At 31.0% G+C, this 57,671-nt stretch carries 60 protein-coding genes and 1 pseudogene (2 of these 61 running past the window's edge); 11 read left to right on the top strand and 50 right to left on the bottom strand.

The window, feature by feature from the left end; translation table 11 throughout:
* The 25 genes and pseudogenes from ACFQ1O_RS08300 to ACFQ1O_RS08180 all read right to left on the bottom strand — a co-directional run.
* Window positions 1-637: the 5' portion of a lycopene cyclase domain-containing protein gene (locus tag ACFQ1O_RS08300; protein WP_377715280.1), read on the bottom strand. Its footprint begins 50 nt before the window's first position; the window shows 637 of its 687 coding nt (coding positions 1-637); the start codon lies at window positions 635-637; its stop codon lies off the left edge, out of view.
* Window positions 637-1,092, bottom strand: coding sequence for a beta-carotene hydroxylase (locus tag ACFQ1O_RS08295; protein WP_377715278.1), 456 nt, complete (start codon window positions 1,090-1,092; stop codon window positions 637-639). Before ACFQ1O_RS08295 ends, ACFQ1O_RS08300 begins: the two co-directional genes overlap by 1 nt.
* The gene (locus tag ACFQ1O_RS08290; RefSeq protein WP_377715276.1) at window positions 1,089-1,517 is read right to left on the bottom strand and encodes a hypothetical protein; all 429 of its coding nucleotides are present in this window, start codon (window positions 1,515-1,517) and stop codon (window positions 1,089-1,091) included. Before ACFQ1O_RS08290 ends, ACFQ1O_RS08295 begins: the two co-directional genes overlap by 4 nt.
* A gap of 4 nt (window positions 1,518-1,521) precedes the next feature.
* A complete protein-coding gene (locus ACFQ1O_RS08285) occupies window positions 1,522-2,361 on the bottom strand; it encodes a phytoene/squalene synthase family protein (protein WP_377715274.1) in 840 nt (279 codons plus the stop codon).
* A 7-nt stretch (window positions 2,362-2,368) separates the two neighbouring features.
* Complete coding sequence (locus ACFQ1O_RS08280) at window positions 2,369-3,832, bottom strand: phytoene desaturase family protein (protein ID WP_377715272.1); 1,464 nt, start codon at window positions 3,830-3,832, stop codon at window positions 2,369-2,371.
* A gap of 1 nt (window position 3,833) precedes the next feature.
* Window positions 3,834-4,742 (bottom strand): MerR family transcriptional regulator, encoded by a 909-nt coding sequence (locus ACFQ1O_RS08275; protein WP_377715270.1) that lies wholly within the window; start codon window positions 4,740-4,742, stop codon window positions 3,834-3,836.
* A 73-nt stretch (window positions 4,743-4,815) separates the two neighbouring features.
* The gene (locus ACFQ1O_RS08270; RefSeq protein WP_377715268.1) at window positions 4,816-5,784 is read right to left on the bottom strand and encodes a fasciclin domain-containing protein; all 969 of its coding nucleotides are present in this window, start codon (window positions 5,782-5,784) and stop codon (window positions 4,816-4,818) included.
* A gap of 71 nt (window positions 5,785-5,855) precedes the next feature.
* On the bottom strand, window positions 5,856-7,142 hold the full coding sequence (locus ACFQ1O_RS08265; RefSeq protein ID WP_377715266.1) for a cryptochrome/photolyase family protein: 1,287 nt from the start codon (window positions 7,140-7,142) through the stop codon (window positions 5,856-5,858).
* Window positions 7,135-7,635, bottom strand: a complete 501-nt coding sequence (locus ACFQ1O_RS08260) for an SRPBCC family protein (protein WP_377715264.1) — start codon at window positions 7,633-7,635, stop codon at window positions 7,135-7,137. The genes ACFQ1O_RS08265 and ACFQ1O_RS08260 overlap by 8 nt, the downstream gene beginning before the upstream one ends.
* Window positions 7,611-8,021 (bottom strand): DUF2452 domain-containing protein, encoded by a 411-nt coding sequence (locus ACFQ1O_RS08255; RefSeq protein WP_377715262.1) that lies wholly within the window; start codon window positions 8,019-8,021, stop codon window positions 7,611-7,613. Before ACFQ1O_RS08255 ends, ACFQ1O_RS08260 begins: the two co-directional genes overlap by 25 nt.
* 20 nt (window positions 8,022-8,041) lie before the next feature.
* Window positions 8,042-8,575, bottom strand: coding sequence for a glutathione peroxidase (locus ACFQ1O_RS08250; protein ID WP_377715260.1), 534 nt, complete (start codon window positions 8,573-8,575; stop codon window positions 8,042-8,044).
* Window positions 8,572-9,102: a CIA30 family protein gene (locus ACFQ1O_RS08245; RefSeq protein ID WP_377715258.1), complete on the bottom strand. Its 531-nt coding sequence runs from the start codon at window positions 9,100-9,102 to the stop codon at window positions 8,572-8,574. Before ACFQ1O_RS08245 ends, ACFQ1O_RS08250 begins: the two co-directional genes overlap by 4 nt.
* Window positions 9,103-9,104: 2 nt before the next feature.
* Entirely contained in the window at window positions 9,105-9,782 is a 678-nt protein-coding gene (locus ACFQ1O_RS08240; protein ID WP_377715256.1) for an SDR family NAD(P)-dependent oxidoreductase, read from the bottom strand.
* Between the two features lie 17 nt (window positions 9,783-9,799).
* Window positions 9,800-10,030 carry a hypothetical protein gene (locus ACFQ1O_RS08235; RefSeq protein WP_377715254.1) on the bottom strand — a complete coding sequence of 77 codons (231 nt, stop codon included), beginning with the start codon at window positions 10,028-10,030 and terminating at the stop codon, window positions 9,800-9,802.
* Entirely contained in the window at window positions 10,027-10,725 is a 699-nt protein-coding gene (gene folE, locus ACFQ1O_RS08230) for a GTP cyclohydrolase I FolE (protein WP_377715252.1), read from the bottom strand. The genes ACFQ1O_RS08235 and folE overlap by 4 nt, the downstream gene beginning before the upstream one ends.
* Window positions 10,682-11,101 carry a 6-pyruvoyl trahydropterin synthase family protein gene (locus ACFQ1O_RS08225; protein WP_377715250.1) on the bottom strand — a complete coding sequence of 140 codons (420 nt, stop codon included), beginning with the start codon at window positions 11,099-11,101 and terminating at the stop codon, window positions 10,682-10,684. The genes folE and ACFQ1O_RS08225 overlap by 44 nt, the downstream gene beginning before the upstream one ends.
* 1 nt (window position 11,102) lies before the next feature.
* On the bottom strand, window positions 11,103-11,369 hold the full coding sequence (locus ACFQ1O_RS08220; protein WP_377715248.1) for a TIGR03643 family protein: 267 nt from the start codon (window positions 11,367-11,369) through the stop codon (window positions 11,103-11,105).
* Complete coding sequence (locus tag ACFQ1O_RS08215) at window positions 11,350-11,790, bottom strand: hypothetical protein (RefSeq protein WP_377715246.1); 441 nt, start codon at window positions 11,788-11,790, stop codon at window positions 11,350-11,352. The genes ACFQ1O_RS08220 and ACFQ1O_RS08215 overlap by 20 nt, the downstream gene beginning before the upstream one ends.
* Complete coding sequence (locus ACFQ1O_RS08210) at window positions 11,787-13,244, bottom strand: cryptochrome/deoxyribodipyrimidine photo-lyase family protein (RefSeq protein ID WP_377715244.1); 1,458 nt, start codon at window positions 13,242-13,244, stop codon at window positions 11,787-11,789. Before ACFQ1O_RS08210 ends, ACFQ1O_RS08215 begins: the two co-directional genes overlap by 4 nt.
* Window positions 13,226-13,339, bottom strand: a pseudogene (locus tag ACFQ1O_RS08205) (DUF2256 domain-containing protein). The gene ACFQ1O_RS08210 and the pseudogene ACFQ1O_RS08205 overlap by 19 nt, the downstream one beginning before the upstream one ends.
* 25 nt (window positions 13,340-13,364) lie before the next feature.
* Complete coding sequence (locus tag ACFQ1O_RS08200) at window positions 13,365-14,786, bottom strand: SDR family oxidoreductase (RefSeq protein WP_377715242.1); 1,422 nt, start codon at window positions 14,784-14,786, stop codon at window positions 13,365-13,367.
* Window positions 14,787-14,809: 23 nt separating this feature from the next.
* A complete protein-coding gene (locus ACFQ1O_RS08195) occupies window positions 14,810-15,427 on the bottom strand; it encodes a flavin reductase family protein (protein ID WP_377715240.1) in 618 nt (205 codons plus the stop codon).
* A complete protein-coding gene (locus tag ACFQ1O_RS08190) occupies window positions 15,427-16,740 on the bottom strand; it encodes an ABC1 kinase family protein (protein ID WP_377715238.1) in 1,314 nt (437 codons plus the stop codon). The genes ACFQ1O_RS08195 and ACFQ1O_RS08190 overlap by 1 nt, the downstream gene beginning before the upstream one ends.
* A 39-nt stretch (window positions 16,741-16,779) precedes the next feature.
* Window positions 16,780-17,436, bottom strand: a complete 657-nt coding sequence (locus ACFQ1O_RS08185; RefSeq protein ID WP_377715236.1) for a TetR family transcriptional regulator C-terminal domain-containing protein — start codon at window positions 17,434-17,436, stop codon at window positions 16,780-16,782.
* Between the two features lie 8 nt (window positions 17,437-17,444).
* On the bottom strand, window positions 17,445-17,912 hold the full coding sequence (locus tag ACFQ1O_RS08180; protein ID WP_377715234.1) for a TspO/MBR family protein: 468 nt from the start codon (window positions 17,910-17,912) through the stop codon (window positions 17,445-17,447).
* Between the two features lie 174 nt (window positions 17,913-18,086).
* Between ACFQ1O_RS08180 and uvrA the strand changes: the two genes are divergently transcribed.
* From uvrA to ACFQ1O_RS08160, 4 genes are all read left to right on the top strand, one after another.
* Window positions 18,087-20,918: an excinuclease ABC subunit UvrA gene (gene uvrA / locus ACFQ1O_RS08175; RefSeq protein ID WP_377715232.1), complete on the top strand. Its 2,832-nt coding sequence runs from the start codon at window positions 18,087-18,089 to the stop codon at window positions 20,916-20,918.
* Complete coding sequence (locus tag ACFQ1O_RS08170; RefSeq protein WP_377715230.1) at window positions 20,918-21,496, top strand: pseudouridine synthase; 579 nt, start codon at window positions 20,918-20,920, stop codon at window positions 21,494-21,496. The genes uvrA and ACFQ1O_RS08170 overlap by 1 nt, the downstream gene beginning before the upstream one ends.
* Window positions 21,497-21,566: 70 nt before the next feature.
* A complete protein-coding gene (locus tag ACFQ1O_RS08165; protein WP_377715228.1) occupies window positions 21,567-21,986 on the top strand; it encodes a GNAT family N-acetyltransferase in 420 nt (139 codons plus the stop codon).
* Window positions 21,987-22,002: 16 nt separating this feature from the next.
* Window positions 22,003-22,410, top strand: coding sequence for a 5-fold beta-flower protein (locus ACFQ1O_RS08160; protein WP_377715226.1), 408 nt, complete (start codon window positions 22,003-22,005; stop codon window positions 22,408-22,410).
* A 4-nt stretch (window positions 22,411-22,414) separates the two neighbouring features.
* Here the strand turns inward: ACFQ1O_RS08160 and ACFQ1O_RS08155 are convergent, their stop codons facing one another.
* Entirely contained in the window at window positions 22,415-22,924 is a 510-nt protein-coding gene (locus ACFQ1O_RS08155) for a hypothetical protein (protein ID WP_377715223.1), read from the bottom strand.
* A gap of 161 nt (window positions 22,925-23,085) precedes the next feature.
* Here ACFQ1O_RS08155 and ACFQ1O_RS08150 point away from each other — a divergent pair, with 161 nt between their 5' ends.
* The gene (locus ACFQ1O_RS08150) at window positions 23,086-23,259 is read left to right on the top strand and encodes a Lacal_2735 family protein (RefSeq protein ID WP_377715220.1); all 174 of its coding nucleotides are present in this window, start codon (window positions 23,086-23,088) and stop codon (window positions 23,257-23,259) included.
* Between the two features lie 2 nt (window positions 23,260-23,261).
* Here the strand turns inward: ACFQ1O_RS08150 and ACFQ1O_RS08145 are convergent, their stop codons facing one another.
* The 4 genes from ACFQ1O_RS08145 to prfA are packed head-to-tail and all read right to left on the bottom strand — an operon-like array spanning window position 23,262 to window position 26,616.
* Window positions 23,262-24,068, bottom strand: coding sequence for an ABC transporter substrate-binding protein (locus ACFQ1O_RS08145; RefSeq protein ID WP_377715218.1), 807 nt, complete (start codon window positions 24,066-24,068; stop codon window positions 23,262-23,264).
* Window positions 24,069-24,082: 14 nt separating this feature from the next.
* Window positions 24,083-24,895 (bottom strand): orotidine-5'-phosphate decarboxylase, encoded by an 813-nt coding sequence (pyrF, locus tag ACFQ1O_RS08140; RefSeq protein ID WP_377715216.1) that lies wholly within the window; start codon window positions 24,893-24,895, stop codon window positions 24,083-24,085.
* 22 nt (window positions 24,896-24,917) lie between these two features.
* Window positions 24,918-25,499, bottom strand: coding sequence for a hypothetical protein (locus tag ACFQ1O_RS08135; protein ID WP_377715214.1), 582 nt, complete (start codon window positions 25,497-25,499; stop codon window positions 24,918-24,920).
* Between the two features lie 40 nt (window positions 25,500-25,539).
* Window positions 25,540-26,616, bottom strand: coding sequence for a peptide chain release factor 1 (gene prfA / locus ACFQ1O_RS08130; RefSeq protein WP_377715212.1), 1,077 nt, complete (start codon window positions 26,614-26,616; stop codon window positions 25,540-25,542).
* 202 nt (window positions 26,617-26,818) lie between these two features.
* Here prfA and ACFQ1O_RS08125 point away from each other — a divergent pair, with 202 nt between their 5' ends.
* Entirely contained in the window at window positions 26,819-28,777 is a 1,959-nt protein-coding gene (locus tag ACFQ1O_RS08125) for an endonuclease (protein WP_377715210.1), read from the top strand.
* Window positions 28,778-28,836: 59 nt separating this feature from the next.
* Here the strand turns inward: ACFQ1O_RS08125 and ACFQ1O_RS08120 are convergent, their stop codons facing one another.
* From ACFQ1O_RS08120 to ACFQ1O_RS08090, 7 genes are all read right to left on the bottom strand, one after another.
* On the bottom strand, window positions 28,837-30,015 hold the full coding sequence (locus ACFQ1O_RS08120; RefSeq protein ID WP_377715208.1) for an AIR synthase related protein: 1,179 nt from the start codon (window positions 30,013-30,015) through the stop codon (window positions 28,837-28,839).
* On the bottom strand, window positions 30,016-31,488 hold the full coding sequence (gene guaB / locus ACFQ1O_RS08115; RefSeq protein ID WP_377715206.1) for an IMP dehydrogenase: 1,473 nt from the start codon (window positions 31,486-31,488) through the stop codon (window positions 30,016-30,018).
* A 94-nt stretch (window positions 31,489-31,582) separates the two neighbouring features.
* Window positions 31,583-31,735 (bottom strand): hypothetical protein, encoded by a 153-nt coding sequence (locus ACFQ1O_RS08110; protein ID WP_377715204.1) that lies wholly within the window; start codon window positions 31,733-31,735, stop codon window positions 31,583-31,585.
* A 100-nt stretch (window positions 31,736-31,835) separates the two neighbouring features.
* Window positions 31,836-32,351, bottom strand: a complete 516-nt coding sequence (locus ACFQ1O_RS08105) for a ferritin (RefSeq protein WP_377715202.1) — start codon at window positions 32,349-32,351, stop codon at window positions 31,836-31,838.
* Window positions 32,352-32,471: 120 nt separating this feature from the next.
* Entirely contained in the window at window positions 32,472-33,764 is a 1,293-nt protein-coding gene (locus ACFQ1O_RS08100) for a T9SS type A sorting domain-containing protein (protein ID WP_377715200.1), read from the bottom strand.
* 291 nt (window positions 33,765-34,055) lie between these two features.
* A complete protein-coding gene (locus tag ACFQ1O_RS08095; RefSeq protein ID WP_377715198.1) occupies window positions 34,056-34,802 on the bottom strand; it encodes an HmuY family protein in 747 nt (248 codons plus the stop codon).
* Between the two features lie 10 nt (window positions 34,803-34,812).
* Window positions 34,813-36,954 carry a TonB-dependent receptor plug domain-containing protein gene (locus ACFQ1O_RS08090; protein ID WP_377715196.1) on the bottom strand — a complete coding sequence of 714 codons (2,142 nt, stop codon included), beginning with the start codon at window positions 36,952-36,954 and terminating at the stop codon, window positions 34,813-34,815.
* A gap of 70 nt (window positions 36,955-37,024) precedes the next feature.
* Here ACFQ1O_RS08090 and ACFQ1O_RS08085 point away from each other — a divergent pair, with 70 nt between their 5' ends.
* The 4 genes from ACFQ1O_RS08085 to ACFQ1O_RS08070 all read left to right on the top strand — a co-directional run bounded on the left by ACFQ1O_RS08085 (window position 37,025) and on the right by ACFQ1O_RS08070 (window position 42,241).
* On the top strand, window positions 37,025-37,948 hold the full coding sequence (locus tag ACFQ1O_RS08085; RefSeq protein WP_377715194.1) for a DUF6607 family protein: 924 nt from the start codon (window positions 37,025-37,027) through the stop codon (window positions 37,946-37,948).
* Between the two features lie 7 nt (window positions 37,949-37,955).
* Complete coding sequence (locus ACFQ1O_RS08080; protein WP_377715192.1) at window positions 37,956-39,431, top strand: ankyrin repeat domain-containing protein; 1,476 nt, start codon at window positions 37,956-37,958, stop codon at window positions 39,429-39,431.
* Between the two features lie 39 nt (window positions 39,432-39,470).
* The gene (locus tag ACFQ1O_RS08075) at window positions 39,471-39,959 is read left to right on the top strand and encodes a DUF2271 domain-containing protein (protein ID WP_377715190.1); all 489 of its coding nucleotides are present in this window, start codon (window positions 39,471-39,473) and stop codon (window positions 39,957-39,959) included.
* A gap of 74 nt (window positions 39,960-40,033) precedes the next feature.
* Entirely contained in the window at window positions 40,034-42,241 is a 2,208-nt protein-coding gene (locus ACFQ1O_RS08070) for a PepSY domain-containing protein (protein WP_377715188.1), read from the top strand.
* Here the strand turns inward: ACFQ1O_RS08070 and ACFQ1O_RS08065 are convergent.
* The 12 genes from ACFQ1O_RS08065 to ACFQ1O_RS08010 all read right to left on the bottom strand — a co-directional run bounded on the left by ACFQ1O_RS08065 (window position 42,238) and on the right by ACFQ1O_RS08010 (window position 56,333).
* Entirely contained in the window at window positions 42,238-42,369 is a 132-nt protein-coding gene (locus tag ACFQ1O_RS08065; RefSeq protein WP_377715186.1) for a FeoB-associated Cys-rich membrane protein, read from the bottom strand. The genes ACFQ1O_RS08070 and ACFQ1O_RS08065 overlap by 4 nt on opposite strands.
* Entirely contained in the window at window positions 42,370-42,888 is a 519-nt protein-coding gene (locus ACFQ1O_RS08060) for a GNAT family N-acetyltransferase (protein ID WP_377715749.1), read from the bottom strand.
* 23 nt (window positions 42,889-42,911) lie between these two features.
* Window positions 42,912-44,867 (bottom strand): ferrous iron transport protein B, encoded by a 1,956-nt coding sequence (feoB, locus tag ACFQ1O_RS08055; RefSeq protein ID WP_377715184.1) that lies wholly within the window; start codon window positions 44,865-44,867, stop codon window positions 42,912-42,914.
* A gap of 80 nt (window positions 44,868-44,947) precedes the next feature.
* On the bottom strand, window positions 44,948-45,184 hold the full coding sequence (locus tag ACFQ1O_RS08050) for a FeoA family protein (RefSeq protein ID WP_377715182.1): 237 nt from the start codon (window positions 45,182-45,184) through the stop codon (window positions 44,948-44,950).
* An 8-nt stretch (window positions 45,185-45,192) separates the two neighbouring features.
* Window positions 45,193-46,167, bottom strand: coding sequence for an ABC transporter ATP-binding protein (locus tag ACFQ1O_RS08045; RefSeq protein WP_377715180.1), 975 nt, complete (start codon window positions 46,165-46,167; stop codon window positions 45,193-45,195).
* On the bottom strand, window positions 46,151-47,701 hold the full coding sequence (locus ACFQ1O_RS08040) for an ABC transporter permease (protein ID WP_377715178.1): 1,551 nt from the start codon (window positions 47,699-47,701) through the stop codon (window positions 46,151-46,153). The genes ACFQ1O_RS08045 and ACFQ1O_RS08040 overlap by 17 nt, the downstream gene beginning before the upstream one ends.
* Before the next feature lie 282 nt (window positions 47,702-47,983).
* A complete protein-coding gene (locus ACFQ1O_RS08035; protein ID WP_377715175.1) occupies window positions 47,984-49,033 on the bottom strand; it encodes a Fe(3+) ABC transporter substrate-binding protein in 1,050 nt (349 codons plus the stop codon).
* A 60-nt stretch (window positions 49,034-49,093) separates the two neighbouring features.
* Window positions 49,094-51,508 carry a TonB-dependent receptor domain-containing protein gene (locus ACFQ1O_RS08030; RefSeq protein WP_377715173.1) on the bottom strand — a complete coding sequence of 805 codons (2,415 nt, stop codon included), beginning with the start codon at window positions 51,506-51,508 and terminating at the stop codon, window positions 49,094-49,096.
* On the bottom strand, window positions 51,498-52,868 hold the full coding sequence (locus tag ACFQ1O_RS08025; protein WP_377715171.1) for an HTTM domain-containing protein: 1,371 nt from the start codon (window positions 52,866-52,868) through the stop codon (window positions 51,498-51,500). Before ACFQ1O_RS08025 ends, ACFQ1O_RS08030 begins: the two co-directional genes overlap by 11 nt.
* Window positions 52,869-52,925: 57 nt before the next feature.
* Complete coding sequence (locus tag ACFQ1O_RS08020; RefSeq protein WP_377715169.1) at window positions 52,926-54,044, bottom strand: imelysin family protein; 1,119 nt, start codon at window positions 54,042-54,044, stop codon at window positions 52,926-52,928.
* A gap of 101 nt (window positions 54,045-54,145) precedes the next feature.
* The gene (locus ACFQ1O_RS08015) at window positions 54,146-55,342 is read right to left on the bottom strand and encodes a DUF4856 domain-containing protein (protein WP_377715167.1); all 1,197 of its coding nucleotides are present in this window, start codon (window positions 55,340-55,342) and stop codon (window positions 54,146-54,148) included.
* 121 nt (window positions 55,343-55,463) lie between these two features.
* Window positions 55,464-56,333 (bottom strand): hydroxymethylglutaryl-CoA lyase, encoded by an 870-nt coding sequence (locus tag ACFQ1O_RS08010; protein WP_377715165.1) that lies wholly within the window; start codon window positions 56,331-56,333, stop codon window positions 55,464-55,466.
* Between the two features lie 171 nt (window positions 56,334-56,504).
* Between ACFQ1O_RS08010 and ACFQ1O_RS08005 the strand changes: the two genes are divergently transcribed.
* The gene (locus tag ACFQ1O_RS08005; RefSeq protein ID WP_377715163.1) at window positions 56,505-57,422 is read left to right on the top strand and encodes a spondin domain-containing protein; all 918 of its coding nucleotides are present in this window, start codon (window positions 56,505-56,507) and stop codon (window positions 57,420-57,422) included.
* A 101-nt stretch (window positions 57,423-57,523) separates the two neighbouring features.
* Here ACFQ1O_RS08005 and ACFQ1O_RS08000 read toward each other — a convergent pair whose 3' ends face one another.
* Window positions 57,524-57,671: the final stretch of a quinone-dependent dihydroorotate dehydrogenase gene (locus ACFQ1O_RS08000; RefSeq protein ID WP_377715161.1), read on the bottom strand. It continues 887 nt past the right edge of the window; only the last 148 of its 1,035 coding nucleotides appear in the window; its start codon lies beyond the right edge, outside the window; the stop codon is at window positions 57,524-57,526.

Below are 57,671 nucleotides of genomic sequence, written 5' to 3'. Positions count from 1 at the left end.
TTAATGAAAAAGCGTAGGTAATATCTTCAAATGGAATCGTTAAAATCCTAACCCCTAAATTCTCATTATTATTATACCAAACTACTTGCTTATCGATTCCTGTGCCTGTTAATACTCCATTAACTAAGAAAAATGGAATTAACATTATCAAAAAAGTTTTATAATACTGAAAAAGAAGTGACTTATTTTTAAAATAAACAATCATCAATATTACAATTGCTAAACCATAATTCACTAATGGATACCATTTATTATAATTAAATACTAATAACAACGCAAACATTAAAAATAATGCCAGTGTAATAATGTTTCCTAAGCCTTTAGAATATGTCCATTTAGGATACAACTCTAACAGTGAGTAATGCATAAAAACACAAGCATAAGGAATGCATATAAAAAACAACCACTCTTCTATAGGTAATTCGAATATTTTCTCTCCTAAATAATAATCTGGATTGAAGCCCCATACTCCCATTTTGGTAAACCAAATATCCCAAGGAATAAAAATAATATTTGTTATAAATAGAGATATTATAAGCAATTTCCACTTCTTATAAAATTTAAGCCTAGGATGAAAACTAGCTATAAATGGTACAAGAACAGATCCTAAATTTAATAATAAATAAAGGTATTTCATTACTTTGCCTCTTTATAGTATTTGTAAGGAAAAAACAACATTCCAAAGCATTCTCCATCCTCTTTACCTAGGTGCTTATGATGTATTTTATGAGCCTTTCTCGCTGCTCTAAAGTATCTATTATTAGTTTTATCAAACCATTTAAATCTTCTGTGAATCAAAACATCATGAACTAAAAAATAAGCAATTCCGTAAAATAGAATACCCAATGCAATGAAAAACAAATAATTAAGTTCAGGTCTAATACCAAAATAAAATAACAATATACTTGGTATGGCAAATACAACAAAAAATGCATCGTTCTTTTCAAAAACATGATTGTAACCTGGCTGATGATGATCTTCATGTAAATACCAACCTAACCCGTGCATAATATATTTATGAGTACACCAAGTAATGCCCTCCATAATTGCAAAAGTTGAAAAAGTAATTATGCCATATAATATATAGATCATAATGATGTATTCTTTAAAATATATTTATCTAAATAATCTGTACTATCTTCTATTAGTAATAATTTATTAATAAAATCTTTGTCTTTTTTAATACTAGAATTGTAGTTTAAAAATGATGGTGTATTTTCCTGAATTAATAATCTAACATATCTCAAATGAATATTATTTGGGTTATCAAGTATTAATTCCTCCAATTTAAGTTTTCCATCATTAAATATCTTTAATTTATCCCAAGGAAAAAACTTATATTTTGCTTGCTTCATTTCTATAGAAACAACATAAGCTATTATACTAACATCAGTATTATTATGATATTTTTCTATAAATTCTAGCTCCTTTTTTTTAGAGTTTAGTTCATGAAATTCTTTTACATAGATTGGTTCATTATTGTAAAAACTCATCAAAAAACTAATAATTAAAAACATTTTTTTAGAGTAAATTTAACTGATATTTTACATAGCTTCTAGTTAAAAGTTCAATTTTTTTATAATCTGCTACTCTTATTCTAGTATTCTTAATTTCTAGAGCTGGGGTTTTAGCTATTTTTTTTAACAATTGTCTGTAATATCTATAAGCGACAAAAACACCGAATTTAGCCTCTTTAGGTAGCTTTACAATACCTTGGTAACCTTTTTTAAAGTCTTGTTCTATTTCATAAATAAGCTCTTGTTTACTTAACTCATCTAACTGATCTAAATTAGTATTAGGGAAATACGTTCTTCCTAAATTTTCGTAATCTTCTTTTAAATCCCTCAAAAAATTAACTTTTTGAAAAGCCGAACCTAATCGCATTGCTGAATATTTAAGTGCTTCAAACTTTTCTTGATCTCCTTTTACAAAAACTTGCAAACACATCAACCCAACCACATCTGCAGAACCATAAATATAATCTTCGTACTCTTCTTTGGTATGATAAGTATTTTTTTGCAAATCGGACCTCATACTTTTCATAAAAGCTTGAACATATTCTAAGGATAAACTATACTTGTGATAAGTGGTTTGAAAAGCATTTAAAACTGGGTTTAAACTAATTTTGTTTTCAATAGCTTCATAAAGCTGTCTTTCAAAATCAATGAACAAGTTTTCTTGTTCATAATTTAAAAAAGAATCTACAATCTCATCTGCTAAGCGAACGAAACCATAAATATTATAAATATCTTGTTGTATACTTTTCCCTAACATTTTGGTGGCTAGAGAAAAGGACGTACTATATTCTTTTGTAACTAATTTACTGGTTTCGAATGAAACATCATCAAAAATAGATTTCATAATATGGTTAGTTTAGTTCATATTTTTTTATTAGTTCAGCTGATAACTTTCCAGAAATAAGCGAAGGTGGCACCCCCGGTCCAGGAACAGTTAACTGCCCTGTAAAATACATCCCTTCTACTTTTTTACTTTTCAATTTTGGACGTAAAAAAGCTGTTTGTAAAAGTGTATTCGCTAATCCATAAGCATTTCCTTTATATGAATTATAATCGTTTACAAAATCGTTTACACCAAAGCTTTCTACAAATAAAATATCCTTTTGTATCTTTTGCTTAGTAAGTACTTCTAGTCTATTAATTATCTTTTCAAAATAAACTTTTCTAATATTATCTGAATCATTAATTCCTGGGGCTAAAGGAATCAAAAAAATCGCTGCTTCCTTTCCTTCAGGAGCTACTGAATTATCTGTTTTACTTGGAAAACTAGCATAAAACAATGGTTTTTGTGGCCATTCGGGTACATCATAAATACTACTTGCATGCTCATCAAAATCTGTATCAAAAAACAAAGTATGATGATCTACATTTTTAATAGGTTTATTTAAGCCAACATAAAATAACAACGATGAAGGAGCAAAAGTTTTTTTATTCCAGTATGAATCATTGTATTGACGCTTAGATTCTGGAAGCAACTTTTCTGTATGAGCATAATCTGCTCCAGACAAAACAATATCAGATTTTATTAAATAGTCATTAACCCAAATACCTACTGTTTTATTTTTAACTACAGCTATTTTTTGAACATCAGAATTAACTTTAAACTCTACACCTAAAGATTTAGCAAGACTTAACATTCCATTTACAACTTCGTACATCCCTCCCTTTGGATGCCATGTACCCAAACCAAAATCTGCATAATTCATAAAGTTATAAAAAGATGGTGTATTAGACGGCTTAGCTCCTAAAAATAACACCGGAAACTCCAGAATACTTTGCAAGCGTTTGTTCTTAAATACTTTTCTAACATCTTTAGAAACAGTACTTAAAAACTGATTTAATTTACCAACAGTTTTGGGAGTAACTAATTCAAAAATTGATTCCCCAGGTTTATAAACTAAATCTTTAATCGCTATTTCATAATTATTTTGAGCTTGATTGATAAACTTTTTTAACTTCTTACCACTCCCTTTTTCTATTTCATCAAAAGTAGTAGCTATCTCTTCTAGGTTATCTACTATAGTGATATAATCTTGTACATCAAAATAAACAGAATAAGCAGGATTGAGTTTATTTAACAAATAATAATCAGAAGGTTTTTTGTTAAAATCAGAAAAAAACTTTTCGAAAACATCTGGCATCCAATACCAAGTTGGTCCCATATCAAAAGTAAAACCATCTTTTTTTAACTGACGAGCTCTACCACCAATGCTATCATTTTTTTCATATACAGTTACATCAAAACCATACTTAGCCAAATAACACGATGCAGCTATTGATGAAAACCCCGAACCTATAATTGACACTTTTTTCATATCATTCTTCTAAAAATTCCATTATATCATCTATTGAACTAAAGAACTTAATTCTTTTTGGCATACTTATACTTGTATCTAAGTTTGTTATTTGCTTTCCTAAAACATAGAAGTTGGCATTTTTATCTTCTAATATTTTTGTTTCAAATTCTGTCAAGTATTCAGGAATTTTATCCAGTGGAGGTTCAACCGTAAAATAGCTAATAAAGTTTACTTCTTGATTGTCGTTAACAAAAGATTTTAACGAATCTATAGGTACTGATGGGCCTAACATTATTGATTTATAACCAAGTTTTAAGACCTCATAATGTAAATATGTTAAACCTAAATCATGAATTTCATCATAAGGCAAGAACAAAACAAATAATTTATCATGTTTCTCTATTTTTTTGAGTTGCAACCTATGTGTTTCAATTAAAATTTTTTGCTTAATAATGTTACTTATAAAATGTTCATGAGTAGGATTAATTGAGCCTGTTTGCCATAACAAACCTATATCACCTAAAAAAGGAATAAAATAATTTTTAAAAATATCTGAAAAGGGAATTACTTTTTCTACTCTTAGGTATGCCTCTTCAAAATAAAGAACATCAAAATTTAGCATTGCAATTTTCAACTCATTTATAAACTGTGTTTTATTTACCTTATTATTTACAACCTCTCTTAAATGTTCTTCAAAAACTGCTTCATCATACTTAGCTATTTTAGATATTTTATGCCCTTCTGAATTAAGCAAAGCTATGTTTAATAACTTTTTTAAACTTTTTAATGAATAATATCTAATATTAGTATCGGTTCTTTCTGGATGCAATAGTTCATAACGCTTCTCCCATATTCTAATAGTATGTGCCTTTATACCTGAAAAATTTTCAAGGTCTTTAATACTAAATACAGATCTTATATGACTCAAAACTTTTATTTTTTATAAATATAAAGAAATGCGCATTGATAACACAATGCACATTTCTAACTAACTAAATAAATTAATTCAATTGGGGTAGAATTACTTTATCAATTACGTGAATCACTCCATTTGCAGATTGTACATCTGCAACTATAACATTACCAGATCTATTATTCTGATCTGTAAACGTTACACCTGAAGTAGTGTTTATTGTAAATGTATCTCCTAAAGTTGTAACAGTCATTCCATTAGTTAAAGTATTAGATAATATATTTGCTCCACCTACAACATGTGTATTTAAAGTTGCTTCTAAGGTAGCAGTTGCAATATCATTAAGAGAAGAAACCTCTAACTCTACTAACAGGTCTGCAAAGGCATTATTAGTTGGTGCAAATACAGTGAACGGTGCTGGACTCGTTCCATTACCGGTACTTAAGGTTGATACATAAGTAAAACTAGATTCTCTAGTTAAAGCAGCTACTAGAGTAGAAAATGTCGAATCTGCCGTAGCAAAGGTAACTACTGTAGGTAAACCTATAACTTTGTTTACTGCATGTATTACTCCGTTATCTACAGAAATATCTGCTTGTACAACTTGAGCATCTCCATTAATCTGAACTCCAGAAGAAGTGTTTATATACATATCTATTTTGTTAGATGTAGTACTCTCTTCTGCTAAAGTCTTTACATAACCAGTGGATAGACTAGAAGACATATTAACACCAGAAACAACGTGATTTAAAAGGACCTGTTCTAGTACGGCATCGGGTACATCATTCAGGGTAAGAAAACCATTTGCAGATAAAAAGACACTAAATGCATCATTATCTGGAGCAAAAACCGTAAAAGAATCAGATCCTGCTAAAACACTCGTTAAACCCGCTTTGTCTAGAGCAGCTTTTAAAGAACTGTAATTAGAATTATTACTAACAAAGTCAGCAATAGTATTCGATACAGGTGTAGATGATGAGTCATCATCGTTTGAACATGACACTGTTAATAGTCCTACTACCAGCAGTAATAAATAATTTTTAATTAATTTTTTCATAGCAATATTTTTTTTAGCAATGTAAAGATAATACATTTTGTTTAACTTTTACAAAAAAAAGTTAAACAAAATTACTGAATTGCTAATTTATAAGTACTTATAGCCCTTTCTCTAGCCATTTTATGTTCAACAATTGGCTTAGGGTATGTTAACTCATTATAATCTTTTACCCACTTTTGAGTATATATAAGTTGTTTGTCAAATTTTTTCAGCTGCATACTTGGATTAAAAACTCTAAAGTAAGGAGCTGCATCGCATCCTGTACCAGCAGCCCATTGCCAATTACCATTATTAGATGCTAATTCAAAATCAAATAATTTACTAGCAAAATAGGCTTCACCCCATTTCCAATCTATCAATAAATGCTTGCACAAAAAGCTAGCAGTAACCATTCTAACTCTATTGTGCATGTATCCTGTTTCATTTAACTCTCTCATACCTGCATCTACCAAAGGATAACCTGTTTCTCCTTTACACCACTTAATAAACTCTTGCTCATTATTCCTCCATGGTATTGCATCATATTTGGACCTGAAGTTATTGGTTATAACTTTGGGAAAATGATATAAAACTTGGATAAAAAATTCTCTCCATATTAGTTCACTTAAAAAAGTAGCATTTTTGGTTAAGGCAAGACCAACTACTTTTCTGATACTAACCATACCAAATCTTAGATAAGGTGATAAATATGATGTAGAATCTATACTAGGAAAATCTCTAGTAGTTTCATATTCCTCTAATTGACTAAAATTATATGGTTTTATTTTAATAGGACTTTCTTCTAAACCTAAACTATTTCTAGTTGGAAACTCAAAAGCTATACGGGTAAACTTTGTGAAATTTGGTTTATAATCAAATAGGTTAGTTTCAGGATTAAATGTTGCTAACCATTTATTTTTAAAAGGTGTATAGACCGTGTAAGGAGATCCGTCGTTCTTTAAAACTTGATTCGGATTAAATATTACATGATCTAAATGTTTGTTGAATTTTATATGAGATTGTAATAACAGTTTTTCAATTTCACCATCTCTCTTTATAGCATACGGTTCAAAATCTATATTTGTGTAAACTTCATCAATAGAAAAGTTTTTTAATAGCATTTTCCAAAGCTCTAATGGATTACCTTTTAGTATTTTTAACGAACTATTGTATTTTTTAAGTATCGAATCTAATTTAGATAGCTGGTCGTATATCAATGATACCCTATGATCGTCTTTGGGTAAACTATCTAATATATTAGTATCGAAAATAAAAATAGGTAAAACCGAATTAGAAGACTTGAGCGCATAATGCAGTCCTACATTATCCTCAAATCTTAAATCTCTCCTAAACCAAAATATTGAAACTTTATTACTCATTAAATAACTTTTCTAATGTTTTATATCTATGATTAAATATTGTAGCTAATTGTTTTTTAATAAATATTATTTGAGCCAAATGACCTAGAGGACCAAAAGGAATTTTATATGAAATTTTATCTTTCATAAGTGTTTTTCCATCGCTTGTAGATTCAAACCAATGTTCATGATGCCACATTGAGTAAGGCCCAAATCGCTGTTCATCAATAAAAAACTGCTTGTCTTTTACTTGTGTTATCTCTGTAACCCAAGATGATTTAATACCCGGTAAAAGTCCAATTTTATAGGTAATAATTTGACCCGCATAAGCCTTTTTATCTACATCTGAAGTTATATTAAAACCCATATGACTCGGAGTTATTTTCTGCAAATTAGCAGGTGAACTGAAAAAATCCCAAGCTTTTTCTAGAGAAACATTTAATATTTGGTCTGTAGTTAGTGTATATATACCTGAATGTTTTAAGAACTTTATCTTCTTTCTATTTTCTTCCATACTTTATCTGAATTTAATCTAAAAGATCCTACATAATTAAAGTTACATTCATTAGGCTGCAATATCGATAAGAAGACTGTACCATCACTTTTTTTATATACATGATAAACGTTACCTACGATTGGTTCAAAACTATATTTAGCCTCATAAATCATTGCATTGTATTGATAAACTTCCATTAAAGTATCATAAGACTTTTTAATATCTTCAAAACCTGAAATAAAATATTTGTTGGCAGTGTAAATATTATTGGATTTCCATGAAACTACGTCGGGTAATTCTATTTTAGGGCCAGAGATGTCTGTAATATAATCTTTTAAAAAAGCATCATATTGTTGCTTTTCTTCATTAAATACGATTTGATCTTGCTTCTTTGATTTATTCATCTCAATTAAACTGCAATAAGTTAGTTTAAGTATTTAATAATTTTTTCGCTATTAGGTTTTGTTTCTGAATAAAATACATCTAATAATTTACCCTCTTCATCTAAAAGGTATTTTTGAAAATTCCATTTCACTGACGATGATTTAACACCATTTTTTTCTTTAGATGTTAACCACTTGTACAGCTCGTGTTGATTTTCTCCCTTTACATTAATTTTTTCTGTCATTAGAAACTCAACGCCAAAATTTGCTTGACAAAATGTTTTAATTTCTGATAATGTACCTGGTTCTTGAGCCCCAAATTGATTACAAGGCACACCAATAACTACAAGTTTATCTTTGTAATCATTATGCAGCTTTTGAAGGCCACTGTATTGTTTGGTAAAACCACACTGAGAAGCCACATTTACAAATAAGATTTTTTTACCTCTAAACATATTTAGATCTATAGTTTCTCCAGAAATTTCAGTAATTTTTATATTATAAAATGATTTGTTTGTTTGCGCGTTTCCTAAAAAACTTAATAAGGTTATCAGTAATATAATTCTGGTTTTCATTTAATTGATATTTTATCTATAATTAATTTAAAATCTTCACTTTTTTTGTTTCCTATCAATATGCCAATCTCTTTGATGGTATTTGAAGAAAAATTGTTTTTATTAAGTCTATACCCCCTGTAAGAAGGGTAAAACTTTTCCAACGGAATTTCAATTTCTTCCATTTCTGTGGTTGTTAAAAACTTATAAACATACCAGTAACGCTGACCAGAATTGGCTTTTATTCTAAACTGATACATTTTTCCATCTCCTTTAACCCTCAAAACTATTTTTTTTACCTTATTGGTTAATTTTATATCAACAGGAAGTCTTGTCATAGCAAAACCTCCATTATTAGCTGTAGAAACCTCTCCTGTAAAAACACCAACTCCTTCGCTCTTATGTAACATTTCAGATTTAGAAATTCCTCCCATCACATCATCACTCGTCTGGTACCATTTATTGGTTTCTTTTAGTGAAGTGAAATCACAAATAACAATCTCTGAGTTAAAAGTTAAGAACAAACACATTAACAATAATGCTTTCATAATTATAATTTTAAAGTTGTAATTCCAGCATCTAAAGGAAAAACCTGACCAGATATAGCTGAAGAATGATTTGATAATAGATATGTTGCAAGGGAAGCTACTTCAGAAGGTTGAAGGTATTTCTTCAAAGGATGTCTGTTTTTGATACTATCTTGTTGTTTTTCTGTTCTTAATAACCTAGTAGCCAGTTCTGTATTAGTTACGGTTGGTGCTATTACATTATATCTGACTTTAGTAGCATGTTCTGCAGCTAAAGATTTAGCTAACCCTTCAATAGCAGATTTACTTACAGCAATACTAGAATGAAAAGGCATACCTAATCTTGTTGCTACCGTGCTAAAAAGAACAACACTTCCTTCAGCATTCATTAAGCTTTTTTCATAATGCTTAAGTACCTTAATAGCACCTAATACGTTAATTCTAAAGTCATTTTCAAAATCTTCTAATGAAAGACGACTTAACGTTTTTAGGTTGATACTTCCCGGACAATAAACTAAGCCATCTAGGCTATCAATATCAGGTAAAGAATCTGTTAAAACATCTAAAGAGTAATGTGTTATACCATTAATTTCTTTTGGAAAAGATCTACTAATATTGATAATATTACAACTACTTTTTAATTCTTCAATTATTGCTGCACCTATACCCTTACTACCTCCTATAATTAAGATATTCTTCATTTTTGATACTTTTTAAATTATGCTAAAGGTCTTCCCTTCAATCTTTTTTCTAATTTTTGCTTAATTACAGTAATTCGCTTCATTACCTCCATTAAAGATTCATCTTTAGTTACTTTATGAAATTCATTAATCGATAAAATCAGTGATTTGGCTCTTTTTGACGCTACTATTTTTTCATTTCTAGATCTAAACGACTTATAATTCTTTTCAAACTCAATAGCTTCTTGTAACAATATTGCAATACTCATCGTAAATAATTTTGAAGTTCAACAATTTTTTCTGGACTATTAAACTGCCCTCCATAGTAACAGGTTAACGTTTCAGAAGAATCATCTTTTACACCTCTAGATGAAACACATAAATGTTTAGCATCAATAATAACTGCAACATCTTTAGTCCCTAAAACATCTATTAGATGTCTAGCTATTTGATTCGTAAAACGTTCTTGTACCTGAGGACGTTTTGCATAGTATTGAACAATTCTATTCAGTTTAGATAACCCTATTACTTTTCCCGAAGAAACATAAGCTATATGGGCCTTCCCTATGATAGGCACAAAATGATGCTCACAATTTGAATAAAACTGTATGTTTTTTTCAACCAACATTTGATTGTAGTTATACTTATTGTCAAACAATGCTATTTTAGGCTTGTTAGCTGGGTTTAATCCAGAAAAAATTTCATCTATATACATTTTAGCTACACGTTTCGGTGTTCCGCAAAGTGAGTCATCAGTTAAATCTAAACCCATTACATCCATTATCTCTGTAAATAGAGCTTCTATTTTCTTTTTCTTTTCCTCATCAGACAATTGAAACGCATTTGGCTTCATTGGAGTTTCTATCCCTGTGTATAAATGATCGTCACCAATTTCATCAGGTGTATAACCATTTAAACTATTAGGCTGTGTATGGATATTCAACATAGTTTCTTGGTGCTTCATAAAGTTTAATTTTAATCTCTAACTCTTCATCTATTTTACCTCTCAAAATATTATAGATTACTACAGTTATGTTCTCTAAAGTTGGATTTATAGACTCAAAATATTCTACGTCTAGATTTAAATTTTTGTGATCCATAACATCCAAAACATCTTCTTTGATAATTTTAGATAATAATTTGGTATCAATTACATAACCTGTATCTGTATCAATTTGACCTATAATGGTAACATATAATTCGTAATTATGTCCATGATAATTGGGGTTGTTACACTTTCCAAAAACTTCTTTATTTTTACTGGAATCCCATTTTGGGTTATGCAATCTATGAGCTGCATTAAAATGCTCTTTTCTTGTTATGGCTAATCTATTAAGCATGTTATCGTTTACTTATTTTATTATGGGTGATTTGTTTCTGCCTTGTGCATTTAAACCTACCTATATCAAAACCTCTTTTAGCTAGATGTTTGGTTTTTCTTCCTTGAACACGAGCCCTCCATAATCTAAAACTAGATGGCTTTAGTTCCTTTCTCATTAGTTTTATAACTTCATGCTCTTTTAATCCAAACTGAACTTTTATAGAATCAAAAGTTGTTCGATCTTCCCATGCCATCTCTATTATTCTATCAATTTCTAGGTCTGTCATAAAACTTATATTTATTTAAATACTTTAACCTCATGCTTAACATTTTTTCTATAAATGGCATATTAGATTTAAACAATTGATTTTTTCTTAGTTCTAAGAAAATATTATCCGAATGCAACCCAAAAGTTTTTGTGTTATAGATAACCAATTTTCTATATGGAATGACCCAAGCATACCTCTTTAATTGCTGAGTGAAATGCAATATGACACCCATCGGTCTAAGTTCTATATTTAAGTAGTTTAAATCTGATGGTGTTTTCAATACGCTGTAAAAACCTCTACTGGCAGACTCTATTATAAAACGTCCTGATCCAACACCTCCCATTTTGATCGCTTCAAAAAATGAAAAAGGTTTCCCTACTAACTCATTAATTAATAAAGTATCATCTTCCTCCGTTCTTGTTGTGTTAAATAAAATCATCTATTAACATGTTTTTTTAAAATCCTACTACTCTCTTTGGCAACTTCATCATCTTTTTTCATATTCCACATAATTTTTACAGCCTTTGTTCTAGATGTGTTAACATCTATTATAGGTTCTGGATAATCCTCACCTCTTTTAAAGTCATAAAAATTCTGTTCTAATACTGTCATTTTATAAGGCTCATGCTTAAAAGGTTTAGGTAAATGCTTAAGCTCTGGAACCCATTTGTCAATAAAGGTACCATCTGGATCGTGATCTAAACCATTTTTAATCGGATTGTAAATCCTTATGGTATTTACACCCACCTCCCCTGATTGCATTTGTAATTGAGGAAAATGAATTCCAGGTTCAAAGTCTAAAAATAGTCTAGATAAAAAAGCTGATGCTGCTTGCCAAGGTTGCCATAAATTGTGTACAAAAAAAGATACAACCATTGCCCTCATTCTAAAATTTAAATACCCTGTTGTTTTTAAACATCTAATACAGGCATCAATAATAGGTATGCCTGTTTTTCCTGCCTCCCAAGCAAGCTGGTAAACTTCTGATATATCTTTTTTCAATTTATGGAAACCTCTGTTAATACTAACCTCTTCCATGACGCATTCCATTTCAAATTTTTGAATAAAATGAGCTTGCCAGCGCAGACGGGATAGAAAACAATCTATAGAACGTTTGTTTTTAGATATGGGTCTAAATTCTTTAAACTCTTGATAAACCTGTCTAACCGAAAGATTTCCCCAAGCAAAATATGGAGATAAACGACTACAACTAATTCTGGCCTCATTAGGCTTAGATATATACTTAGCGTAATTTATATATCTGTTTTCTTTAAAACTTTTCAAGTAAAGTTTAGCAGTGTAAGTTCCTCCTTTTTGAAAAACTCCTATTGGCTTTATTAATAATTTCTCTACATCAATAATAGTTTCTATATCATCTATCACATCTAATTCAATAAGCCTATTGTTTAATTTGTAAGTGAATTGTTGAGAATTCATATAGACATTCCAATCTTCAACCCAATCCTTTCTATTTTTTCTCCCTCTAAAGACACCATTGTTAACGTTTTCTTTCCATACAATCAAGTTATTTCTACAGTAGCGCTTGAAATTTTTATCCCTTTTAAATGTTATTTTAAGTCCTGTTTCCTGGTGTGAAAAAACATACTTAATATTGAACTTAGATAGTAGCATATTGAATACAGGAATTACCTCTCCTTTGACAGATAGAACTTTTGAGTTGAATTGACTCAATCTGGAATTAATATCATGAATAGATTCTTTAATGAAATTCCAGTGCCTTTGTGAATAGTGTTTATCATTTAATAAGCTTGGTTCAAAAACATATAAAAACAGTACTTTTAACCCTGTACTAACAGCATTAAAAATAGCTTCATTGTCTTGTAAACGAAGGTCTCGTTTTAACCAAACTATTGTTATGTCTTGTTTTTGCATCTTATACTACAATATTTTACATTTTCCCAGTCTCTCACCCATTTCTATCTCCATATAAAAGGTTTCCCACACCGAAAACAATCTTTTTCTGGCAATATTTTTTCTTATTCCTATTCAATTCTATTTGTCTAAAGCAAGTGACTTAATCATTTTTTTAAATACAAAAGCATGAAATGGTAATACTAAATACCAATATAATCTTCCAAAAATACCTTTGGGTCTAAACACAGCTCTTTGGTAAAGTTTGTTTTTAATAAGTTTAAACTCCAACCATGCCTCTCCGGGCAGCTTCATTTCTGCAAATAATAACAAACGCTTATCTTTTTTATCTGCTAATAATACTCTCCAGAAATCTACAGCATCTCCTGCTTCTAATGAACTTTTATTAGTTCGACCTCTCCTTAACCCAACTCCTCCGAATAATTTATCTACATAACCTCTAATTTTCCACAACCAATTATATCCATACCACCCCGTCTGCCCTCCAATACTCCATATTTTATTTAAAGTACGTTGAGAATCTTCTACATTAAATGTTCTTATATCTTTAAAACACCCGTATTTTGGTATTTGAATATATTGTGATAATTGCCTTGTAATAACACCACTAGACAATGCATCTTTCCAACTAGATACTACTTCATTTTGAGCTATTGTTTGAAATGCATATTCTACAGACTCTTCATAAGAAATTGGTTTAACCCCTAGTATCTTATTAATATTAGACGGCTTAGCTATAACCTCTACTCTCATACTATCTAACAATGATTTAGCCAAATTAAATGATGTGGATGTTACAAAATATAACCAGTAAGATGACAACTTAGGTGTTAGTACAGGTAATGTAATTATTGTTCTCTTTAAACCGCGAACTTTTGCAAAAGTTAAGAGCATATCTTTATAAGTCATAACCTCGGGGCCACAAATATCATATGACTTATTAAAAAGAGAAGTATTATCAAGTGCTTTGATCAAATATTGCAAGACATCTCTAATTGATATTGGCTGAGTCTTTGTATTCAACCATTTAGGTGTAATCATTAACGGTAGTTTTTCTACAATATCTCTTATAATTTCAAAAGAAGCACTTCCACTACCCACTACTATTCCAGCTCTAAAGGTTGTTAATCCATAATCTAAAGATTTTAAAATCTCTTCTACTCTATATCTAGAAGACAAATGTTTAGATAATGATTTATCATTTACAATACCACTTAAATAAATAACTTGCCTACATGATGTCTGTGAAATTAATGTCTTAAAGTTTACTGCACAAGTCTTCTCTAAACTCATAAAATCTGATGAACTAGAAGACATTGAATGAATTAAATAATAAGCTATATCGATCTCTACTGGTAAGGCTTTATGAGAGGTGTCTAGGAAATCAATTTCAATAAATGTAATATTTGACTCTACCTTAAACTCCTCGGGAATACGTCTTAAATCTCTCACACAACAATATAACTTATGACCTCCCTCTAATAGAATTGGTATGAGCCTTTTTGCTATATAACCTGTAGTACCTGTTATTAAAACATTCATAATATATTGTTGTTTATTCCCTATTACTTTAGAATTGGTCGCTGATATCCTAATCGTGTATTAGAACCTGATATGGCATAACCATCTAAACCTATAATAGAAGCTATTTGTGATTTTGTTAAATCTAAAAAGCCGTCTTCAGCTAACATGTCATCATTTACAAAAACATCTGTTATTTCTCCTAGAACAAGAATTGTATCATTAGCTTTGATAAAATACTCTTCTAAGAATTTCATAGCAATTTTTACAGGAGCTTGTTTGACAAACGGAGAAAAAATATTGTTTCTAAACTCCTCTTCTAACTTGGTCTTTGAAAACTCAGACACGTTTAACGGATACTTAGCTGAAGTATGATGTGCATCTTCAACCATATTTTGAGCTATATGATTAATCGTATACACACCTGTATCTTTAATATTTTTATATGTATTTCTAGGTACTGTAGTAGGTCGTAAAACAAGACCTAAAATTGGTGGTGCTGATCCATAATGCACAACAGAACTAAATACAGCTACGTTTGAAATACCTTCAAAAGATCTCGTAGCAATAAGATTTGCTGATTTATAACCACTAAGGCTATTCACAAAATTTATTTTGTAAATATGATCTAACTTATCTATGTCTTGCCTGGTAAAATGCATTAATATGTTTTAAAATTATTAATCTTTATTTGTTTAGCTTTTAAATCATGCATGAGATTATACAGCCCAAAAAAAGTTCTGTTTATGTAAATAAAATGTTTAGAACCTCTATTACCATTCATTTTCTTTAATTCTGTACTTTTAGAATACTTTTGTCCTAAATCTGCTATTTTTCCAAAGAAACTCTCATCTGAAAAATCAAACACTTCTGAATGGAATGGCTGGGTAAACAATGATAGCATTTCATGAAATAATGCCTTAAAAAACACCTTCTCCTCAGGAGAATCTATCTCTCTCAAAATTTCAAGTTCATATAATTTAGACTCAAAAAAATCTGGATTTTGAATATTCTCTTTTTTAGCTAATTCAAAATAAGGGACATAAAACTCTTCTGGAACAACTTTCATACAACCAAAATCAATAACTATTAAATCTTTATCTTCAGAAACTAGGAAGTTTCCTGGATGCGGATCTGCATGAACTTTTTTAAGTACATGCATTTGATACATGTAAAAATCCCATAATGCTTGCCCTAGTTTTGTATTATCTTTTTCTGTATTATCTGTTAAAGATGTATATTCAGATAAATGTACACCATTCATCCAATCCATAGTCAATATTCTTTCTGAGGATAGGTTAGGATAATAATTTGGAAACTTCAAATTAGGTATAACACTGCATAACTTGGCTATTTCTTGACTTTGCTTTAATTCCAATTTATAGTTTGTTTCTTCAATTAACTTATCTTCTACTTCTTTAAAATACTCATCAGACCCTTCACCTTTTATGTTAAACATTTTAATTGCTATTGGTTTAACCATAGCTAAATCTGAAGATATACTTTCTGCAACTCCTGGATACTGAATTTTAACCGCTAATTCTTTGCCTTCTTTACTAGCCTTATGAACCTGTCCGATACTTGCAGCATTTACTGATTCTGCAGAAAATGTATCAAATAAATTCTCAGGACTTTTCTTAAAATAGTTTTTAAATGTTTTAATTACTAAAGGTGGTGATAATGGTGGTACTGAAAATTGCGATAATGAAAATTTTTCAACGTAAGCCCTTGGTAAAATATTTTTTTCCATGCTTAACATTTGTGCCACTTTTAAGGCAGAACCTTTTAACGTTTTTAAACCATCATATATGTCTTCTGCATTAGACTCATTCAAGCTCTCTTTTGCTTCGTCTTCAGATTTGACAATTCTCTCACCATAATACTTAGCATAATTAATTCCCACTTTAACACCCGTAGATATTAATTTAGAAGCTCGCTCTATCTTAGAAGTCGGTATTTTATTTATTGATTTCATATAACTACATTTATAGTTTCAATTATCACATGTAAAAAATTATGACATTGCTCCTTTCTCTTTCCATAAAAACTTAGCTAAATCAAAAACACTTTTAACTGGAGCAATATTCATTACATCAAATCCAGCTTTAACAGACTTCTCAATAAAGACATCTGTTTTTTCAAACTTTGTAGAAGTATCATCTATCCAAAACTTTAATATTGAAATCAACTGAAGCCAAGCTAAATTAGACATACTACTATCTTGTAGCTTATTAATTTTATCATTCTTAAAATCTACTTTTTCTATTCCGAGCTCTTTTACATAGAGCTTGAAAGCTTCCTTTAGAGATTGCATTTTTTTAATTATTTCAAGCTTGTTTTTACTTTCTTTAAGTTTCAATACAACAAACGATCTATTAGCAGTCAAAAGCTCAAAAAAAGTATAGTAAAAACTAAGTAATTTATGTTTTGGATCATAAGCTTCATACTGCTTAGAGTTCATTAATACCGATTGAGTTTGAGTAAAAAACAATTTAAAAATGTGCATTTCAAGAGCTTCAAAACTTGTAAAATACTCGTAAAATTTAGATTCTTCAAATTCATAATAATTACAAAATGCATAAACTGAGCTTAAATTATCTTTATTCAGTAAACAAGCATTCATATACAACTCTACTATCTTATTATCGTCAATTTCTATTTCTTTAGCCATAACTTATTTTAATTATTTAATACTATATAAAGATTCAAACTAGTTGCTATTGTCAACCAAATCAGGTATGGAATTATAAATACTGTATAGGTCTTTACAACTCTTAAATAATTAAACGTAAAATAACCTACCAATAACCACAATAAAACAATATCAGCTAATGCTAATACTTCTAAATGTTGATTGAAAAACAAATAATTCCAAATCACATTCATAAACCACTGTAAACCATATAGTTTAATGATTGCTTTGTTTATACTCTTGAAGCTTAATGATAATTTAGTCATGTATACCGAATAGAATATCATTATTAAAGTCCAAGCAGTACCAAAAACCCAACTTTCAGGAGTCCATGGTGCTTTATTTAAACTTAAATACCAATTACTTGTAGGACCAGAATTCATTAATACAACACCAACACCTAGTGCTAAAAAGTTTAATAATAGAAATAAGAGTAGTAAACGTAAAAACTTCATTTTTATAATGTTTAGTACAAATATAATTATTTTGTTTAACTTTTTTTAAAAAATATTAAACAAAATTAAATCATAGATAAAAATGCACAATTGGTTTTATAATATTCTTATCAAAGATTTGATTACGCTCATAACTAAACAACAAATGATTATCTTTGCTCTTTTCCTAAAAAAATGGCAAAAACAGAAGAATATATAGAAGTTCAAGGGGCAAGGGCTCACAACTTAAAAGATATAGATGTTAAAATACCTAGAGAGAAACTAGTAGTTATTACTGGGTTATCTGGTTCTGGAAAATCATCATTAGCTTTTGATACTATTTATGCAGAAGGTCAGCGTAGGTATATTGAAACTTTTTCTGCTTATGCAAGACAATTTTTGGGTGGTTTAGAAAGACCAGACGTTGATAAAATTGACGGCCTATCTCCTGTTATTGCTATAGAACAAAAAACGACCAACAAAAGCCCTCGATCTACAGTAGGGACAATTACAGAAATTTATGATTTCTTAAGACTTCTTTTTGCAAGAGCTTCTGATGCATATAGCTACGTTACTAACGAAAAAATGGTTAGCTATTCTGATGAACAAATTAGAAAGCTTATCTTATCTGATTATTTAGATAAGAAAATTGTAGTAGTTGCTCCTGTTATAAAATCTAGAAAAGGTCACTACAGAGAGTTGTTTGAAAATATTGCTAAACAAGGTTTTACTAAGGTTCGAGTAAACGGAGAAATTCGTGACTTAGTAAAAGGAATGAAGTTAGACAGATATAAAACTCACGATATAGAAATCGTTATAGATCGATTAAAAATTGCTGACGGTGTAGATAACGAAAAACGTTTAACTGAAACTATAACGACTGCCATGTATCATGGTAATAATGTGCTAATGGTAATAGAACACGATACCACAGATGCTCGTTATTTTTCAAGAGATTTGATGTGTCCTACATCTGGTATTTCATATCCAAATCCCGAGCCTAATTCTTTCTCATTTAATTCGCCTAAAGGAGCCTGTAATCATTGTAATGGTTTAGGTAGACTATATGAAGTTAACATAGATAAAATCATTCCAGATGATTCTATATCTATTAAAAATGGAGGTATTGCTCCGATAGGAGAACAAAAAAAAACATGGATGTTTAAGCAACTTGAAAATATTGCTGAACGATATAAATTCAAATTAACAGACCCTATTAAAAAAATACCTTCTGAAGCATTAGACGTTATTTTACATGGAGGTAAAGAAAAATTTTCTATTCAGTCTAAAACAGTTGGTGTAACCAAAAACTATAGTATCGATTTTGAAGGTATAAAACCTTTTATTCATAACCAGTATTATAATAGTGACTCTAACTCTATAAAAAGATGGGCCAAGGAGTATATGGACAACAATGTATGTTCGGTATGCAATGGTAGTCGATTAAAAAAAGAAGCTTTAAACTTTAAAATTAACAATAAAAATATTGCTGAATTAGCTCAAATGGATGTAGTCGATTTGGCTAAATGGATTCATTCTCTAGATAAAAAACTAAGCAAAAAACAATTTCAAATAGCAGAAGAAATACTAAAAGAAATTAAAGATCGTACTCAATTTTTGTTAGATGTTGGATTGAACTATTTAACATTAGATCGAAGCTCTAAAACTTTATCTGGTGGAGAAGCTCAACGTATTCGTTTAGCAACTCAAATAGGCTCTCAATTAGTTGGTGTATTATACATTTTAGATGAACCAAGTATTGGTCTGCATCAACGTGACAATGAAAAGTTAATCAATTCTCTTACACAATTAAGAGATATTGGTAATTCTGTTTTAGTAGTAGAACACGATAAAGACATGATAGAACAAGCAGATCATGTTATAGATATTGGTCCCTTTGCTGGAAGAAATGGAGGTACTATTATATCTGAGGGAACACCTAAATCCTTACTAAAAGAAAATACTTTAACTGCTGAATACCTAAACGGACAAAAAGAAATTATTGTCCCTAAAAAACGAAGAAAAGGGAATGGCAAAAAATTAAGTCTAAAAGGAGCTACTGGCAACAACTTAAAAAACGTATCTATAGACATACCCTTAGGAAAATTAATATGTGTTACTGGAGTATCAGGTAGTGGAAAATCTACTTTAATTAATGAAACTCTTTACCCTATTCTAAACGCTCATTTTTTCAATGCTGTAAAAAAACCAATGCCTTACAAAAGCATTAAAGGTTTAGAACATATAGATAAGGTAATAGATATTAACCAGAGTCCGATTGGTAGAACACCTCGCTCCAACCCAGCAACCTACACTGGTGTTTTTAGTGAAATAAGAAGCTTATTTACCAAAACTCCGGAAGCGGCTATAAGAGGTTACAAACCTGGACGCTTTAGCTTTAATGTAAAGGGAGGCAGATGTGAAACCTGTCAAGGAGGTGGGTTAAGAGTCATAGAAATGAATTTCTTACCAGATGTTTATGTAGATTGTGAAACCTGCCAAGGTAAACGTTTTAACAGAGAAACATTAGAGATTCGATATAAAGGAAAAACGATTTCTGATGTATTGAACATGACCATAAATGAAGCTGTTTCTTTTTTCGAACCTATCCCTAAAATATACAGGAAACTAAAAACCATTCAAGATGTAGGCCTAGGCTACATAACTCTTGGACAACAAAGTACTACCCTTTCTGGTGGAGAAGCACAACGAGTAAAGTTAGCTACCGAATTATCTAAAAGAGATACCGGAAATACTTTTTATATTTTAGACGAACCTACAACTGGGTTACACTTTGAAGATATTAGAGTCCTAATGGAAGTAATACAAAAGTTAGTAGATAAAGGAAACTCTGTATTAATAATTGAACATAATTTAGATGTTGTTAAACTAGCAGATTATATTATTGATATAGGTCCTGAAGGAGGAAAAGGTGGCGGAGAAGTACTAGCAAAAGGAACACCTGAAGAAATTATAAAAGTAACAGATAGCTATACCGCTAAATACCTAGCGAAAGAACTAAATTAATGAGCGAGCACCGTCATTTTATACTTCATAAACCTTCTGGTTGTTTATCTCAGTTTACTACCAACCAGAAAACAAGAAAGAATAAAAAACTATTAGGCTCTTTATACAATTTTCCTGAAGGCACTATGGCTATTGGTAGACTAGACGAAAAGTCTGAAGGCCTTTTATTGCTCACAACAAACGGAAAAGTAAGCGAGTATGTTAGGAGTAGAAAAGTTGAAAAAGAATACTATATACAAGTAGACGGAATTATTACCAATGAAGCTATAGAACAACTAAAGTTAGGAGTAGAAATTGGAATCAATGGTAAAAAATATAAAACCTTGCCTTGTAAAGCCAAACGATTAGATCCTATTCCTGTTTTCGAAGTTCCAGCAAAAGTAGTGAGAGAAGAAAGACACGGTCCAACCAGTTGGGCTTCTATTACTGTAACAGAAGGTAAATTTAGACAAGTTCGTAAAATGAGTGCTGCTGTTGGCTTCCCTACCCTTCGCTTAGTACGTGTTCGTATTGGTAAAATTTGGCTTGACCAATTAACTGCAGGCGACTGTATTGAAGTAGAAGAATTGAATGTTTAAATAATTAGTTATTATCTTTATTCACATTAAAAATTAGCTGATCTAAAATTTATCTCATAAGTAAAAAAATATGATTAGAAAACATACGGAAGAAGATTTAGAACAAATCATGAAAATATGGTATAACTCTTCTACTTTAGCTCATCCTTTTTTAAAAGATGAATTTGTTGAAAAGGTAAAAACAGCAATGAGAACTATTTACATTCCTAATTCTGAAACTTGGGTTTATGAAAATGATATTGGTATTTTAGGATTTATTAGTATGATCAATAATGAAATTGGAGGTTTGTTTGTATTACCACAAAATCTTTCAAAAGGTATTGGCACAAAACTAGTAAATCATGTTAGTTCTTTTAATAATGAGCTAGAAGTTGAAGTATTCAAAAAAAATAAAATTGGCAGAAACTTTTATTCTCAATATGGTTTTAATATCATTAAAGAATATACTCATGAAGCCAGCGGAGAAATTGTATTAAGGCTTAAAAAATAATTCTTACTATTTAATTATGAAAAAAACATTCTTACTTATCGTTGCATTAATTAGCTTTTCTTTTATGCAGTCACAAACCATACAAAACAGTAGTAGAAGTACAACTGGATATATTAAAAGCGATGGTACTATACAAGACAGTAGTCGTTCTACTGTTGGGTATATAAAAAGTAATGGAACCATACAAAATAACAGTCGTTCTACTATTGGTTATATAAAAGACAATGGTACCATACAAAATAGCAGTCGTTCAACAGTAGGATATGTTAAAAGTGATGGTACTGTTCAGAACAGTAGCCGTTCTACCATTGGTTATATTAAAGATGATGGAACGGTTCAAAACAGTAGCAGAAGTACTATAGGTTATGCTAAAGGCATCAAAAAAGAATGGGCTGCCGTAACGTATTTCTTTTTTGAGTTTTAAAAGCTTATTTGGCTTTTCCTTTTTTATATAAGCCATCGAAAACTATTTTCCAACCTTTTTGGTTGGATGAAGACTCCCAAAGTTGTCTTACAGTTCCGTCGTCATTCTTTGTCCAAGTAACTCTATTGTATACCGTATTTCCTTTTCGATCTTTCATAGCTTCGCTATTTAAAATCATTTGGTTTCCTTTTCTATTACCCTTTAAGTGTAGGCTTTGTCCTTGGTTATCTATCCAGATCTGTTCCCATTGTTTTGTTTGAACATTGTAAAAGTTATAACTCGTTCCTGTATATCCACTTTTAGCACTGGTCCAGTTTTCTCGTAAAATACATTTATCTTGAATTTTATCAATTTCATTAGTTCCTGCTAATTTACCATCTGGAGTAAATGTTTCCCATGAACCCTCCCAAAAATCAAATTCTTGATGCTTCTCTGTACAACAATTGCACCCATCTGTTTGAGCATTTAAACACAGACTAAAAAGAGTTAGGCAAAAAACAAATAGCTTTTTCATTTTACTTAAGAGTTAGATTTATATCTTTTTAAAGATAAAATTCTAGACTTAAATTTACTTACTCATTAACATATTTTAACTAATTTTCTATTTTTAACAAATTTCAATTAGCTGATTTTTAGAATATTACGTATATTTAAGCAACCAAAATTAAATATACAATGCCAACTACACTAGAATTAAAAACATACACGCAACAATTAGAAGAAAAGTATAAACGATTAGTAGAGAAAGCTTATAATTTTAAGTATACTGATAGTTCTTTAAGTGATTTTGCAGCTTTTAAAGCTAAAAGACTTAAAGAAAAAATTAATCGAATTAAGTTCGGTAACTAAATTTATTTGTTTACAGCTATTCTTTTATGTAAAGCTTTGAAATAATCAAAGGCTTTTAGTAGTCTGCTGCCATACCACGAAAACATTTCGCCATCTACGAATACCGTTTTTGCATGGTGGGTAAATCTGCCTATCTCAAAAGCGTGCTCTTCTTTAAATGGGTAAGGTTCGCTAGATAAAAAAACTAAATCTGGATCTCCTTCTAATCTAATTTTCTTTATCTCTACTTCTGGATATCTAGGTTTATCTTTATAAATATTTTCAAACTTATTAAGCTCTAATAAGTGATTGATTATATTGTTGCCTCCTGCTACCATCCATGGATTTCTCCAAATAAAATAAGCTACTTTCTGAGGTTTGATATCTTTTATAAATTCTTGAAAATCATCCTGTAAAAACTGTAGCTTTTGCTGCATTTGTCTAGATTGAGTTCTACATGAAAACAACTCTCCATACTGACCAATTAATTCATGTGCATCTTCTAAAGTAAAAATATCTGAAACATGAACAGGAGCTATTTTTTCTAACTCCTCTACCATTTCTTTAGTATTTTCTTCCTTATTACAAAGAATGATATCGGGCTGTAACTCTTTTACTTTAGTATAGTTCACCTTTTTAGTACCTCCTACTATTTTCTTGGTCTTTTTTAAATGATAAGGATGTACACAAAAGCGAGTAACTCCTACTATACTTTCTTCTAAACCTAAGTCGAATAACAATTCGGTTTGAGAAGGTACTAACGAAACGATTCTTTTAGGAGTATCTTGTAGATTTATTTCTCTATTTAACTGATCTATAATTATCTTCATAAAATACTACATCATTAACTTAATACCTCAGACATTTGCTGTTGTAACTCTAGAGCTTTTTCTGCTGCAGCTTTTGCAAAATTTTCATCATTCCCAGCATAAATAATTCCTCTAGAAGAGTTAATTAATAGACCTATATTATCGTTCATACCATATTTACACACATCTTGTAAATTTCCTCCCTGAGCTCCAACTCCTGGAACCAATAAGAAACTATTAGGTACAATTTTTCTAATCTCCGTAAAATACTCCGCTTTAGTAGCTCCAACAACATACATTAAGTTTTCAGAGTTTTGCCACGATTTAGATGTTTCTAAAACTTGCTTGTACAATTCTTTTCCATCTACGTCTAAGGTTTGAAAATCAAAAGCTCCTTGATTAGATGTTAAAGCCAACATAATGGTATGCTTATTCTTAAAAGCTAAGAACGGCTCAACAGAGTCTTTACCCATATAAGGAGCAACAGTTACCGAATCGAACGCTAAATCTTCAAAAAATGCTTTAGCATACATAGTAGAAGTATTACCAATATCACCACGTTTAGCATCGGCTATAGTAAATATCTCTGGATACTTCTCATTTATATAATTAATAGTCCTTTCTAAAGCTTTCCATCCTTTTAAACCATAAGCTTCATAAAAAGCAGTATTAGGTTTATAAGACACACATAAATCGTGTGTTGCATCTATAATAGCTTTATTAAATTCAAAAATAGGATCTTCAGTATCTAATAAATGTTTTGGGATTTTATTTAAATCGACATCTAAACCAATACATAAAAATGATTTTTTAGCCTTTATCTGTTCTACTAGTTGTTGTGTTGTCATTCTTATTTATATAAAATTTAAGCTATAAATACGTACCTAGAGTTATATGAATTTTATTATTTTCAATTCTTACGTAAACTGTTAATAATTCATATAATTCATACCTCATAAAGTTTCCATAATAATTACTAGGGCTCTCTTTAGTAATGCTTAGACAATTAGTGTTTAAACAATCTTTTACCAAAGCTTCTTCATACTCATTAGGAAATAATTTAGCTATTTTGATAATATTCTGATTAATTAATTCATTTGAAAACTCATTCTTATTGTTCAATATGATTGTAGTCTCTAAAAACAATTCATCACATCCTTCCCTATAAATGCTTATTACTTTGTCTTCTGATAACTCTTTAATAGCTGTTTTACTATTATTATCCCAAACATACCCCTTTAACTCTTCTATGCCTTTCAAAAAATCATCTGTTTGAGTTGATTGATCAAAAATACACATATCAGTAACCTCTTTATTTGCTTGATGAGCATCTAAATCATTAGTTTCTCTTTTTATTTCATCAACAGAAACTGGCTGTACAATTTGATTACCAACCCTATTACAGCTTGTAAAGACAGAAATAAAAAATAATATGAATATGATTATTTTCATTTATATAAAAATTCCCGCCAATAGCGGGAATTATAATGTATTAAATAGAGTCTGAATTTGCTTTTAACTTCTCAGTATTGGTTACAATCATTAACTCATCTATAATTTTCTGAATATCTCCATTTACAATATTAGGTAAATCATATAGGGTTAATCCTATTCTATGGTCGGTTACACGACCTTGAGGATAGTTGTAAGTTCTAATTTTAGCAGAACGGTCTCCAGAAGAAACTAAACTCTTACGAGTAGCGGAATCTGCTGCTTGCTTCTTAGCCAACTCTAACTCGTATAAACGAGAACGTAATACCTTTAAAGCTTTCTCTAAGTTTTTATGAGATGATTTCTGATCCTGACAGCTAACAATCATACCTGTAGGTTCGTGGTGTAATTTAATTGCCGAATAGGTAGTGTTTACAGACTGACCTCCTGGTCCTGTAGAAGTAGTACGTTCAATACGTACTTCTTGCATATTCAATTCTACATCAAACTCTTCTGCTTCTGGTAAAACAATTACAGTTGCTGCAGATGTATGTACTCTACCTTGAGTTTCTGTTTGCGGTACACGTTGCACACGGTGTACACCAGACTCATATTTCATGGTTCCGTAAACATCCTCTCCAGAAATTTCAAAAATAATTTCTTTAAATCCTCCAGAAGTTCCTTCATTTAAATTTACAACCTCTACTTTCCATCCTTTATCACTAGCATACTTAGTATACATACGATATAGATCTCCTGCAAATATACTTGCTTCATCTCCCCCTGTACCAGCACGTACCTCTACCACAACATTTTTAGCGTCCTCAGGATCTTTAGGAATCATCAAGACATTAATCTCATCTTCTAAAGCTGGTAATTGTGCTTTTGCTTCGTCTAACTGCATTTTAGCCATCTCTACCATTTCAGCATCAGATCCATCAGCTATAATTTCATTAGACTCTTCTATATTGTTTACGAGTTCGATGTACTGATCTCTCTTTTCCATCATCAATCGTAAATCTTTATACTCTCTATTTAATTCAATATAACGCTTTTGATCTGAAATAATATCTGGTTGGATAATTAAATCTGATACTTCATCAAAACGCTGTTTTACTATCTGTAATCTTTCTAACATAATTCATTCTCTATTATGAGGGTAGCAAATTTAATAAAATAGATGTTCAATTTTATTATAAATAGAAAAGAAAATATTCGCCGATCTTTGTTAAGTATGTATAAGAACAATAATTGTTTTTCTAGTACTAAGTAATCTAGCTTCAATTCTTTAAGACTATGTAATAATTATAAGTTAGTACCTTTGTGTAAAAGTTTCCTTTATGAAAAATACAATTACTTTAGCTTTTACTCTCTTCTTTAGTCATTTTTTAATGAGTCAGATTGTAATTAATGAATTAGATTGTGATACACCTGGTGTAGACGACAAAGAATTTTTAGAATTAAAATCTGATACTCCAAATTTTTCTTTAGATGGTTATGTTGTCGTGTTTTTTAACGGATCTACTTCTGGAGCAGACTCAAGCTACTTTACTATAGATTTAGACGGCTATACTACCGATGATAATGGACTATTATTAATAGGCAGTGATAATGTTAACCCATTTCCACAATTGGTCATTGCTAGTAATGTAATACAAAATGGGGCCGATGCTGTTGCGGTATACTTAGGTAGTAGTACTGATTTTCCGGAAGGAACTTTAGCTACTCAAACCAACTTAATAGATGCTCTAGCTTATGATACTGCTGACGCTGACGATACTGTTTTAATGGGACTCTTAGGTCTTACAGAACAAATAAACGAAGGATCTAGTAACAACACCAATTCTATTCAGCGATTTGTTGACATGAGTAGCAATGTAACCTATTCATCTGTTAGTCCAACTCCTCGAGCTTTAAATGACGGGAGTGGCATTACTTATAATCCAATTACAATATCGACCACCCAAACACAGTTTAATGAAGGAGATTCTTTTGATATTACTTTTACAACGGAACAAAATGTAACTGGAGATTATAATTTTAATTTTACATTAGATAATGGTGGGTTTAGCACTGCTGATTTTACTGGAAATACTTCTGTAACTATTTTAAATGGTCAAAATTCTGTAACTACAAGCATTACTTTAATTGATGATATTTTAGATGAAGGTGATGAAGAGCCAATTATCAAATTTGAAAACCTAACTACTCCGTACATTCCCTACAACAATTTTATTAAGTTGAGAGTAGTAGATAACGACTTTGTGGTTGCTCCTTGGGGTACTCCTACCAATCCAACATATGGAATTGTTGCAAGTACACAACCATCTGGTTATTACGACTCTTTAGAAGGTTTAGCAGATAATGCCCTACGACAAGCTTTACAAGATATTATTGCAAACCCAGCTACGGTTAGAGCGCAAACCTATAATGATGTAATTGATATTTTAAAAGAGGCCGATGTAAATCCTGAAAACAGCAATCAAGTTTGGTTAGTATATACAGAACAAGGAAGAGCTAAGTTAGATTTCCAAACCTCCTCTAACAATGTAGGAACTTGGAATAGAGAGCATACCTATCCGCGTTCGAGAGGTGGATTTAATAATATTGATTTAGATGATATTATTGATGGACCAGATGTTTATTGGGCAACAAAAGCAGATTCTTTACGTCATGGTAACTCCGATGCTCATGCTTTAAGAGCTGCAGATGGACCCGAAAATAGTACCCGAGGTAACCAACATTATGGGCAATATAATGGACCTGTTGGAAATTTAGGCAGTTTTAAAGGAGATGTAGCCAGAAGCGTATTATTTATGGAAATACGTTATAACGGATTGGCAGTAGTTAATGGTTTTCCTAGTACAACTGGTGAGCTAGGAGATTTAACTACTTTATTAGATTGGCATAGAAATGACCCACCAGACGATTTTGAGATGAATCGAAATAATATTGTTTATAATTGGCAAAAAAACAGAAACCCATTTATAGACCAACCCGATTTAGTAGAATACATTTGGGGAAATAATATTGGAGATAGCTGGACAAACCCATTAAATATTGAAGATGTAGACAGTGTTCGTTTTTCAATATATCCTAATCCTGCTAAAGACAAATTGTATATTTCAGGAACAAGCTCTAATTATACCATTAGCTTTTATTCGCTTGATGGTAGAAAGTTATTTACAGAAAAAATACTAAATAACAACTTCTTAAAACTCCATTTAGCAAGTGGATTGTATATGTTGAAAATTGAAACAGAAGGAAAGTCAATCGTAAAAAAAGTATTTATTAAATAATAAAAAAGGCTTTCTAAAAAATCAGAAAGCCTTTTTTATATATAATTTTTAAGATTGTATTAATATTCAAAAGTACCATACTCACTTGTAATAGTAAGCTTCTTATTTTCTGAAGCTTCTACTCTACCTATTACCTGAGCATCAACATTGTAAGATTTAGATATAGCTATTAAATCTTCTGCTACCTCTGGCTTAACATATAACTCTAATCTATGGCCACAATTAAATACCTGGTACATTTCTTTCCAATCGGTTCCAGACTGTTCTTGTATTAATTTAAACAATGGTGGAATAGAAAACATATTATCTTTTACAATATGTAAATTATCTACAAAATGTAAAATCTTAGTTTGTGCTCCACCGGAACAGTGAATCATTCCGTGAATCTCTTCAGAAGAATATTTAGATAATATTTCTTTTACTATTGGAGCATAAGTACGAGTTGGTGATAATACTAACTTTCCAGCGTCTATTGGTGAATTTTCAACCTCATCTGTTAATTTAGTATTCCCTGAATACACTAAATCTGAAGGAACAGCTGCATCAAAACTCTCAGGGTATTTATCAGCTAAATACTTATTAAAGACATCATGACGAGCAGATGTTAATCCATTAGATCCCATCCCGCCGTTATACTCTTTCTCATAAGTAGCTTGACCAAATGATTCTAATCCAACAATTACATCTCCTGCTTTAATATTAGCATTGTCTATTACGTCAGAACGTTTCATACGAGCTGTAACAGTAGAATCTACTATAATTGTTCTTACCAAATCTCCTACATCTGCAGTTTCACCTCCTGTAGAATGAATTGTAACACCGAACTCTTTTAATTCAGAAATTAACTCTTCAGTTCCGTTTATAATAGCCGATAAAACTTCTCCGGTAATTAAACTTTTGTTTCTTCCTATAGTTGAAGATAACATAATATTATCTGTAGCTCCAACGCATAATAAATCATCTATATTCATGATTAATGCGTCTTGAGCAATACCTTTCCAAACTGAAACATCACCTGTTTCTTTCCAGTACATATAGGCTAATGAAGATTTTGTTCCTGCTCCATCTGCATGCATAATTAAACAGTAATCTTCATCTCCTGTTAAATGATCTGGAACTATTTTACAAAATGCTTTCGGAAACAATCCTTTGTCTACATTTTTAATAGCATTGTGTACATCTTCTTTAGAAGCTGAAACACCTCTTTGACTATATCTTTTAGAAATTTCTGAACTCATCTATCTAGAATAATTAGGTGCTTCTTTAGTAATTGTTACATCGTGTGGGTGACTCTCATTAATACCAGAAGCTGTAATACGAACAAACTTTCCGTTATTTTTTAAGGTCTCAATATCTTTAGAACCACAATATCCCATACCTGCACGTAATCCTCCTACAAATTGGTGAATACTTTCTTGTAATTCTCCTTTATAAGCAACACGACCTACAATTCCTTCTGGCACTAACTTTTTAATATCTGCTTCAACATCTTGGAAATAACGATCTTTAGAACCTTTTTTCATTGCTTCCACAGATCCCATTCCTCTATAAGACTTGAATTTTCTACCTTGTAAAATAATGGTTTCTCCTGGAGACTCTTTAGTTCCAGCTAATAAAGAACCTAGCATAACACTATCTGCTCCAGCTGCAATTGCTTTAGGAATATCTCCTGTATAACGAATTCCACCATCTGCAATTACAGGTACACCTGATCCTTTAATGGCAGCTGCTACCTCTAAAACTGCAGAAAACTGAGGGAATCCTACTCCAGCAACAACTCTAGTTGTACAAATAGAACCTGGACCTATACCTACTTTAACAGCGTCTGCTCCTGCTTCTACTAAGTACTTTGCAGCTTCAGCAGTAGCAATATTTCCAACCACAACATCTAATTCAGGAAATTTAGCCTTTACTTCTTTTAAAACAGTAACCACACCTTTAGTATGACCATGAGCAGTATCTATAATAACTGCATCTACGCCAGCATTTACCAAAGCTTCAGCTCGCTCTACAGCATCTGCAGTAACACCTAAAGCAGCAGCAACACGCAAACGACCAAACTTGTCTTTATTGGCGTTAGGCTTTAAAGTTAATTTAGTAATATCTCTAAAAGTAATTAATCCTACTAATTTATTATCAGCATTAACTACTGGCAATTTTTCTATTTTATTTTTCTGAAGAATTTCTTCTGCATCTTTTAATGAAGTTCCTTCTGAGGTTGTAACCAAGTTTTCAGAAGTCATTACCTCAGCAATAGGTCTTTCGTTGTTTTTCTCAAAGCGTAAATCTCTATTAGTAACAATACCAATTAACTTACCATCTTGATCTACAACAGGAATCCCTCCTATTCTATGCTCCTTCATGTTTTGTTTTGCATCTGCTACTAAAGCCTCTTTTGGTAAAGTTATAGGATCTATTATCATTCCCGATTCAGAACGCTTCACTTTTCTAACTTCGTTAGCTTGAGCAGCAATCGTCATGTTTTTATGCAACACACCAATACCTCCTTCTCTTGCAATAGCAATTGCCATAGCAGATTCAGTTACTGTATCCATAGCTGCAGAAACTATAGGTACATTAATGGTAATGTTTCTCGTAAATTTTGTTTGAATACTAACTTCTCTAGGAAGAATTTCGGAGTAAGCTGGAATTAAAAGTACGTCATCGTAAGTTAATCCTTCTCCAACAAGTTTTGAGTTGTGTGCTGTCATGTTGCAATTAGTAATTAATTGCGTGCAAATATACGGCTTTTTTAATGAATTACACTATGTTAATTTAGTTATTAACTACAGATTATGAATACTCTTATAGTTTAGGACAACGCTTGCAGTTTGTTTTTCCTTTCTTTTTAAATTTTTCACAGCATTTTTTCTTTTTCCCTACTGCTTTACAAGAACCACAATCATTAATTTGTGTTGCACATGGAGAATTTAAAATTAAAACTGCTACTATCATCATCACTATTTTTATTTACATCAATTCTAAATAGATGGTAAATATAATAAAAAAAGCGTATCACACAAGTAATACGCTTAATTATAGTGAGTTAAAATCTACTCTATTGCTTATTCTCTTCAGCTATATCTGCTGCAAAGCCCATAATATCTCTATCAAACATATAATGTCCAGATTTATCTTCTCCTAAAAGACTTAACTTATCTAACATAGTTCTAGCCATTGCCTCTTCTTCTAGTTGTTCAGAAACATACCATTGCATAAAATTGTGCGTATTGTAATCTTTATGTTCTAGACATTCAAAAATGATCTCATTAATTTTTTCTGTAACAAAAACTTCACTTTTTAAAAACTCTTCGAACAACTCAATTACTCCTTTAAAATCTGACTTTGGAGCCTCTAAAGCAGGTACTTTTGCTGTTCCTCCTCTTTCATTAACAAACTTCACCAATTTAGTCATATGCAAACGCTCTTCTTCAGAGTGCATATAAAAGAAATCTGCAATTCCATTATAACCACTTGAATCTGCCCAAGACGCCATTGCTAAATAGTGCATTGAAGCACTTGCTTCATATTTTATTTGATTGTTTAAAAGGTTCTCTATTTCTGGTTTCATCATTTTTAATTTTAATATAAAAATATATAATTAAGATGTAAAATGATCATTTTAAATTATTAGAAGCATTCTATATTAGGTGCTTCTATAAAAAAGACACATTTTTAAGATATTTTAGACTATTTACTTAAGGATTAATTTCTTAACCAAGCTACCTTCATTGCTAGTAACTTTAACCATGTATATACCATAAGATAAGCTAGTTAAACTCAAATCAACAAATCTTAAGTTAGATTTTGTGACAAATACCTTTTTTCCGTTTAAAGAATAAATAGCTATTTCTTTATCCTTAGTATTACTTGTTTGTATAACTACTTGCTTATCTAAACTAGGATTCGGAAATAATGAAATCTTTTCAACTTCTGTAGTAAATTCTTCAGTTGATAAAACGGCCGATTCATTCCATTTAAAACCATCTATTCTTACAGATGTATGTGGAACAACAGTAGTTATTTTAATTGCAAAATATTCATTTGAACTACTTGGTACTGTTCCAGAATTTCTTAATACAAAACTATCTGTTATGGATGTAACTGCTCCTACTGGCGTAAATGTATTAGCATCTGTATTATTAGTTATAGTTCCTACCTGATAAGTTGCTGTATTATTATTTGCTTTTATTTGAAATTCTGAAACATAACTTCCGTTTATTGTAGATAACTTAGGCGCAATTATGTACATGTCACCAGTTCCAGAATTATAACTCATAATACAGTTAGAATCAGAAATACCTCCAGTTCTAACACCAGCTGCAACAGTTCCTATTGAATTCCAACAAGTTGGCATTGGGTTACCTGCACCTGCTGCATAACTAGAGAAATCATCATCAACTGTAGCTACAGTAGTATTACAAATACTTTGCCATTTAAAATCATCAAATTTAATTGATGTGTGATTAGCTGGTGCAGAAATTCGAACTGTAAAATACTCATCTGTAGTATTAGCAACGACTCCAGATTCATATTTAACATGTGCTCCTGTTAAACTAATTTCTGAACTTCCTGATAATTCAGTAAAAGTATTATAATCACTCGGATTGCTAATTGTTCCCATTCTCAATGTAGCTCCAGCCCCATAAGCATAAAATTCAGCATAGTGAGTTCCGTCTATACTATTTAATTTGGGGCTAATAAAATAAATGTAATTATTAGACCCAAAAAAAGTATAACTAGACAAACAATTAGAACCAGTATTAGCTCCAGTATCTCTAACACCTGTATAACCATCTAGAGAACCATCGCCTCCAGAATTGGTTGTTAAAGCTGTCCAACAAGAACCTGCTCCAGATAAAGCTCCTCCAGTAGTATAAGATTCAAAGCTGTCATCTACTGTAGTAACAGCTGTATCGCATTGTGCAAAGCTAAAGTTTAGGCAGTACAATACTACCAATACTAATAAAATGTATTGTTTTTTCATGATATAAAAAGTTAAATTTGGTTTACATAATTTTTAAAATAATCGAGCGCATAAGCTTTAGCTACCTATAACGCTCGATTACAACAACAGACAACTCAATTTAGCCCCTAAAATTTTGATGTTCTGTATAAATGGCTATTTCTATTTATTTAATCGTAATTTTTAACATTGATTTTTTATTTAAGAAAACTGGGCAACAAGGGTTAGTTTAATCTTGAATACCCCAGTTTTCTACTTAACAGACAAAAAGTTTTTCCGAAAATTATATTTTTATGCTGTTTTGTAATTAACTTAAAAAGTAGTTATTCCTTCATTTGGTTGGTACACATAATCAAATGTGTAATACCTAGCATTAGCATAATTTGACTGATCTAAATCTTTATAATAACTTACAATTTTCACCTTGGCATATTTTCCGTCTCTGGTTTTAAATACTAATATTTTACCAGAAATAGGGTTAATTAAATGAGTAGTACCATCATACAGATACCATCCGTTACCTGAACCTGTAGTAATAGCTAGATTACCAGGTGCATCAGAAACAAAACTCCCATTTGCTTCAGTAATCGATTCCATACTTCCGTCTGCTATGTACACTCCAGCATTCCCGTTTCTGGTTGGTTCATCATTAGTTCCTGAAGCTTCACCTCCATTAACTATAATTGTAGTACCTCTAAAAGCAATATCCCAATCGGTTTCGCTCGTTGTTATTTGCCCTGATGCAAAGTCGAATTTAGTAAACTCGCCTCCGATTGGACCTTGGCCTTGCCCACCGGTTTGTGGCGCATGTAAATTAGATATAGTAGCTGCTACCAATGGTGCTAAGTTTAAAGGGTCTGTATCATCTTGATCGTCATTATTCCCCACATAACCTTCGGGCTGTATACAACTCATTAGTACAACATCTGGATTTCCTAATGTATCATTATCTGCATCTATAAACCATGCAGTTTCAACACAAGGAGGTAAATCATCATCACTACAAGAGAATAGTGAAATCGTTAAAAAAAGTAATACAAAATACTTCATCGTTTTCATAGCTTCATTTTTAAAAATTAACATTTAATTTTCCATAAAATATTCTTCCTGGAATATTGTTTATAGATATTACATCAGTATCACTTTGTCTCGGGTCAGTAAATTCAAAGACGTTATCTACACCAAAGCCAAGTTGATATTTTTTATAAAAAGTTTTATTAATAGCTAAGTCCCAAATAGAATATCCTTCTACAAATTCATCGAATTTATCTAAGTATTGGTTTTGATTGGTATCGAATAAACCATATTCACTTCTATAAGTACCTCTTATATTGGCATCAAAATTATAGGCCGAATTCTTATAAAAGACTTTGATATTAGCCATATGTCTAGAGCGGTTAGCTAAACCGAAATAATCCTTCTTTCTTAATGTATACGTAACTGGACTACCTGGTACTAAATTAGAAACAGTAACTTCTCCGTTTTCAAATTTTTCCTCAGCCTCTACACTTTTTGCATACAATAATTGATAACCACCACTAATTTGCAACTGTTTAATAGGTGCATAAATGGTGTTAAACTCTAGACCTTGCGTATAAACTTTACTAAAGTTTCTATAACCAAATACATTTTGACCGTTAGCTCTACCAACTATAGGATATGCCTCTATTAGGTTTCTTATATTATTTCTAAATAAATTGACAGATGCTTTTAATTGATTATTGAACTTATAATCTATCCCAAAATTTAAATTTACTGACGATTCAGGCCTTAATTCATCTGAGAAATCTCTATCTATAATTTCATTTAGTTCTTGTAGAGAAACTAATTGACTTCCAGTTTGCTGATTTAAAAAAGCTCCATCGTTATATAATTGCTGAAGTCCTCCGGCTGTTTCAAAATAACCTAATACTGTATAACCTACAGCCGGGTTTGTGAAGTTTAAATACAATTGCCTGAAATCGGGTGCTTTATAACCATAACCCGCTGAGGCTTTTACAGCAAGTTTATTGGTTATTTTATACCTAGCAGCCAATTTTGGACTGAATTGAGATTTATATTCGTTATGAGCATCATAACGAGCACCAGCTATTATATTTAACTTTTCGGTTGGGTTAACATCGTATTGAGCAAAAACATAAGGAGCATTAAATTTTGGTTTTATATCGAATAATGTTCTATCTATTCTTTCATGGGTTAATCCTCCTCCAAAAATAACACTATGAGCTTTATTTGGTTTGTAATGAGCTCTTACTTCTGGCCTAAAAAATAATTGATTAAAAACATTACCATCTTCAATAGAGTTATCTGTAAATCGAGAATAGCTTTTTGTTTTGTATTGAGTAGCATATAATTCAAAAGAAGCATCCCATTTACTATTAAATTTATGATCTATCTTAAATTGAGAATTATACTCATCTAAACGCTCTCTATAATAAATAGGTAAAACCGTATTAACAGATTCTTCTTTCCTTTTTTGATGAAAAAGTCTAGCTAAAAATGTTAAACTTGTTTTCTTATTTAACTCATACCCCAACTTTACTTGTGCAGTTAAATTATTAAAAGGATTTAGTGTTCTCCCTTCACTAAAATTATCTAAATCATATCCTTGTGTAGAATATCTGTTTACTAAACCACTAAAACTAAGCTTCTTCTTTTTAAGGTTAAGGTTTACACTAGTATCATGGGTATTGAAAGTACCAGACCTATGATAAAAATTACCTGTTAATGTATCTGTTGGGGTTTCAGTAATAACATTTATAACACCACCCATTGCTTCGCTACCATATAAACAAGAAGAAGCTCCTTTTACTATTTCTACTTGTTTTACATTTGCAACTGTAATCCTACTCAAATCAAAATCACCTGTTAACCTTCCTATTAATGGAACACCATCAATCATTACTAAGGTATACTGAGAATCCATTCCTTGAATTTGTACTCCCTCTTGTCCATGATCTTTAATGGTAATTAAACCTGTTTGCTCGTTTATTAAATCGCTTAATCTAATAGAGTTAGATGCCTTTATTTGCTCTTTAGTAATTATTTGAGCTGGCAATGGTAAAGAAGATAATTGCCTTTCTGTTCTAGTAGCTGTTACTAATACCTCATCTAAATTAGTAATAGAATCTTTCTTTTTAGAGTTTTCTTGTGAGAAAACAACACTTCCTAAAAGTAAAAAAAGTAAAAAAGTATTTTTATTTAGACTCATTCTTTATAAATTTGCCGACAAATATAACAGCTTATTTTAAATCAATCTAAATAAAATTAAATTATTTTTTATGAAACAATTTTCTTTACTAATATTAATACTAGTAAGTATTTCATTATCAGCACAAAACAAAAAAGAACAAGATCATCAAGCTATTAAAAGCATGTGTGGATGTTACAAGGTAACTTTCAATTTTGCTGAAACATTTAACTACAGTAACGATTCTTTATACAAACCTTCTAAAATGAAATCTGAATCTGCCATAGAATGGGTACAGTTAGTTGAAGATAATGATAATAAAGTGTCAATGCAACATTTATTGCAAGTTGGCAGATCTGACAAGCCTTATATTGTAAAACACTGGCGTCAAGATTGGTTATTTGAAAATACCAATTTCTATATGTTCAATACAGGTAACAATTGGGCTTTTGAAAAGAAAACTCCTGAACAAGTTAAAGGCCAATGGACACAAAAAGTATATCAAGTCGATGATAGTCCGCGTTACGAAGGATCTGCTACCTGGGTACATGTAGATGGGAAAAGCTTTTGGGAAAACACAACTCCTGCTCCATTACCAAGAAGAGAGTATACTAAAAGAAGTGACTACAATTTAACAATGCGTGGAAATAGACATGAAATAGTTGGAGATAACTGGATACACGACCAGGACAATGACAAAATTCTGAGAGAGACAGGAAAAGAAGATTTTATTTTAGCTAAAGAAAAAGGCTATAATACTTATGAGAAACTTCCAGACGAAAAATGCAAAGCTGCTCAAGAATGGTGGCAGAAAAACATTAACAAATGGAAACTAGTTCGTAACAAATGGACTGAGGTTTATGGTAGAAACAAAGACTTAAGTCTAGAAAAGAAAGTAGACAACAAATTATTATACAAATACTTGTTTTCTGAATACTACGAAACTAAAAGAAAAATTGCTAAAATAATTGATGCTTTTGTAAAAGATGACTCTAATGACAAGGCTGAAAAATAGAGTAAAAATGAAGAAGATATTTTATTTATTATTAATTAGTCTTAATTTAGTTAATGCTCAAGAAAATCAGTTTTTAGAAAGGGGGTTCTGGAAAGAACAACCTTCTATTAAAACAATTGACCAAAAAATAGCTGAAGGTAACGACCCAACAGAATTAAATCGTTTTGGTTTTGATGCGGTAGCTTGGGCACTATTAGAAAATGTTGACAACAATACCATTAAACACCTTTTAAAGATTAAAGGTAACGGTGTTAATAAATTAACTCACGACGGAAGAACATATATCTTCTGGGCGGCTTATAAAGACAATATCGAAATTGTAAAGTACTTAATAGACAATGGCGCTAAAATGGATGTTATTGATGACAAAGGTTATTCAATAGTAAATTTTGCCGCTACAACTGGTCAGCAAAACCCTAAACTATACGATTTACTAGTTAATAACGGAGCTCAATTAGATGCTGTAACCCCAAAAGGAGCCAATGCTTTATTATTGGTAACGCCTAGCTTAAAAAACTTAGATTTTATTAGCTATTTTACCGACAAAGGTTTTAAACTCACTGACGTAGATAATAACGGTAATGGCATGTTTAATTATGCTGCTACTAAAGACAACAGAGAAATATTAAATGCCATTATCGCCAAAGGTTTACCTTACAAGCAATTAAACAATAACGGAGGTAATGCTATGTTATTTGCAACTAAAGGTAGCAGAAGAGGTTATAACTCTTTAGATTATTTTAAGTATCTAGAAAGTTTAGGAATTTCTCCAAACATCAAAAACAAAAATGGTAGAACAGCTTTGCATAATTTAGCATACAGCTGTAAAGATTTAGAAGTCTTCAATTACTTTATAGATAAAGGTACTGATGTTAACTCTACCAATAAAGATGGAAATACTGCCCTACTTAGTGCTAGTTACAGAAACAATATAGAAGTTATTGAACTGTTGCTAAAACATACTAAAAATATTAATCACACTAACAAAGAAGGAGCTAGTGCCTTAACTTATGCTATAGAAGGAAACTCTACTAAAGTAATTGACCTATTGCTTAAAAAAGGAGGAGATTTAACTGTTGTAGACAAGAAAGGAAATAACCTTATGTATTATTTACTTCAATCGTATTCTCCTAAAAAAGAAAAAGAATTCACCAGTAAAATAGAGTTATTAGGAGCTGCAGGACTTGATCTGAAATCTAGCCAAAAAAATGGAAATACTCATTATCATATAGCTGTAGATAAGAATAGTTTAGAATTAGCTAAATACTTAAAACCTTTTAAAATAAATATTAATGCCAAAAATAAGGAAGGTTATACTGCTTTACAAAAAGCTGTGATGTCGGCTAAAAACACCGATTTAATAAAATATTTGCTACATAAAGGAGCTGATAAAACAGTTACTACCGATTTTGATGAGAGTGTTTTTGACTTAGCTAATGAAAATGAAGCATTAAAAAACGAAGATTTAAGTTTTTTGAAATAGATTTCCGATTTCTCGGAAAAGACAAAATAAATTTTAATTATGATTAAGAAAATAAACACTTTAGTAACCATTACAATCATTTGCTTAATAAGTTTCGCTTTTACCACTAGCACAAGTAGTAAGTATAAGTGTATGATTCAGATGACAAATTATTCTGGAGAAGGTGCCTATATAGTTGTATCATTATTAGATAAAGAAGGTAACTATATTAAAACCTTAAACGTTAAAGGAGATGATCAAGATTGGTACCACGATATAACTGAATGGTGGGAAAACTTATACGGTAAAAAAAGACCTAACATAGACGCGATTACTGGAGAAACATTAGCTGGAGGAGAAAGAGCTGTAAGTGTTATTGAAATTGATAATGACAAAATTAATTCTGGTTACAAGATTCGTTTTGAAACTGCAGTAGAAGATCAGAAATACTATGCTAATGATATTGAGTTTGAATTAACCAATGAAACAGTAAAAAGCAAGGTAAACGGTAAAGGTTTTATTCGCTATATACGCTTAATACCTCAATAATTTTTCGTTGTAAATTATAGAGCCTCTTAGGTATAATAAGCTAAGAGGTTTTATAATTTTAACCTGAGCGTAATATGACTTTATCAATTTGGAGATATAGCCACTTAGGATTTGCCTTATCATTTTCAGTTTTCATACTACTAGCCTCAATAACTGGTATTATTTTAGCTTTCGAACCTATTAATGAACAGGTAGAAAACCATCATATATCATCAGTTGCCAAAGAACAAACTGTTGCTAATACTATAGCTGTTCTTAAAAAGGAATATATAGAAGTTGTTTCGTTTGAAATAAACACTCATAACCAGGCTCTAGCAGATGTGGTAACTAAAGACGGTGAAAACAAGCAGGTTTTTATTAACCCTATAAACGGAAAAATAATTGGCATCCCTAAAGACACTCACCCTATATTTAAATGGACCACAAACCTACATCGATCGTTATTTCTAAAAAAAACTGGGCGATTTATAGTTGGTCTATGTTCCTTATTTCTTTGTTTAATTGCTATTACTGGTATTATATTAATTTGCAAAAGACAAGGTGGTGTCTTACAGTTTTTCTCTAAAATTGTAAAAGAAAACTCCAACCAGTACTTTCATATAATCTTAGGTAGATGGAGTTTGATTCCTATATTAATTCTAACTCTTACAGGAATCTATTTATCATTAGAAAAATTCTCTTTATTACCAGAGAAAACCATCAACTATCAAATAGATTTTGATAATATTAAAGCTGAGCCAAAAACAGAAGTAGAAAACTTTATAGCTTTTAAAAACATTCAGCTAAAAGATGTAAAACAAATCGAGTTTCCTTTTTCTGATAATATAGAAGATTACTACACCCTTTATTTAACCAATAAAGAGCTCGTTATTAATCAAATAACCGGAGAAGTAATTAGCGAAGAAGTGTACCCACTAAGCAAACTTATATCTTATTACAGCTTAATTCTTCATACAGGTCACGGAAGCATATTATGGTCGTTAATTTTATTACTAGCTTGTTTGGGTATTTTATACTTTCTCTACTCTGGTTTTGCAATGACCTTATCAAGAAAAAGTACCAAAATCAAAAATCCAATAAAGAGGAATCAAGCAGAAATCACACTATTAGTTGGTTCTGAAGGTGGAACTACTTTAAATTATGCTAATGCTTTTCATCAAGAATTACTGAAAAATAATGCAAAAAGCTATCTAACTCACCTTAACAAATTTGGAAACTTTACTTCATTAAAAAAACTGATAGTAATTACAGCTACCTATGGTGATGGGGAAGCCCCTAGTAATGCCAATAAGTTTTTAGAGCTGATTAAAAAACATCCTATTCAACAAGAATTTGAATTTTCTGTTCTTGGCTTCGGATCAAGAGCCTATCAACACTTTTGTAAATTTGCTTATGATGTTCAAGAAACATTACAACAATTACCAAACTCAAAGGAGGCTTTAAAAATTAACACCATTAACAATGCTTCTTTTGAAGCTTATACAGAGTGGCTTAATGAAGTATCAAATTACTTAGATGTTAAGCTTAATATTCAGAAAAAAGATTTAGGCATCAAAAAAATGAAAACCTCATCTTTTAAAGTCCTCAACATTACCTCAAAAGAAAAACAGGTAGACAACACTTTTCTATTAGAATTAAGTTCTTTAACTAACAAGAAGTTTAATTCTGGAGATTTATTAGCTATTTACCCTAAAAACGACGATAGAGAGCGCTTGTACTCAATTTCTAAAACTAGATCAAATTCTTTACTGGTAAGTGTTAAACGTCACCAATTAGGTATTGTTTCTAACCTATTACATCAATTAGAAAAGGCAGATATTCTAGATGCAGCAATTGTACCAAATAAAGAATTTCATTTCCCAAAAAAGGCAAATAAAGTAGTCTGTATTGCCACTGGTACTGGTATTGGACCGTTTTTAGGTATGATTGAAAACAACCAAAAAAACATTCCTATTGATCTGTTTTGGGGAGGAAGAAACGAAGCATCTTTTTCCATATACAAAGACTTTATTTTAAAACAGCAAAGCAATCGTAAACTAAAAAATATTTTTACTGCTTACTCTAGAACTTCTACTACTAAAACCTATGTTCAAGATTTAATTCAACAACAAGATACAGCATTTGCCGAACTATTAGAAAACAAAGGAGTAATTATGATTTGCGGCTCTGTAGCTATGCAAAAAGAAGTTTTAAAGGTATTAGATAGCATTTGCAAAGAAGAGTTAAAAAAACCGCTAAGCTACTACGAAAACAAAGGACAATTATTAATGGATTGTTACTAACACCCACAACCATCATTACCACAAGACTTATCTTTTTTAGAAGGTGGCTTTAAGAATTTATCATACAAAATCCATAAAGCCAAGGCTACAGCAATACCAACTAATATGTTTTGAATAATAGCGTTCATTTATAGTTCTAGTTTCATCATAATATCGGTTTGCTCATCATCACCTAATACAAAAATATGTTTGTCAAATTCTACAAAACCATTTTTTTCGTAAAATCTAATTGCTCTAGTATTTTTTTCCCAAACACCTAACCAAATATATTTTGCATTTTTAGAATTGGCTATATTTAAAGCGTTATCATATAAAAACTGTCCTACTTTTTTTCCAAAATATTCTTTTAAAACATATATTCTTTCAATCTCTATAGCTTTATCATCTTTAAGTTCTGTCTGAGCATTACCAAAATTAAGCTTTAAATAACCAACAACCTCATTAGAGATCTTAGCAAAATAGAATTCAGATTCATTATTATTTAATTCAAGAGTTAACTGCTCTATACTAAACTTTTTATCTAAATACTTAATCATATCTTCTGAAGTGTTTCCTTCAGAAAATGTGTCAGAGAAAGTTTGTCTACCAATTTTTTGTAAAATTTGTAAATCAGAAATATTTACTTCTATTACTTGAATGTCTATAATTTTATTGACCATAGTACAATTTATTATTTTAAAAATTGATACGCTATTAGGGCGCTCATATATGCAATGACAGTCATTACTCCCATTTGCACTAATGGCCACTTCCAGCCATTTGTTTCTCTTTTTACAATAGCTACAGTACTCATGCATTGCATTGCAAAAGCATAGAATAGTAATAACGAAATACCTGTAGCAAACGAATAAATTGGAGTTTTTCTATCTGCACGTAACTCTTTCATCATTTTTTCTTTAACTGGTAATTCTTCTTCTGAACCCACACTGTAGATAGTTGCCATAGTACCTACAAATACTTCTCTTGCTGCAAAAGAAGTTATCAAGCCAATTCCAATTTTCCAGTCATAACCTAAAGGCTCAATTACGGGTTCAATACCCTTTCCTAAAACACCTATATACGAACGTTCTAATTTATAGGAAGCCACTTTAACATCTATCTCTTCTTTTGATAAGTTAGTATTGGAATTTGTAACAATTTCTTCAGCATTCGAAAACTCATCTGAAGGACCAAATGAAGCCAACACCCAAAGTAAAATAGAAATAGCCAAAATGATTTTACCTGCATCAAAAACAAACGCTTTGGTTTTTTCTAAAACTGTTAAGCCTATATTTTTTACTAATGGCATTTGATAATTAGGCATCTCTATAACAAAATAAGAGGTACTCTTCAATTTAATTACCTTGTTTAGTATATAAGAAGCTCCTATAGCAGAAACGAAACCTAATAAATATAACCCCATTAAAACCAATCCTTGAGTATTAAAACCTAAATAGGTAGCTGAACTTGGCACTATAATACTTATTAAAATAGCATAAACAGGTAATCTAGCTGCACAGGTTGTAAATGGCGTAACTAGAATAGTTAATAAGCGTTCTTTCCAACTTTCTATATTTCTAGTTGCCATAATGGCTGGAATTGCACACGCAGTACCCGATATTAAAGGCACTACTCCTTTACCGCTTAAACCAAAACGACGCATAATTTTATCCATTAAGAAAACCACTCTACTCATATAGCCACTTTCTTCTAATACTGCCAAAAACAAGAACAAAAATGCAATCTGAGGTATAAAAATAACCACTCCTCCTATTCCGGGTATAATACCTTCTGATAATAAATCGGTAAACAATCCGGATGGGAGCACTTCTTTAAACCATTCACTTAAACTAGCAAAACTTCCATCAATAAAATCCATTGGAGCTTCTGACCAAGAGAATAAGGCTTGGAAAATCCCGAAAAGAATCACAAAGAAAATAACATAACCAAAAATAGGGTGTAATAAAATCTTGTCTAATTTAGATCGCAAATCGGTTGCTTTACTAGCATCTCTTTCATAGCTTTTAGATAAAGTTTCTTTTATAAACTGATAGCGTTGTATCGTCTCTTGATGCTGTTTTTGCTTTTCTGTTTTTGCTTCTGCTAAAAGAGTTTCTTTAAAATTAAAACAAGATTCTAAAGAAACTGATTGATAGTCTATCAAAATCTCTTTTAAATCTGAGATCCCTTTAGACTTCTTGGTACTTATTAATGCTATTTTAGTTTTTAAAGATTTTTCTAATTCTTGAATATTAATTGAGATTCCTTTCTTCTCAATTTGATCAGCCATATTGATAGCCAAAATTGTAGGCAATCCCAACTCTTTTACTTGAGTATAGAGTAGTAAATTACGTTTTAGGTTTTCAATATCAGCTACTACCACAACAGCATCTGGATAATATGTATTGTCTTTATTGGTTAATACCTCTATAGCAACTTCTTCATCTGCAGAAGATGAATTAATACTGTAAGTTCCAGGTAAGTCAATTATTTGAGCCTTTACAGAATCTGATAATTTACTCGTACCAGTCTTTTTATCCACAGTAACACCTGGATAGTTACCTACTTTTTGATTTAAACCTGTAAGCTCATTAAATAATGATGTTTTACCTGTGTTTGGATTTCCTATAAGTGCTACTTTTAACATATCTTTTGTCTCCTCGAGCGCAGTCGAGAGGTCATTTTTAATCCTTAAAAGGTCTCGACTGCGCTCGACCTGACATATAATTACTTTACAAATTTAATTTGAATGTATTGTGCAACCTCTTTACGAATAGCCAAATAACTACCATTAATACACAAATACAAAGGATCTTTTAATGGAGCTACCTGTACTAATTCTACCTCACTACCTTCTACACATCCCATTTCAATTAATTTTAACGGAATTTCTTCTGCCTTGTAGGATGTTATAATAGCTTTATCTCCTTTTGCTAATTCTAGCAATGATTTCTTTTCTTCCATTATTCAAATTAATTAAACTCAAGAGTTGCTGCTTTATCAAAACCAATTGATACTGCAGTACCTTCAAACAATTGATTCTTCTTTAACAACAAAGTATTCTCTCCTATTTGCAATTCTAATTCATAATTAGCTCCCATAAATTTCTTATTAAGAACCGTAGCCTTAGCAGTAAAATCTACAGATTGATTAATCTTTAAAGACTCTTTACGTATATACACCTTGTTTTGTTCTGAACAACCAAACTGTTTCAACAGCGCATTTTCTAAACAAAGTACTTCTCCAAATAAACTAGCCACATACTCTGTTGCAGGCTGATAATACAAACTTTTTGTGTCTCCTTTTTGCAATAATTTTCCGTTACGCAATACCAATACCTCATCTGCTACTGCTAAAGCATCTTCTGTATCGTGAGTAACAAAAATAGTTGTTGTGTTGGCTTTTTTTATAATCGAAAAAAGCTCATTACGCAACTCATTTCTTAACGATGCATCTAAATTACTAAATGGCTCATCTAATATTAACAGCGAGGGCTTTGGAGCAATAGCTCTAGCCAAAGCTACTCTTTGCTGTTGCCCTCCAGATAATTGATGAGGGTATCTTTTTTCGAATCCTTGTAAACCAACTAAACCCAAAACTTCTGTCACTCTATCATTTTTATGAAGGCCTTTATCTAAGCCATAAGCTATATTTTCAAAAACAGATAAATGCGGAAATAAGGCATAGTCTTGAAAAACCATTCCTACTTTTCGTTTTTCTGGTGCAATAAAGCTAGTATCGGAATTAACCAACTCTTCGTTCAATTCTATTTCACCAGAACTTGGTTTCTCCAATCCAGCAATAAGTCGAGTTAATGTAGTTTTACCACTACCACTTTCACCAACTACTGCATAGTTTTTTCCTTTTTCTAACTGAAAAGAAACACTATCTACAGCAAATGTTTTATCGCCATCAAAAGATTTAGTTACACTAGTTACTTTTAGCATTATTGATTAGTTTATTTAAAAATATAATTGGTATAATTCCAGTAATAATTATAAAAATAGACGGCAAAGCTGCTTCCATTATTTGCTCATCACTTGCATATTCATAAGCTTTAACCGCTAAAGTTTCTACCTGATAAGGCTTTAATATTAACGTTAAAGGTAATTCTTTCATTACATCTACAAATACCAATACAAAAGCACTTAACACTCCTGTCTTAATCAATGGAAAATCTACCTTAAAAAAGGTCTTCAAATTATTTTTACCCAACAACTTAGAAGACTCAACTAAAGACTTGGCTTGTTTATTAGTTAATGCCTCTATAGGATTATAAGCTACCGCTATAAAACGAACCACATAAGCATATAATAATGCCATAATAGATGAGTTTAATAACAGTCCTATTTTTATATCGTAATTCTTCTTCAAAAAAGAAGCTAACCACTTGTCGAATTCTAAAGTTGGAATTAACACCCCTATAGCAATAATAGCTCCAGGTATAGCATATCCTATCACTCCTATTTTACTAAATTGCTTTACTATAGCTAATTGATTCCACTTACTTGTATACAATAAAACTAAAGCCATTACAACTGTTAATAAAGCAGACAAAAAAGCTATTCCTAAACTTTGAAGTGATGTAGTTATAAAGCTACTAGTAAAAACCGATTCGTAGGTTAAAAAAGCCCATTGTATTAGCTGAATTAACGGAGCAATAAAACCAAAAAACATAGGAATAGCTACAATAAAATAAATACCAATACTTACACTATTTCTTTTACGAATTCTAGTTAAACCGTATTCGCTTTTAGAATTCAAAGAATAATTTTTATTTCTACGTTGCCATCTTTCTAATAGTAATAATATAAAAATAATACTCACCAATAAAGCTGATAAATAGATAGCCGTTTCTGGTTCTTCTAATGAGAACCAAGCTCTAAAAATTCCCGTTGTAAATGTGTTGATTCCATAATGTTTCGCTGCTCCATAATCATTCAGCACTTCCATTAATACTAATACCAAACCGCTAATAATTGCTGGGCGAGATAAAGGCAATATCAACTTAAAAAAGCTTTTAAACTCTCCTACTCCCAACATTTTTGATGCTTCTAATAATCTACCTGATTGATATAAGAAAAAGGCTCTGGCAGAAACATAAACATACGAATATAAAGAAAGGCTTAATACCCAAATCAAACCTGTTAAATTCATCACATCTATTTTAGGAAAGGTCTTTCCGAATAGTTGTTCTAATAAACCTCCGTAATCTACAATACCTGCATAGGCATAAGCGGTAATGTACGATGGAATTGCTAAAGGAAGAATTAGCAACCACTCAATTTGTTTTCTAAAAGTAAATTCATATCTAGAAACCACCCAAGCCGAACTTACTCCTATTAAAAGGCTCAATATACTTGTACCTATTAGTAGCCAAAAACTATTAGCTAAATAACCTGGTAAAATTGTTTTTTGAAGATGTTGCCAAGATTCACCCGGTCCATAAAACAAATAGGTTATTAAGGTAAATATGGGCAAAGCAATAAAACAAACAAAGGTCAGTGATAACACTGACCAATGGTTGGCATCTCTTTTTATGTGCTTTAGAAATCTAAACAAATTATTTTATAATTAATAATTCTTAAAACTAAAAACCTCCCTGTCTTTCAGACATCTCTCCTTAATAAGGAGGGAAAACTTGGAATTTAAATTTTATTATTACTCCTCAATACCAAAACTTGATTAATAAATTAGCATGTTTTCACTCGAAGTTACATTCAATTCTACTTCAATTTCGAATTCAATTTCAACTTGAGTTGTTTATTTCCAACCAGCAGTGTCAAATGTCAACACAGCTTTTTTATTGTTCTCTCCTAATTTTTGTAAAGACAAAGTATCTTCTTTAAAATCTCCCCAAGACTTTAATAAGTCTGAAGCTTCAACTTTAGTGTTTACAGGATATTCATAATTAGCTTGAGCAAAAACTTTTTGAGCTGGTTCTGAAACTAAAAACTCAATAAATTTAATTGCATTTTCTTTGTTTGGTGCATATTTAGCAACACCTGCTCCACTTACGTTTATGTGCGCTCCTCTTCCTTCTTGGTTTGGAAAAAACACAGTAACTCCTTCTCCAGCTTTTATTTCTTCTGGGTTTTTAGAGTTTAATAACTTCCCTATATAATAGGTGTTAACTACAGCAACATCTCCTTCTCCAGCCACAACCGCTTTTACCTGATCTCTATCGTTTCCTTTAGGATCACGAGCCATATTAGCAACAATTCCTTCAGCCCACTTAGCTGCTTCATCTTCTCCTTTATGAGCAATAATAGATGCCATTAATGACTGGTTATAAATATTACTAGATGAACGAATTAATACTTTCTTTTTCCACTTATCTGAAGTTAAATCTTCATATGTACTTAAATCTTCTGGCTTCACTCTATCTTTAGCAAAAACCAATACTCTTGCTCTTTTCGTTAAAGCATACCAGTTATTATCTGTATCTCTTAAATGAGCAGGAACCGTATTAGTTAAGTTCTCTGAAGTAGCAGATTGTAATAAACCTTTGTCTTTTGCACGAACTAACCTACCAGCGTCAACCGTAATTAAAACATCTGCAGGAGAATGCTCTCCTTCGGTCTCCATTTTTTGAATTAACTCGTCTGCTTTCGCATTTACAACATTAACTTTAATACCCGTTTCTTTTTCAAACTGAGCAAATAACTCTTGATCTGCCGGATAATGACGGTGAGTATATACAGTTACTTCTTCTTGTTTTACAGGTTCAACTTCTTTTTCTTCTTGCTTTACTTCTTTCTTACAAGAAAAAATTGTCATTGATACAGCTAATACGTAAACTAGTTTTTTCATCTATTAAATTTTGTTGATTGCAAATATAAACTTATTTGTAATTATTCTAAATAAAACTGATTATAATTTTACCTGTAAAGTTGCATACCAATTTCTAGGTGCTGAAGGTATAATACCAGGCCCAGGATAACCTGTTGCTCTTCTCGTAAAATAATGATTGTCTAGCACATTATTTATTCCTGTTTCTAGTTTGAATCTCTTATAGGTATAAGATAAAGATAGATCTAGAACATCATAACTAGGAATTGGACCCAACAATCCTGTTACAGAATCTGTACCTGTTGCATTTGTTGCGTCTGTAAATTGTTGAGACAAATAACTGTATTGAACTGATCCCAATAAATCTTTATACCCAAATTTAACCCCTGTCTTAAAGTTAAAATCAGGGACAAACTCAACATTTTTAGTTGAATCATCTACATAATAAGAATCTAAAACAGATGTATTAGCAAATACATTCAACCTATAATCATTGTCTTTTATTAAAAGTTTTGACACATCTATATCAATTAAAGATTCTAAACCATACATAACAGCATCTCCAATATTTGTTCTCACATTTTTAACCTGAAAATTAGAGTTCTCTCGTTGAACTAAACCAATTCTATCGTTATAAAACAATCCAAATAACCCAACATCATACGATACAATTTTCTTAAGATTACCTCTTACTCCAATATCTGCTGTAAATCCTTTTTCATCAGTTATATTCGGATCTACTTCATAAGAAGGATTGTTTATCCTAATATCTGAAAATGTAACCGAACGGTAATTTTGAGAAATATTTCCATAAACTTCTAACACATCTAATGGCTTATAACTTACACCTAAACCAAGCAATACAAACGAGCGATCAAACACTCTATTATCTTCCTCATCTTCTACTATCACAACCGTTCCGTTACCTAATGTATTAGTTCTGATATACCTACCTTCTGTTTCTGTTTTTATATATTCGAAACGAAAACCAGGAGTTATTGAAAGCTTATCATTTATATAAAATATATTCTCTCCAAAAACTGCTAAGTTCTGATTAGGATAGGTAAAGTTAGATTGCGAATGATACGAATCAAATAAAGACTCATCAAAATCGAAATTAGCATTAGAGGTTGTAGTTCCTGGTCCCTGTTGATCTTTATTTCTTGCATTATAATACTTGGTTCCTATTAAGAAAGTACTCTTCTTATTAAACAAAGAATATCTATGAACCAATCTAGCTTCTAATCCAAAGTTTCTAAATTTACCTTTAATTAAATCTCTCGGTGCAGATAAATCATCCGCATCACTTACTCTATTGGTTCTATAACCTAAAGCGTCTCTAGATGCGTTTAACCCAAAAAAGTTAATGGTTGCATTTGTTTTCTCAGAAAATTTATGCGCAAGCTTTAAATTATACAACAACCAATTTACTTGAAACCAATTTCTTGATCGGTTACTTTGAAAAGGATCTTCTTCAAACATTCTATCGGTTAAACCACCCGCTTGTTGTGCCAAATAATTCATGTAGGTTATATCTGCACTTAACTTAGTTTTACTAGTAAAATCGTACACAAAATGACCAAATGCATTTTTTGATTCAAATCGTGAATTATCTCTAAATCCATCTCCCTGTTTATAATTATAGTAAGTATAATAACTAAATTTATTAGCCGTACCACTTAAACTCGTAAAGTTTGTAGCGAGTCCATTACTACCCGTTGTAAAACGAGAAATCAGTTCTATTTTTTTATTTGGGTTAGGTTCTTTCATTTTAAAATTAATTAAACCTCCAAACTGAGTACCATACTGTAAAGAGGCTGCTCCTCTAATAATTTGTATTTCACTCAAACCCTCTGCAGCAGGAGTGTAATAACTTTCTGGATAGCCTAATACATCTGCACTTATATCGTAACCATTCTGTCTAGTATTAAAATTAGCTGTACGGTTAGGGTCTAAACCTCTACCTCCTATACTTAATTGCAAACCAGCATCGTCTGTTTCGTAAATATTTAAACCCGCTACTTGATTGTATAATTGCCTTGTATTATTTGTTGCTATATTAGCTAGAGACTCCTCTACTAAAACCACCTCTGTTTTTTTTCCTGCATAAATAGCAGTTTCTTCAACGTCTTTTAAGCGTTTTAAAGCAAATACTTTTTTCCTTCTAGCGGTTAATTCTACTTCTGTCAAATTACCTCCAATTTCATGTAAAACAATTTTTACTTTAGATGATGGAGCTGTTAACTCTTTTTCTAATATTGAATATGAATCCAAATACAAAACAACTTTTAAATTTTGTTTTTGTGACACAAAACTAAAAAGCCCATTATGATTAGTCTGCGTAAGTAATCCCCCACTAGAATTATAGATAGCTACTTTTGCTAACGGAATATCTTTTTGATCTGTTACAACACCAGAAATAGTTTCTTGTGCCAGTCCGATAGAGCTAAACAAAACAAAAAACAAAACAATCTTAGTTATTATTTTACAATCCATCAATCTTATCTTTAAAAGGTAAAATCCAATCTTTATGTTTAAACGATTCTTTTTCTTGATATAAATCTACTGTAGGATCTATAAATGGTTGACTTAACCTACCATTTAACCCTACAAAACTTTCAACAAATACCTGAATATTTTTATGGCCATCTTTTTTAAAATGATTTCCTAAAAAATGAGCATATTCCAAAATAAAATCTGGTTGGGTGCTCATTTGTTTTTCTTGAAATGAGGTTAGAAAGTCATTATTTTCTACATAAAAAAACCTTCCGGTTTCAGCATCTACTATTTTAAAATTAGCATATCCAGCTTTTTCTATTAACATTACTCGCCAAGAAAAACGATATCCTTCTTCTGTCCAAAACAATTCTCCAGGATACAATACATACCTAAAAGGTAATAGCAATTGAGCAGCAAAAAATGTTGCTAAAATATAGGTTACTAATTTCTTATTAGTATACTTATAAAACTGAGTTTCTTCTATTCTGAATTTTGATGACTGAAAAAACTTAGCTAGCAATCTCCTTAAGCCATTTATTACTTTTTGATGAGTTAATGAATCAAAAAAGATAAAAGCACTCACTATCATAATAAACGGAAACATTCCTATTGGAAATAATACCCATGTAAATACATGAAAGAAAATTACTGCTGCAAAAGCAATCTTTCTGGTTGGTTTATACAACAATAAAAAAGGAATTACCAAATCATAGAGCATTCCGCTCCAACTCATTGCATAATGAAACCACTCTTGTTGCATTATGGTTTCGCCTATAATAGGTAAATCGTATTTAGATGGCAACCATATTTTTAATGGCATAGCTCTAAACAACCAGTCTGAATTAATTTTTGCTAAACCTGCATAGAAATACACAATACCTAACAATAGTTTAATACCATCTACTGTCCATTTAGGTACTTGTTTAAACTGCTTTTTCGTCAATAAATTATCTGCCGAAAATGTAGCATTTGCTGGAACAAAAATAAGTACAAACGCCATTAAACTAATAAAGTAATAATGGTTTAAATATGTAGTTTTATCCATTAACTCTATGTAGGTAAAGCTCAAGAAAAAACTAACAATGGCTATTCTATATTTAAAACCAATAGCCACACAAAAAGCAGATAAACCACAAATAAAAAACAACCAATAGGTATATTCTCCTATAGGCTTTATCCACTCGAATCCGTGGTAGGAAAAAAAGAATTTTGGTTGTATATAAACCGAGTCTATCCAACCATTAACCCAAAACCTTATAATGCTAATTAACATCATCAACCCAAACCCTATTCGGAAAACAGCTAAAGAAGCTGCCGAGGTTGTTTGAGTAAAGTAAAGCTTGGGGGGGTATTTCATAAACAAAGAAAAGAGGCGATTTCTAACGCCTCTCTATTATTTCATTATAAATTTTAATTAATCTCCGTCATTATCGTAATAATCAAGTTCTACATTAAAAGCAGACCTCATATCTATTTTTAACATCGGAACTAATTTTTGAATTTCTGTATAAGTTTCTTGTACAGGTGTTACATTAGTATTAATTTGATTAGATAGATCAGTATCTAATCCATTTAATTTGGTTCTTGCTGAGCCCATTTGAGCAAGCATTAAAGGTACTAAATCTTGTCCATCTTTTTTAGCATCTAAGTACGCTAAATAAGTTTTAAAACTTTCTCCTATTGCGGCAGAATTATAATGTTTACCACTAAAAAAATCTTCAATTGCAGATAAAACTACTAATAATAATTCTTTAGATTTTTTTCCATAACGAGACTCAATATAAGTAGGTTCAACACCATTTCCTGTAAAAATACCTAAAGGATCTCCTAATTTATATTTTCTAAAATACTTTTCATAATTATAGATATAATCATTTACTAAAATATTTACTCCTCCAGCATTTGTATTTTCTGTTAAACCTATAAAGATATTTCTGTATCCAGAGTTCCAATGATTTAATACAGGTGTATTTAAGTCTTTTAACCTATTAACAACAGCTGTTAAATAGTTTTTATAATTGGCTGCATTCGCCTCAGAATCGTACTTAGCTAATATTGCAGTATCATCTGCTGCTACACCATATAGTAAATAATCTAATGCTGGAAAACCTTGTTGTACATTGGTAGAAGACAAAGTTAAGTCTGTAAAGTTATTCGTAATATTTGTTTCTATACCAGTAACGTCTGTAGGAAATCTATTCACCCATCTAGTCACATTTAATTCAGCAGCTTTAGAAAAATCACTAAATAGTATTACATATTGCCAAGTTTTATACGCTTCTAACCAAGCAGTACGCAAAGCATCTAAATTAGTTTGATCTACAATAGTTGTGAAATTAGTTGTAGCTGTTTGTAATGCCGTTAACTTATTTTCGTAATCTGTATAAGCAGGAATAATAATATTATCTGCCCAATTGGTTAACATGGCTGCTCTATCAAAGTTATCTGTATTTCCTCCTCCAGAAGAACCATTATCCGAGCTACAAGCCCATACTAAAACGGTCAAAACTAAAATTGCTAAAAACTTCTTCATTAGATTAGTTATTTAAATTTATTCTAATTAAGCGCAAATATAAAAAAAAGCGACTAACAAATAAATGTTAGCCGCTTTAAAATTTAAAATATTTTGAATTATTAGCTGCCTGCTTGTGCAACAGTAAAGTCAAACTTAGCAGCAATTGCTTCAGATACAGCGTCTAAATCTGCTCCAGTAAGATCCCATAGACCATTAGTACTTCCTATAAGGTCATTTAATAAACCATCTACCTCTGCTTTTGTAAAATATGTTTCTTTAACATCAGATTTTCTAATAAAGCGTAAGCTATATACAAAACCTAAACCTTCAGATAAATCATGAAAAGCAGGACCTTTACCAGAAGCATCATCTAATTGATTCTTACCTGCTTGTAAGTAATAAACAGCTCTAATAGCAATTACTCTAGATACTTGGTAACGAATTACCTCTATTGCCTGATCTCTTACATCATATTTTTGATCTACAATTGCTTGTCTAGCAATTCTAAAGGCCGTTTCAATTTCATTCTTAATTCCTGTAAAATCAGTATCAGCATCTACTTTACCTAAATACTTATTAAAGTAGTTAGAATCTGCACTATTTAACAAGTACCCGTAAGCCTCATCAAAGTGGTGTTCCATATCTGTATAATTATTTTCTACAGTAGAGTTGTCATCATTAGCTACACGAGACATATAGTTATTAGTAGCTTGATCTACCTGTAAAGCTCCTATTAAACCTTTAGCAAATAACTGATCGTTTTCGTAACCTTTAGCGTTTACATAACGTGTAGAAGACCCATCTGCTAACTGACCTGCAGTTCCAGCAGCTGCATTGGTGCTCCAGTTAGGAAATACGTTTGCTACCTGATCCGTAATCAACCCATCAAAGTAAGTTTTAATTTGAGATCCTTCTACAGTACCACTAAAGAAATCGTCTGAATTTCCTGTTTTTCCTTTAATATTTTTTCCACTTGAATTTAAAGTAGCATCAGAGAAAAAACCATCGTTAGCCGTATGGTTATACATACCTTTTAACTGGGCTTCTGTTCTTGCTGTATTCTTTAAACCTTCATCTCCTTGTTTGTTAGTTATATAATCTAACATATTAATACGAGTAGTTTGTCCTCCATAACTTACAGATGTTGCATTATTTCTTGTCCAATTATAAGTTGCTGGAGCTACAACACCATCTAAATTAATATCTGCTACTGTTTTAGCAAATGTAGGAGTAGCCCCTCCATTATTATCATCACTTGAACATGATACAAAAGACAACGCAGTTACAACTGCTAAGCTTAATACTACTTTTCTCATTAGTTTTTATTTAGAATAATTATATTTAATTAATTTCTTGCAAATATAAAGACTCATTCTAAATAACAAAAAGTTATTTAGAATAAATTAAAATAAAAAAACTAACTTGTTGATTTACAAATTAATGATAATTATTAAAAATATCTGAAGCTTTATTAAAAGCTGCTTCAAAAGCCATAGGATTGACATTTGTATTCGCTTTTTCGGTAGTGAAATAGGAAACCATTTTTTCTGTAGGCATATTTCCTGTAAGTTCATCTTTTGCCATAGGACAACCTCCGAAACCTTGTATAGCTCCATCAAAACGGGTACAACCTGCCTGATATGCTGCGTTTACTTTTTCATGCCAAGTAGTTGGTGTTGTATGCAAATGAGCACCAAATTCTATATGCGGATACTTGGGTATTAAATTAGAGTACAAATAATCAATGACTTCTGGGGTAGATGATCCTATAGTATCTGACAAAGACAAAATTTTTACTCCCATAGTAGATAGCTTTTCTGTCCACTCTCCTACTATCTCAACATTCCACGGATCTCCATAAGGATTTCCAAACCCCATAGACAAATAAGCTACAACTTCTTTATCGGCTTGATTAGCTATATCCAAAATTCCCTTAAGTGTTTCTATAGATTGAGCTATTGTTTTATGTGTATTACGCATTTGGAAATTTTCTGAAATAGAAAACGGATAACCAAGATATTGAATTGGCTTATGCTTTACTGCTTCAGTAGCTCCTCTAATATTGGCAACTATAGCTAATAATTTGCTTTGAGTTTCAGATAAATCTAATCGAGCTAAAACCTCGGCTGTATCAACCATTTGAGGAATCGCTTTTGGCGATACAAAACTTCCAAAATCTATAGTATCGAAACCACATCTTAAAAGCGATTGAATATATAAAACCTTTTTCTCTGTTGGAATAAACTCTTTGATACCTTGCATTGCATCTCTAGGACATTCAATAAGCTTAATATCTGGTTTATTCATTAGGTCAAAATTTTCGTAAAAATATAATTTTTAACTCATTTATACTAGCTCTACTTATCTATATAGTTACTTCTTTTTAAAAACAAAAAACAAACATGTTGATTTTCAAGAACTTATGTAATTAAAACTAAAAAACTACGACTACTTTTTATAACCAATAAATAATTTGTCATGAAAAACAAACTAACTCTTTTAAAAAAACTTGTTGTAACTCTAATATTAATTTCAAACCTATTCTTATTTAGTCAAACAACTGCCGTTTATGACATAACTTTTACTAGTACTTGGAACAACCAAGATCATGGAACTTTACCACCTGGTCCGCATTGGTCTGATTTAGTTGGTGCTACTCACAATTCAGATTTTGCTATGTGGAATCTAGATAAAAAAGCCAGTTTAGGTATTAAAAATGTGGCAGAATTAGGCCAAGGTAATGAATTATTAAACGAAGTAAATACAGCTATTTCTAATGGTCACGCTGACTTTTTTAGGCAAACAAGTTTTAGCCCAAATAACGCTTTAGGAATTGCAACTTTTACAGGTTTACAAATAGACCCCAATTACCCACTGGTTTCTTTAGTATCTATGATTGCTCCTAGTCCTGATTGGTTTATAGGTGTATCAGCTATATCTTTATTAGATGAATCTAACAACTGGAAAAGCGATTTTACAATTGATGTCTTTCCGCTAGATGCTGGAACCGATAGTGGAAGTAGTTATACAGCTGGAGATATGGTTACTGACCCTCAAGAAAATATTACTAGTCTAGTTAATATCAGTCCATTTGGAACAGAAAGAATAGGTTATTTTACTTTTAGTTACAGAGGAGTTTTAAGTCTAGACGAATTTGAAAAAAAGCAACCAAAAATTTTCCCTAACCCTGCAACTAACTTACTAACAATAGACAATTTAATTGAATTTGAAAAAATAGAAATGTTTGATGTAACTGGAAAAAGGGTTTTTAAAGAACTATTAGACAATGTTTCTAGTTATAGCTTTAATACCGACCGTAATGAAAATGGAGTCTATTTTATAAAATTAACTAATAAAAACAATAGCAGTACTATTAAAAAAGTACTCATTCTATAATTTGGAAGCTGACTTTATTATTTCACTTCAATAAATGAAAAAATATTCATTCATAAAAAGTAAAATTTAATAGTTAATCACATTAAAAGTCAGCTTCTTTATTAAAGACTTTTAAGAATTTCTTTATTGATGTCTTTAATAAGCTTAGGACCTTCGTAAATAAATCCAGTATAAACCTGTACTAAGGTAGCACCTGCTTTAATTTTATCTATAGCATCTTGGGCTGAATGTATACCTCCCACCCCAATT

Origin of the sequence: Pseudofulvibacter geojedonensis, from assembly GCF_042675745.1 — a bacterium.
Lineage (GTDB): Bacteria > Bacteroidota > Bacteroidia > Flavobacteriales > Flavobacteriaceae > Pseudofulvibacter > Pseudofulvibacter geojedonensis.
Note: the sequence above shows the minus strand (reverse complement) of the source record. Positions and strands in the feature narration are given on the sequence as shown.

Bases quoted from the DNA above. Each gene is read 5' to 3' on its own strand.
- ACFQ1O_RS08295 (WP_377715278.1), bottom strand. From the start codon at position 1,092: ATGATCTATATATTATATGGCATAATTACTTTTTCAACTTTTGCAATT.
- ACFQ1O_RS08290 (WP_377715276.1), bottom strand. From the start codon at position 1,517: ATGTTTTTAATTATTAGTTTTTTGATGAGTTTTTACAATAATGAACCA.
- ACFQ1O_RS08285 (WP_377715274.1), bottom strand. From the start codon at position 2,361: ATGAAATCTATTTTTGATGATGTTTCATTCGAAACCAGTAAATTAGTT.
- ACFQ1O_RS08280 (WP_377715272.1), bottom strand. From the start codon at position 3,832: ATGAAAAAAGTGTCAATTATAGGTTCGGGGTTTTCATCAATAGCTGCA.
- ACFQ1O_RS08270 (WP_377715268.1), bottom strand. From the start codon at position 5,784: ATGAAAAAATTAATTAAAAATTATTTATTACTGCTGGTAGTAGGACTA.
- ACFQ1O_RS08265 (WP_377715266.1), bottom strand. From the start codon at position 7,142: ATGAGTAATAAAGTTTCAATATTTTGGTTTAGGAGAGATTTAAGATTT.
- ACFQ1O_RS08260 (WP_377715264.1), bottom strand. From the start codon at position 7,635: ATGGAAGAAAATAGAAAGAAGATAAAGTTCTTAAAACATTCAGGTATA.
- ACFQ1O_RS08255 (WP_377715262.1), bottom strand. From the start codon at position 8,021: ATGAATAAATCAAAGAAGCAAGATCAAATCGTATTTAATGAAGAAAAG.
- ACFQ1O_RS08250 (WP_377715260.1), bottom strand. From the start codon at position 8,575: ATGAAAACCAGAATTATATTACTGATAACCTTATTAAGTTTTTTAGGA.
- ACFQ1O_RS08245 (WP_377715258.1), bottom strand. From the start codon at position 9,102: ATGAAAGCATTATTGTTAATGTGTTTGTTCTTAACTTTTAACTCAGAG.
- ACFQ1O_RS08240 (WP_377715256.1), bottom strand. From the start codon at position 9,782: ATGAAGAATATCTTAATTATAGGAGGTAGTAAGGGTATAGGTGCAGCA.
- ACFQ1O_RS08235 (WP_377715254.1), bottom strand. From the start codon at position 10,030: ATGAGTATTGCAATATTGTTACAAGAAGCTATTGAGTTTGAAAAGAAT.
- folE (WP_377715252.1), bottom strand. From the start codon at position 10,725: ATGAAGCACCAAGAAACTATGTTGAATATCCATACACAGCCTAATAGT.
- ACFQ1O_RS08225 (WP_377715250.1), bottom strand. From the start codon at position 11,101: ATGCTTAATAGATTAGCCATAACAAGAAAAGAGCATTTTAATGCAGCT.
- ACFQ1O_RS08220 (WP_377715248.1), bottom strand. From the start codon at position 11,369: ATGACAGACCTAGAAATTGATAGAATAATAGAGATGGCATGGGAAGAT.
- ACFQ1O_RS08215 (WP_377715246.1), bottom strand. From the start codon at position 11,790: ATGATTTTATTTAACACAACAAGAACGGAGGAAGATGATACTTTATTA.
- ACFQ1O_RS08210 (WP_377715244.1), bottom strand. From the start codon at position 13,244: ATGCAAAAACAAGACATAACAATAGTTTGGTTAAAACGAGACCTTCGT.
- ACFQ1O_RS08200 (WP_377715242.1), bottom strand. From the start codon at position 14,786: ATGAATGTTTTAATAACAGGTACTACAGGTTATATAGCAAAAAGGCTC.
- ACFQ1O_RS08195 (WP_377715240.1), bottom strand. From the start codon at position 15,427: ATGCATTTTACCAGGCAAGACATAGATAAGTTAGATCATATTTACAAA.
- ACFQ1O_RS08190 (WP_377715238.1), bottom strand. From the start codon at position 16,740: ATGAAATCAATAAATAAAATACCGACTTCTAAGATAGAGCGAGCTTCT.
- ACFQ1O_RS08185 (WP_377715236.1), bottom strand. From the start codon at position 17,436: ATGGCTAAAGAAATAGAAATTGACGATAATAAGATAGTAGAGTTGTAT.
- ACFQ1O_RS08180 (WP_377715234.1), bottom strand. From the start codon at position 17,912: ATGAAGTTTTTACGTTTACTACTCTTATTTCTATTATTAAACTTTTTA.
- uvrA (WP_377715232.1), top strand. From the start codon at position 18,087: ATGGCAAAAACAGAAGAATATATAGAAGTTCAAGGGGCAAGGGCTCAC.
- ACFQ1O_RS08170 (WP_377715230.1), top strand. From the start codon at position 20,918: ATGAGCGAGCACCGTCATTTTATACTTCATAAACCTTCTGGTTGTTTA.
- ACFQ1O_RS08165 (WP_377715228.1), top strand. From the start codon at position 21,567: ATGATTAGAAAACATACGGAAGAAGATTTAGAACAAATCATGAAAATA.
- ACFQ1O_RS08160 (WP_377715226.1), top strand. From the start codon at position 22,003: ATGAAAAAAACATTCTTACTTATCGTTGCATTAATTAGCTTTTCTTTT.
- ACFQ1O_RS08155 (WP_377715223.1), bottom strand. From the start codon at position 22,924: ATGAAAAAGCTATTTGTTTTTTGCCTAACTCTTTTTAGTCTGTGTTTA.
- ACFQ1O_RS08150 (WP_377715220.1), top strand. From the start codon at position 23,086: ATGCCAACTACACTAGAATTAAAAACATACACGCAACAATTAGAAGAA.
- ACFQ1O_RS08145 (WP_377715218.1), bottom strand. From the start codon at position 24,068: ATGAAGATAATTATAGATCAGTTAAATAGAGAAATAAATCTACAAGAT.
- pyrF (WP_377715216.1), bottom strand. From the start codon at position 24,895: ATGACAACACAACAACTAGTAGAACAGATAAAGGCTAAAAAATCATTT.
- ACFQ1O_RS08135 (WP_377715214.1), bottom strand. From the start codon at position 25,499: ATGAAAATAATCATATTCATATTATTTTTTATTTCTGTCTTTACAAGC.
- prfA (WP_377715212.1), bottom strand. From the start codon at position 26,616: ATGTTAGAAAGATTACAGATAGTAAAACAGCGTTTTGATGAAGTATCA.
- ACFQ1O_RS08125 (WP_377715210.1), top strand. From the start codon at position 26,819: ATGAAAAATACAATTACTTTAGCTTTTACTCTCTTCTTTAGTCATTTT.
- ACFQ1O_RS08120 (WP_377715208.1), bottom strand. From the start codon at position 30,015: ATGAGTTCAGAAATTTCTAAAAGATATAGTCAAAGAGGTGTTTCAGCT.
- guaB (WP_377715206.1), bottom strand. From the start codon at position 31,488: ATGACAGCACACAACTCAAAACTTGTTGGAGAAGGATTAACTTACGAT.
- ACFQ1O_RS08110 (WP_377715204.1), bottom strand. From the start codon at position 31,735: ATGATGATAGTAGCAGTTTTAATTTTAAATTCTCCATGTGCAACACAA.
- ACFQ1O_RS08105 (WP_377715202.1), bottom strand. From the start codon at position 32,351: ATGATGAAACCAGAAATAGAGAACCTTTTAAACAATCAAATAAAATAT.
- ACFQ1O_RS08100 (WP_377715200.1), bottom strand. From the start codon at position 33,764: ATGAAAAAACAATACATTTTATTAGTATTGGTAGTATTGTACTGCCTA.
- ACFQ1O_RS08095 (WP_377715198.1), bottom strand. From the start codon at position 34,802: ATGAAAACGATGAAGTATTTTGTATTACTTTTTTTAACGATTTCACTA.
- ACFQ1O_RS08090 (WP_377715196.1), bottom strand. From the start codon at position 36,954: ATGAGTCTAAATAAAAATACTTTTTTACTTTTTTTACTTTTAGGAAGT.
- ACFQ1O_RS08085 (WP_377715194.1), top strand. From the start codon at position 37,025: ATGAAACAATTTTCTTTACTAATATTAATACTAGTAAGTATTTCATTA.
- ACFQ1O_RS08080 (WP_377715192.1), top strand. From the start codon at position 37,956: ATGAAGAAGATATTTTATTTATTATTAATTAGTCTTAATTTAGTTAAT.
- ACFQ1O_RS08075 (WP_377715190.1), top strand. From the start codon at position 39,471: ATGATTAAGAAAATAAACACTTTAGTAACCATTACAATCATTTGCTTA.
- ACFQ1O_RS08070 (WP_377715188.1), top strand. From the start codon at position 40,034: ATGACTTTATCAATTTGGAGATATAGCCACTTAGGATTTGCCTTATCA.
- ACFQ1O_RS08065 (WP_377715186.1), bottom strand. From the start codon at position 42,369: ATGAACGCTATTATTCAAAACATATTAGTTGGTATTGCTGTAGCCTTG.
- feoB (WP_377715184.1), bottom strand. From the start codon at position 44,867: ATGTTAAAAGTAGCACTTATAGGAAATCCAAACACAGGTAAAACATCA.
- ACFQ1O_RS08050 (WP_377715182.1), bottom strand. From the start codon at position 45,184: ATGGAAGAAAAGAAATCATTGCTAGAATTAGCAAAAGGAGATAAAGCT.
- ACFQ1O_RS08045 (WP_377715180.1), bottom strand. From the start codon at position 46,167: ATGCTAAAAGTAACTAGTGTAACTAAATCTTTTGATGGCGATAAAACA.
- ACFQ1O_RS08035 (WP_377715175.1), bottom strand. From the start codon at position 49,033: ATGAAAAAACTAGTTTACGTATTAGCTGTATCAATGACAATTTTTTCT.
- ACFQ1O_RS08030 (WP_377715173.1), bottom strand. From the start codon at position 51,508: ATGGATTGTAAAATAATAACTAAGATTGTTTTGTTTTTTGTTTTGTTT.
- ACFQ1O_RS08025 (WP_377715171.1), bottom strand. From the start codon at position 52,868: ATGAAATACCCCCCCAAGCTTTACTTTACTCAAACAACCTCGGCAGCT.
- ACFQ1O_RS08020 (WP_377715169.1), bottom strand. From the start codon at position 54,044: ATGAAGAAGTTTTTAGCAATTTTAGTTTTGACCGTTTTAGTATGGGCT.
- ACFQ1O_RS08015 (WP_377715167.1), bottom strand. From the start codon at position 55,342: ATGAGAAAAGTAGTATTAAGCTTAGCAGTTGTAACTGCGTTGTCTTTT.
- ACFQ1O_RS08010 (WP_377715165.1), bottom strand. From the start codon at position 56,333: ATGAATAAACCAGATATTAAGCTTATTGAATGTCCTAGAGATGCAATG.
- ACFQ1O_RS08005 (WP_377715163.1), top strand. From the start codon at position 56,505: ATGAAAAACAAACTAACTCTTTTAAAAAAACTTGTTGTAACTCTAATA.